The 57,582-nt window shown below is 35.1% G+C and carries 48 protein-coding genes and 2 tRNA genes; 22 read left to right on the forward strand and 28 right to left on the reverse strand.

What is annotated here, in order from left to right:
- Positions 1 to 171 precede the first annotated feature (171 nt).
- The 8 genes from VFM92_RS03030 to VFM92_RS03065 form a co-directional block, all read right to left on the reverse strand.
- The gene (locus VFM92_RS03030; protein ID WP_325120718.1) at positions 172 to 1,110 is read right to left on the reverse strand and encodes a hypothetical protein; all 939 of its coding nucleotides are present in this window, start codon (positions 1,108 to 1,110) and stop codon (positions 172 to 174) included.
- 57 nt (positions 1,111 to 1,167) lie between these two features.
- The gene (locus VFM92_RS03035; RefSeq protein ID WP_325120719.1) at positions 1,168 to 1,557 is read right to left on the reverse strand and encodes a hypothetical protein; all 390 of its coding nucleotides are present in this window, start codon (positions 1,555 to 1,557) and stop codon (positions 1,168 to 1,170) included.
- A gap of 25 nt (positions 1,558 to 1,582) precedes the next feature.
- Complete coding sequence (locus tag VFM92_RS03040; protein WP_325120720.1) at positions 1,583 to 2,068, reverse strand: hypothetical protein; 486 nt, start codon at positions 2,066 to 2,068, stop codon at positions 1,583 to 1,585.
- 148 nt (positions 2,069 to 2,216) lie between these two features.
- Positions 2,217 to 2,813 (reverse strand): GrpB family protein, encoded by a 597-nt coding sequence (locus tag VFM92_RS03045; RefSeq protein ID WP_325120721.1) that lies wholly within the window; start codon positions 2,811 to 2,813, stop codon positions 2,217 to 2,219.
- 131 nt (positions 2,814 to 2,944) lie between these two features.
- Positions 2,945 to 3,127, reverse strand: a complete 183-nt coding sequence (locus VFM92_RS03050) for a hypothetical protein (protein ID WP_325120722.1) — start codon at positions 3,125 to 3,127, stop codon at positions 2,945 to 2,947.
- A 45-nt stretch (positions 3,128 to 3,172) separates the two neighbouring features.
- Positions 3,173 to 3,802 (reverse strand): hypothetical protein, encoded by a 630-nt coding sequence (locus VFM92_RS03055; RefSeq protein WP_325120723.1) that lies wholly within the window; start codon positions 3,800 to 3,802, stop codon positions 3,173 to 3,175.
- Between the two features lie 370 nt (positions 3,803 to 4,172).
- Positions 4,173 to 9,179, reverse strand: a complete 5,007-nt coding sequence (locus tag VFM92_RS03060) for a C25 family cysteine peptidase (RefSeq protein WP_325120724.1) — start codon at positions 9,177 to 9,179, stop codon at positions 4,173 to 4,175.
- Complete coding sequence (locus tag VFM92_RS03065) at positions 9,166 to 10,242, reverse strand: PorV/PorQ family protein (protein ID WP_325120725.1); 1,077 nt, start codon at positions 10,240 to 10,242, stop codon at positions 9,166 to 9,168. The genes VFM92_RS03060 and VFM92_RS03065 overlap by 14 nt, the downstream gene beginning before the upstream one ends.
- 540 nt (positions 10,243 to 10,782) lie before the next feature.
- Here VFM92_RS03065 and VFM92_RS03070 point away from each other — a divergent pair.
- Both VFM92_RS03070 and VFM92_RS03075 read left to right on the forward strand, forming a co-directional pair.
- Positions 10,783 to 11,154 carry a PadR family transcriptional regulator gene (locus tag VFM92_RS03070; RefSeq protein ID WP_325120726.1) on the forward strand — a complete coding sequence of 124 codons (372 nt, stop codon included), beginning with the start codon at positions 10,783 to 10,785 and terminating at the stop codon, positions 11,152 to 11,154.
- 53 nt (positions 11,155 to 11,207) lie between these two features.
- Positions 11,208 to 13,706 (forward strand): PspC domain-containing protein, encoded by a 2,499-nt coding sequence (locus VFM92_RS03075; protein WP_325120727.1) that lies wholly within the window; start codon positions 11,208 to 11,210, stop codon positions 13,704 to 13,706.
- 193 nt (positions 13,707 to 13,899) lie between these two features.
- Here the strand turns inward: VFM92_RS03075 and VFM92_RS03080 are convergent, their stop codons facing one another.
- The 5 genes from VFM92_RS03080 to VFM92_RS03100 form a co-directional block, all read right to left on the reverse strand.
- Positions 13,900 to 14,634 carry a LytR/AlgR family response regulator transcription factor gene (locus VFM92_RS03080; RefSeq protein ID WP_325120728.1) on the reverse strand — a complete coding sequence of 245 codons (735 nt, stop codon included), beginning with the start codon at positions 14,632 to 14,634 and terminating at the stop codon, positions 13,900 to 13,902.
- A complete protein-coding gene (locus VFM92_RS03085; RefSeq protein ID WP_325120729.1) occupies positions 14,631 to 15,671 on the reverse strand; it encodes a sensor histidine kinase in 1,041 nt (346 codons plus the stop codon). Before VFM92_RS03085 ends, VFM92_RS03080 begins: the two co-directional genes overlap by 4 nt.
- Positions 15,672 to 15,715: 44 nt before the next feature.
- The gene (locus VFM92_RS03090; RefSeq protein WP_325120730.1) at positions 15,716 to 16,456 is read right to left on the reverse strand and encodes a LiaF transmembrane domain-containing protein; all 741 of its coding nucleotides are present in this window, start codon (positions 16,454 to 16,456) and stop codon (positions 15,716 to 15,718) included.
- A gap of 354 nt (positions 16,457 to 16,810) precedes the next feature.
- Positions 16,811 to 17,347 (reverse strand): hypothetical protein, encoded by a 537-nt coding sequence (locus VFM92_RS03095; protein ID WP_325120731.1) that lies wholly within the window; start codon positions 17,345 to 17,347, stop codon positions 16,811 to 16,813.
- Between the two features lie 254 nt (positions 17,348 to 17,601).
- On the reverse strand, positions 17,602 to 20,847 hold the full coding sequence (locus VFM92_RS03100; RefSeq protein ID WP_325120732.1) for a S41 family peptidase: 3,246 nt from the start codon (positions 20,845 to 20,847) through the stop codon (positions 17,602 to 17,604).
- Between the two features lie 233 nt (positions 20,848 to 21,080).
- Here VFM92_RS03100 and VFM92_RS03105 point away from each other — a divergent pair, with 233 nt between their 5' ends.
- From VFM92_RS03105 to VFM92_RS03135, 7 genes are all read left to right on the forward strand, one after another.
- Positions 21,081 to 21,317, forward strand: coding sequence for a hypothetical protein (locus VFM92_RS03105; protein WP_325120733.1), 237 nt, complete (start codon positions 21,081 to 21,083; stop codon positions 21,315 to 21,317).
- A gap of 79 nt (positions 21,318 to 21,396) precedes the next feature.
- Positions 21,397 to 22,377, forward strand: coding sequence for a hypothetical protein (locus tag VFM92_RS03110; protein ID WP_325120734.1), 981 nt, complete (start codon positions 21,397 to 21,399; stop codon positions 22,375 to 22,377).
- A 193-nt stretch (positions 22,378 to 22,570) separates the two neighbouring features.
- Complete coding sequence (locus tag VFM92_RS03115; RefSeq protein ID WP_325120735.1) at positions 22,571 to 23,149, forward strand: sigma-70 family RNA polymerase sigma factor; 579 nt, start codon at positions 22,571 to 22,573, stop codon at positions 23,147 to 23,149.
- On the forward strand, positions 23,136 to 23,819 hold the full coding sequence (locus tag VFM92_RS03120; RefSeq protein ID WP_325120736.1) for a hypothetical protein: 684 nt from the start codon (positions 23,136 to 23,138) through the stop codon (positions 23,817 to 23,819). The genes VFM92_RS03115 and VFM92_RS03120 overlap by 14 nt, the downstream gene beginning before the upstream one ends.
- A gap of 20 nt (positions 23,820 to 23,839) precedes the next feature.
- Positions 23,840 to 25,165 (forward strand): outer membrane beta-barrel protein, encoded by a 1,326-nt coding sequence (locus VFM92_RS03125; RefSeq protein ID WP_325120737.1) that lies wholly within the window; start codon positions 23,840 to 23,842, stop codon positions 25,163 to 25,165.
- A gap of 603 nt (positions 25,166 to 25,768) precedes the next feature.
- On the forward strand, positions 25,769 to 26,125 hold the full coding sequence (locus VFM92_RS03130; RefSeq protein WP_325120738.1) for a hypothetical protein: 357 nt from the start codon (positions 25,769 to 25,771) through the stop codon (positions 26,123 to 26,125).
- Positions 26,126 to 26,131: 6 nt separating this feature from the next.
- The gene (locus VFM92_RS03135; protein ID WP_325120739.1) at positions 26,132 to 28,042 is read left to right on the forward strand and encodes a tetratricopeptide repeat-containing sensor histidine kinase; all 1,911 of its coding nucleotides are present in this window, start codon (positions 26,132 to 26,134) and stop codon (positions 28,040 to 28,042) included.
- 381 nt (positions 28,043 to 28,423) lie between these two features.
- Here the strand turns inward: VFM92_RS03135 and VFM92_RS03140 are convergent, their stop codons facing one another.
- Together VFM92_RS03140 and VFM92_RS03145 are read right to left on the reverse strand one after the other, a co-directional pair.
- Positions 28,424 to 30,334, reverse strand: a complete 1,911-nt coding sequence (locus tag VFM92_RS03140; RefSeq protein WP_325120740.1) for an ABC-F family ATP-binding cassette domain-containing protein — start codon at positions 30,332 to 30,334, stop codon at positions 28,424 to 28,426.
- A gap of 333 nt (positions 30,335 to 30,667) precedes the next feature.
- Positions 30,668 to 31,207: a hypothetical protein gene (locus VFM92_RS03145; protein ID WP_325120741.1), complete on the reverse strand. Its 540-nt coding sequence runs from the start codon at positions 31,205 to 31,207 to the stop codon at positions 30,668 to 30,670.
- A gap of 375 nt (positions 31,208 to 31,582) precedes the next feature.
- Here VFM92_RS03145 and VFM92_RS03150 point away from each other — a divergent pair, with 375 nt between their 5' ends.
- On the forward strand, positions 31,583 to 31,861 hold the full coding sequence (locus VFM92_RS03150) for a hypothetical protein (RefSeq protein WP_325120742.1): 279 nt from the start codon (positions 31,583 to 31,585) through the stop codon (positions 31,859 to 31,861).
- Positions 31,862 to 31,969: 108 nt separating this feature from the next.
- Here the strand turns inward: VFM92_RS03150 and VFM92_RS03155 are convergent, their stop codons facing one another.
- Complete coding sequence (locus VFM92_RS03155) at positions 31,970 to 34,222, reverse strand: TonB-dependent receptor (RefSeq protein WP_325120743.1); 2,253 nt, start codon at positions 34,220 to 34,222, stop codon at positions 31,970 to 31,972.
- 490 nt (positions 34,223 to 34,712) lie between these two features.
- Complete coding sequence (locus VFM92_RS03160; RefSeq protein WP_325120744.1) at positions 34,713 to 36,011, reverse strand: outer membrane beta-barrel protein; 1,299 nt, start codon at positions 36,009 to 36,011, stop codon at positions 34,713 to 34,715.
- Between the two features lie 844 nt (positions 36,012 to 36,855).
- Between VFM92_RS03160 and VFM92_RS03165 the strand changes: the two genes are divergently transcribed.
- The 5 genes from VFM92_RS03165 to VFM92_RS03185 all read left to right on the forward strand — a co-directional run bounded on the left by VFM92_RS03165 (position 36,856) and on the right by VFM92_RS03185 (position 41,092).
- Positions 36,856 to 37,473, forward strand: coding sequence for a ribonuclease HII (locus tag VFM92_RS03165; protein ID WP_325120745.1), 618 nt, complete (start codon positions 36,856 to 36,858; stop codon positions 37,471 to 37,473).
- 79 nt (positions 37,474 to 37,552) lie between these two features.
- Complete coding sequence (locus VFM92_RS03170) at positions 37,553 to 38,671, forward strand: DUF4221 family protein (protein ID WP_325120746.1); 1,119 nt, start codon at positions 37,553 to 37,555, stop codon at positions 38,669 to 38,671.
- Positions 38,672 to 38,725: 54 nt separating this feature from the next.
- Positions 38,726 to 39,655 carry a carbon-nitrogen hydrolase family protein gene (locus tag VFM92_RS03175; protein WP_325120747.1) on the forward strand — a complete coding sequence of 310 codons (930 nt, stop codon included), beginning with the start codon at positions 38,726 to 38,728 and terminating at the stop codon, positions 39,653 to 39,655.
- A 318-nt stretch (positions 39,656 to 39,973) separates the two neighbouring features.
- Positions 39,974 to 40,108, forward strand: coding sequence for a hypothetical protein (locus VFM92_RS03180; protein WP_325120748.1), 135 nt, complete (start codon positions 39,974 to 39,976; stop codon positions 40,106 to 40,108).
- A gap of 96 nt (positions 40,109 to 40,204) precedes the next feature.
- Positions 40,205 to 41,092, forward strand: coding sequence for a DMT family transporter (locus VFM92_RS03185; RefSeq protein WP_325120749.1), 888 nt, complete (start codon positions 40,205 to 40,207; stop codon positions 41,090 to 41,092).
- Positions 41,093 to 41,095: 3 nt separating this feature from the next.
- Here the strand turns inward: VFM92_RS03185 and pyrE are convergent, their stop codons facing one another.
- From pyrE to VFM92_RS03220, 7 genes are all read right to left on the reverse strand, one after another.
- Positions 41,096 to 41,740 carry an orotate phosphoribosyltransferase gene (pyrE, locus tag VFM92_RS03190; RefSeq protein WP_325120750.1) on the reverse strand — a complete coding sequence of 215 codons (645 nt, stop codon included), beginning with the start codon at positions 41,738 to 41,740 and terminating at the stop codon, positions 41,096 to 41,098.
- Positions 41,741 to 41,943: 203 nt separating this feature from the next.
- Positions 41,944 to 43,857 (reverse strand): ATP-dependent DNA helicase RecQ, encoded by a 1,914-nt coding sequence (locus VFM92_RS03195; protein WP_325120751.1) that lies wholly within the window; start codon positions 43,855 to 43,857, stop codon positions 41,944 to 41,946.
- Between the two features lie 36 nt (positions 43,858 to 43,893).
- Positions 43,894 to 44,667 (reverse strand): enoyl-CoA hydratase/isomerase family protein, encoded by a 774-nt coding sequence (locus VFM92_RS03200; RefSeq protein WP_325120752.1) that lies wholly within the window; start codon positions 44,665 to 44,667, stop codon positions 43,894 to 43,896.
- Positions 44,668 to 44,670: 3 nt separating this feature from the next.
- Positions 44,671 to 46,788 carry a ComEC/Rec2 family competence protein gene (locus tag VFM92_RS03205; RefSeq protein WP_325120753.1) on the reverse strand — a complete coding sequence of 706 codons (2,118 nt, stop codon included), beginning with the start codon at positions 46,786 to 46,788 and terminating at the stop codon, positions 44,671 to 44,673.
- 169 nt (positions 46,789 to 46,957) lie between these two features.
- A complete protein-coding gene (locus VFM92_RS03210) occupies positions 46,958 to 47,668 on the reverse strand; it encodes a hypothetical protein (protein ID WP_325120754.1) in 711 nt (236 codons plus the stop codon).
- A gap of 161 nt (positions 47,669 to 47,829) precedes the next feature.
- Positions 47,830 to 48,264 (reverse strand): GNAT family N-acetyltransferase, encoded by a 435-nt coding sequence (locus tag VFM92_RS03215; RefSeq protein ID WP_325120755.1) that lies wholly within the window; start codon positions 48,262 to 48,264, stop codon positions 47,830 to 47,832.
- A complete protein-coding gene (locus VFM92_RS03220) occupies positions 48,261 to 49,232 on the reverse strand; it encodes a PhoH family protein (RefSeq protein ID WP_325120756.1) in 972 nt (323 codons plus the stop codon). The genes VFM92_RS03215 and VFM92_RS03220 overlap by 4 nt, the downstream gene beginning before the upstream one ends.
- A 92-nt stretch (positions 49,233 to 49,324) precedes the next feature.
- Here VFM92_RS03220 and VFM92_RS03225 point away from each other — a divergent pair, with 92 nt between their 5' ends.
- The 4 genes from VFM92_RS03225 to VFM92_RS03240 all read left to right on the forward strand — a co-directional run bounded on the left by VFM92_RS03225 (position 49,325) and on the right by VFM92_RS03240 (position 51,380).
- On the forward strand, positions 49,325 to 50,107 hold the full coding sequence (locus tag VFM92_RS03225) for an SAM-dependent chlorinase/fluorinase (protein WP_325120757.1): 783 nt from the start codon (positions 49,325 to 49,327) through the stop codon (positions 50,105 to 50,107).
- A 186-nt stretch (positions 50,108 to 50,293) separates the two neighbouring features.
- The gene (locus VFM92_RS03230; protein WP_325120758.1) at positions 50,294 to 50,671 is read left to right on the forward strand and encodes a DUF423 domain-containing protein; all 378 of its coding nucleotides are present in this window, start codon (positions 50,294 to 50,296) and stop codon (positions 50,669 to 50,671) included.
- 21 nt (positions 50,672 to 50,692) lie between these two features.
- Entirely contained in the window at positions 50,693 to 50,980 is a 288-nt protein-coding gene (locus VFM92_RS03235; protein ID WP_325120759.1) for a hypothetical protein, read from the forward strand.
- A 271-nt stretch (positions 50,981 to 51,251) separates the two neighbouring features.
- Entirely contained in the window at positions 51,252 to 51,380 is a 129-nt protein-coding gene (locus VFM92_RS03240) for a hypothetical protein (protein WP_325120760.1), read from the forward strand.
- Positions 51,381 to 51,490: 110 nt separating this feature from the next.
- Here VFM92_RS03240 and VFM92_RS03245 read toward each other — a convergent pair whose 3' ends face one another.
- Positions 51,491 to 52,831 carry a toxin-antitoxin system YwqK family antitoxin gene (locus VFM92_RS03245; RefSeq protein WP_325120761.1) on the reverse strand — a complete coding sequence of 447 codons (1,341 nt, stop codon included), beginning with the start codon at positions 52,829 to 52,831 and terminating at the stop codon, positions 51,491 to 51,493.
- A gap of 366 nt (positions 52,832 to 53,197) precedes the next feature.
- Between VFM92_RS03245 and VFM92_RS03250 the strand changes: the two genes are divergently transcribed.
- A complete protein-coding gene (locus VFM92_RS03250; RefSeq protein WP_325120762.1) occupies positions 53,198 to 53,377 on the forward strand; it encodes a hypothetical protein in 180 nt (59 codons plus the stop codon).
- A gap of 169 nt (positions 53,378 to 53,546) precedes the next feature.
- Here the strand turns inward: VFM92_RS03250 and VFM92_RS03255 are convergent, their stop codons facing one another.
- The 3 genes from VFM92_RS03255 to VFM92_RS03265 all read right to left on the reverse strand — a co-directional run bounded on the left by VFM92_RS03255 (position 53,547) and on the right by VFM92_RS03265 (position 56,675).
- Entirely contained in the window at positions 53,547 to 54,725 is a 1,179-nt protein-coding gene (locus VFM92_RS03255) for an acetyl-CoA C-acyltransferase (protein ID WP_325120763.1), read from the reverse strand.
- A 70-nt stretch (positions 54,726 to 54,795) separates the two neighbouring features.
- Positions 54,796 to 55,710, reverse strand: coding sequence for a tetratricopeptide repeat protein (locus tag VFM92_RS03260; RefSeq protein WP_325120764.1), 915 nt, complete (start codon positions 55,708 to 55,710; stop codon positions 54,796 to 54,798).
- Complete coding sequence (locus VFM92_RS03265; RefSeq protein ID WP_325120765.1) at positions 55,707 to 56,675, reverse strand: vWA domain-containing protein; 969 nt, start codon at positions 56,673 to 56,675, stop codon at positions 55,707 to 55,709. The genes VFM92_RS03260 and VFM92_RS03265 overlap by 4 nt, the downstream gene beginning before the upstream one ends.
- Before the next feature lie 298 nt (positions 56,676 to 56,973).
- Here VFM92_RS03265 and VFM92_RS03270 point away from each other — a divergent pair.
- Together VFM92_RS03270 and VFM92_RS03275 are read left to right on the forward strand one after the other, a co-directional pair.
- Positions 56,974 to 57,062 (forward strand) — tRNA-Ser (locus VFM92_RS03270).
- Between the two features lie 194 nt (positions 57,063 to 57,256).
- Positions 57,257 to 57,330: transfer RNA gene (locus tag VFM92_RS03275), tRNA-Pro, on the forward strand.
- The last annotated feature ends 252 nt before the right edge of the window (positions 57,331 to 57,582 follow it).

The raw sequence follows: 57,582 nt of genomic DNA on the forward strand, positions 1-57,582 counted from the left end.
CAAATTGAGAAAAGCGCCTGCCGCGGGCTCCTCGAAATTTAAGTAGCGATTTTTACAAAATCACTCCCTAAATTTCCGAGGCTCAATAACTGTTTTGTAAGCCCTGATTTAGAACTTACACAGTTTATGAGATACTCCCCAAAATTCTAAACTTTGGAAAAGATTACATATTTACTTATCAGAACCACTACCTTTCTCTTCTTCTTTTTGAGCTTCCTCATTCAATATTTTCAATCGAGCAAGTTCTGTTTTCGCTTTTTCATTTTCAGCATTTAAGCTCAATACTTTCTCATATGACTTTATAGCCTCTGGATAATTTTTTAGCTCAACCAATAATTCTGCATAGCTATCATGAGTTACCCAATTACTCGGATGATAATAGGTGTTAAATTGAAAAACTAAAAGTGCCTCGTACTTTTTATCAGCGGCAGAAAGCACTCTTCCCAAAGTATTCAATTCGTTGTATCTACCAGCTTTATAATAAGTCTTCAAGTAAATGTTATTGATATCTTTATAGATTTCCTCCATGCTCATGCTATCAAACAATTGAAGCATATAATTTGCACCTGCATAGTTTGGGGCTGATGGATACCCTAAAGCGATTTGTGCAACATCTGTTAGTAAATCAGTGCTAGGCGACTCTACTATCCTGGCGTATTCTTTCCCTTCTTCTTTGAAAATGAAAGTAGGCACTCTATGAATATTTAACCCTTTCTCTTCGCGATTTGGACCTTGCTTATAGTTTTCACCAGAACCATAGAGTCCTATGAATTTAAGTTGCGCTCTATTCAACCCCAACTCATCCCATAATTTAACAAACTGAGGAACCCATTCCTGACTATCACCGCACCAGGTGCCCAAATAAACTTCAACCGTATCATTTTGAAGGTTTTTTGCCCAATCATACTCTTTATTAGCAAGGGAAAAGGTATCATAACTTTTACTATACCAGTCAGAATAGGTAGTATCTTCTTTTAAATAATCAACAGGAAATGTGCCCCAAATATGTTTATCTCCTTCTTCAGTATTGTAGAATTGAATTTCTTGAGCTTTTAGAATACTTAAAGTACCTAAAACTACTATGGTTAGGGTTAATAGTTTTTTAATCATTTGTCTGAAATATGAAATACCCATGTAAATATAATAAAGAAATTTAAAGTTTGAGACTCAATTAACTTCTACAGCATTATTTCTCGTGAAGTATCTATTATGTATACCTATCGTTATTCCTAACCTGATGACTTCAATTGTAGCTACTATCACAAATGTAAAATCAGGCAATTGAATATTGAGCATATCCGAAAGCAGATATATAAATCCAAAAGACATTCCTGAATAAATCATCAATCTGGGCAGAAGTTGTATATAGTTAAGGTAAATTCCCCATTTTCTCTTTGTAAATAAAAGATAACTTGAAATCAAAAAGGATAAAGCTAAAATCACCATTACAATTTCCCCCCAAAGTAAAGGGTAAGATTCCGCTTCAAATAAAAAGGAAAAAATTCCTGCAAAGGCGATTAAATCCAAAAGTCCGAAAAGCTGAAGTGCTTTTTTCATGTTGCAATTAAAGTAAATTTCATTTTCAATCTTCTGATTTCCTTAATTCTTCAAACAAAAGATTGTAATCATATTGCAAATCATCGTCCATATTGACGATGGTCTTTTCGATGGTGACCAGCAATCGTTCATACAAATTATTCAAGGTAGTGTTTTCACGAATTGATGGCTTTAGCTCAAGTAATTTCTGACAAAAATACATCAACAGTTCAACCTCTGTGGTTTTCTTTTTTGAATATCGAATATATTTCCGGGTCAGTCTGAGCACTTTCCGAATGGTCTTTTTCATCCAATAATAGTTCTGATTATTGATATCTGAAAATTGCACATCAATTTCATTTTTGACAGATTGGATATAGCCATCTTCATCGCCAGCTTCGAACAACAAATAGGTCAGAAATTCTTTATTCTCCTTCTTGAATCTTGCTATGCTCAAACAATAAGATAACAGCTCCTCTTCTGTTTTATGTTTAAGCTCCTTTTTAATTTCGGATAGTGTGGCTGCTTTCATGTGTATGTAATTGTTTTTAAGTTGCCACATGGAATAGTCAAGGTTCAAAATCCTAGTTAACCAAGCTTCAGTGTCCTGTTATATTCATTTCGGTTGGTATGCAGGGTTTATGACTATTTCATGTAATGAAATTACTAAATTTAATGCATTATACTTGAGGTTGCCCACTTTCTTTATTACTGATTAATGCTATTGTTTCGTTTACAAAATCAGTTTTCCCAAGTACATACGCACCTCTGTCATTTTTGAACTTCGAGGCTAATTCTAGTTTTAAATCCTCATACTTTTTTGCCCTTGCCGGATTCTGAATCAAATAATCCCTGAATTCAATTTGCCTCCACATCACATTTTCTTTGGGACACATATGAATATGAAATATCTGTTCTTTCTTGCCATCAAGATTATCTCCTTTCCCAAAAGATGAATAGGCTTCAACACTTTCTCTGGCTGGAACTACGAAATGGGTATATCCCAATTCCGAAAATTTTGCTATCAGCGTTTCATCAAACATTAAATGCTTGGGGATTTCAATCATCAGATCGATATAGGGTTTTGATTTGATGCCTGGAATGGATGAACTCCCGAAATGTTCTATTCGCTGGATTATTTCGGTACCAATTTCATTAAGAATTAGCTTTTTTTCAGTTTCAAAAATACTTTTCCATTCGGACTGATGTTCAACCAATTCTATCGGAAAAAACGTATTCCAATCTTCTCTGCTTAAGTCTTTTAGTGTCTTTTTCATGGATTTTTAATAAAATTGGGCGAGCGTGCAGCTATTTAGAATACCTGCCAGATGAATACTACTTTTGAATTGAATTTAACTATTAATTTTCCGGTATGAAGGTCGTTCTATTAATTGAATTCAGATTTTTACTAAAATTTACCGATTCTCTGTAACAAAACAACAACAATCAAAAGAGTTGAAATCATATGAAAAGCATTCCATCCCTGTTTCTTCATCTCCTCTTTAGTAGCTTTTTGTCTGTGTTTGTACCACAGATAGGAGTTAAATAAAAGTGCCATTGCACAAAATATTACCGTTATGATATTCCACATATAGTCTAATTAAAAATTATGATAAACTAATTTTATGCAAAGATTTTATTTAATTCCAAATGGCTTAAATGGTAATTCGCTCAGCCAATCTTTCCCAAATTTATCATTTAAATAATCGTAAATCATTTGATTGCTTTCGGTAGCTCTTTTGAATGAGAGTGGATCAATCACACAATTTTCTTTTACTACTCCAATTCCATATTTTTCTTTAAAGTCATCAAAGCCTTTTGGTATTGAATTATCAATACCGTGAATAATGAAATTCAAATTACCTTCCGAAATCTTTTGTTCAATTTGCTGGTGAGTCAGATTTACATTTTGACTTTGGGGGATAGCTATATATTCTCTTTCTACATCCTGTTGTTTCTTTTCTTCTAATCGGATGGTTATGGTATTTTTTTTATTTGTTATTCTAGCTGGATAATAGGTGTATGCAGCAAACTCATCTGTTAAAAAGCTAAATTGATATTTTCCTTTGCCTGATAATTTCACATTAAAACTTTCAGTGTTACTAATTTCAATTCTTTCATTAGTTCCGATTATTAAAAATGCACCTGAGCTAAGTTCTTTTTCAGTAAAGTTTTCAAACACAACTTCTGCAATTATATCTTTATCAGCCGCATAAGAAGTGATAAAAGTGAAAGCTAAAATTAGTGTTAATATATTTTTTCTCATCTCCAAAGTGATTAGTTTATCTAATTTAACAATTAAATTTGAAAAATGAGTCAACGGTCAATATTTAGCCATATTGTTTTAATTTCACCTAGCTATTCCTGGTTTGCAAGGAGGATTCTCAAAAATTGAGTTTTTAACTCAGAAAGCTAATTGGCATTAAGCCTTTTACCTCATTTATAGAATTGACTTATTTTTTTTGTAACTATTTCGTCTTAATACTCAAAACAATATACAACAGTAAAAATCAAAAAATAATCAGAAATAAACTATTAGCTACTTTATCATCTATTAAAATAAGCATTGAAAATGCTTGGTTTAGGCATCCTCTTCACAAAGGAGGACGAGACGGGGCTTCATCTAAGTATCTCAACTACCTCAAAATATACAATTTCCCATAGCCCTTCGTAAAGGCTTTGTCTCCTGCGGTGGCTCTTTGCTCCATAAATGCACCGTCTTTGCGAACCAGTACTCTGTATAAATAGACTCCATTTGCAAGTTTATCGCCAAACTCATCTTTTCCGTCCCACGCATAATTGGTAATGTTATTTCCAATTCGAATTGGGCCTATTTCATCTTGCAAAATTTCTCTTACCACCCGACCCGTCACCGTTAGTATTTGGATTTTAATTTCCTGTGGCAAATCAGTTCCTGTGAGCGTAAATACAAAGCGCGTACTGGTGGAGAAAGGATTTGGATAAGGATAGAAATTAGTGATGGTAGAAGCATTAACTACCTCAAATCGCACTTTGTAAGGCTCCTCTCCTGCCAAATTATCACTGGCATCCGTTGCCTGTACGCTCATTTGATAATTTCCATCTTCTAAAGATTCTGGTTGATAATTGACAGTGAAAGGATCTTCATCTGTAGCGGGAATCCATTCTACATTTGCATTCGAAAAACTAATTCTTTCTGCTACACATTCTTCGCAATCTCTACGCAATTGAATTTCTATTCCTGTAGTATCCGTTTTATTGATTAGCGTATTTTTATCTTCCAGTTTGATTTGAATATATGGCCGTGGCGATACGATATCACCATTCAAAATAGTAATCCCATCAAAAGTTACTTCCACCAAAGGAGGAAGTGAATCTCTTTTTATATCGAATAGATTATCGTAGCTCAAGACATTATTCGTAAATCGCTGTTCACTTAAACGATTATTATAATTGAAATTGATGATTAAATCATTTTCACCTACTTTTCCGCGAGTGTCAACCGATACGGTCAGACTGGTATCTGCTTCAGCTGCTAGAGGTGGAATCTGCATATCTTCATTGAAGAAGGTTCGTGAATCTCTATTGAACACCTGCCTTCTGTATTTGATTGGATTATCGAATGCATTAGGCGTGACATTAAACACCTGAAAAGAACTGCTAAACATCTTCCCTTCTGCCAATTCCGAAGGTTGATTGGTACCTTCCTCAGCTGGAAATATGATCGCATCAGGAACTTCCTCATAGATCACTTGCCATGCCGATAATTCTACTGGTGTTAAATTATCAGGGTCGGAAAGTGTAACTCTTAGTCTTAGCTGAGGATATAAACTGGCATTGACAGTGGATATATCCAAAGGCAAAGCTGCATCAGAAAATAGAAGACTTTGAATGTTTAAGGTATCAATTCCAAAAATATCTAAACGAATATTATCCGAAGCCTCCACATTCATAAAATCCGCATTAACGGAAGTCCATGACTTGGCCGGGCCAATAATTCTGGAAATGATAGAACCTGATTCGAAGCGAGCTTCTATTTGCTCATCAAGCAATAAAGTCTGGTCTTTCACAGGAATTTGGGATGAAGGATCTGCAATTAATTCGGTTCCATTACCGGCTCCTGCACCTTTTCTTCCTAATAAAATATAAGGCTCTCCATTTTGCAAATTATCAATAGCTGATGCCGTTGCACCCAGATCCAATAGTTCTGCCCTATTGTTGGCTCTCAAAATATTCCAGGCTACGCTATCGTAAGAGGATAATAAAACGAAATCTCCGTCAGGCAATTCATCATGGTATAATTTGAAGAATTCAGCTGGCTGATTCAATTGACTATTCCTTATCTGGTTAATAACTTGTGGCCTAATTCCACAGGTGTAATTATCGTTTATATCAAACCTATTTCCATCAGTCAAAATGCGATAAGGCACTCCACTTGATTTGTCAAATGCAATTAAATTCAAGGTATTTGCTGCGCAGCTCGCATTTTGCAGATTGGTTATTGCATATTCATTTTCATTAATTTTTACACTGTAATTCGCTATATCTTGATTACCTGGTGCCCTAGCTTCTAAGTCAAAAATATTTTCTTCAAAATTCCAACTATCATTTATGGTGATTCCTTCGATGGTATTAGAAGTGATTTGTTCAGAGGTATTCTGACGCCATCCTTGTGAAGCATTTGATGCAAAAGTAAATCCTGTAGTGGTCCACTCGTCCAATTCTCCCTCTCTCGGATTTGCAAATTTGGTTCTCCAGTAATAGGTCTGGTCTTCAATGGCAAGTAGTTGCGTTTCCCAATTTGCTAAAACCCTCGCATTAATAGTTTGGGTTTTTAGGAATGGACTATTGAAGTTTTGAGTCGTGTCCAATTCAAATATAAAATCTCTTTCACTGGCTAATAGATCAACAGACTGGGCTTTCAAATTGATATTTTGCTGATTTGTTATCCCGTTATTGTAGGGATATAAATTTAAAGTCGTTCCTAAAGAGATGAAAAACTGAATTTCTGCCACGTTATTATCTTTCCTGATTTCGTCAATTTTATTTGCCGGGTCAAGAGTGAGCTCAAATGTATTTTGTCCAAAACTTCCTGGCTGATCGTTTACAACTCGAACTGTAACCGTATCTTGATATTTTACAGATGCCACATATTGGGTATCCTGTACTATGATTTCACTATCTGGTAAAATTCGCTTCACTAAAATACCGATAGAATCTTCATCTGTAATTCCGTAGTTCGTGATGATAACGTCAATTCCAAATTCTGAACTCAGAGCATCAACAGGATTTCCATCTAAAGAAACCACATCCAATCCTTCAGGAGTGATTTCATAATCTGGATTCTCTGCTGGAAATAGTGTGTAACCCGGGTCGCAGAGCAAATTCATCTGTTGAGCTTGAGATAAATATAATGGTGCTGGATTAGTGCCGAAATTTGCTAAATAAGCATTTATAACCTCTTTTTGTACCAATCCGATAGGTTGATTAATTAATACCGAATCTCCATAGGCTTTTGCATAGAATAAATCGCTATATCGTTTCAGTTCACTGGGGAAACCTAAATAAGCATGAGCAATTAGTCCAGTTGCTCCCTTTTCGGCAGTATTTACCCAATCTTCTCCGAAAGTAGTTTCATTTCTTGCGATTTGATAGAAAGCTCCTGCATCACAACCATTGATTAAAATGAATGGATACTTGCCCTTATTATTATAGCCTAAATTCTCATCTGATACTCTTCCAATGTCAATATCTGCAGTATTAGGGCCCGAATGACCGAAAAATGTAATCAAATTCAATCCTCTATTGACCTGATCGGCTACGTTTATAAACTCAACAACCTGGGTTGTTTCTTTCGTAAAGTTTGAATAATCTCCGCCTATGTAAGGACTTGTGGCATAATTTGCGAAATCATTAATGTAATTATTGAATCGATTAATTTCAAAAAATGATACACCTCCACTTAAATTCAAAAAGTGTTTCCTTCTCAAATCATCAACCGGCTGAGATTCCATTAACTTTATTTTATCCAAATAATCGGCTACTATCTGACTGTTGTGTGCATTCAATCTGCCAAATGAAATGGAAGCTCTATTTTGTTCGTTGAGATTAAATCCAAATAAATTATCCGATCCCGGGGCCCCAGCAGTCGGTACAAATTCTTCATAAAGATTATCACCAATTGTAGTCCTTCTATGATAGTTATGGTACCAGTTCGTTCCTTTCCCAATGATGAAAATCATTTTAGCTTTTGTATTCTGAACCAGAAATTCAGTAAATCTGTAAACCGCCATGGGTGAAGTTTCCCCATAATTAAATTGATTATAAAGGCGTTGAATATCAGCTGTCAAAGTATCGTAACCACCACCTTCCGCGGAAGCTCGATAAGCTGAATAAGCAGCAACTGGATTTTCATATTCACCACTTGGCCTCATTAATTTAGGATGGCTAATAATTACATAATCCGGATTAATATTATTCAAATCCCTGAAGCTGACCCGCTCAATTTTTGGAGTTAGAAAATTCTGATTTTGTAAATAAAGTTGCGTTCCATTTAAGGTATTTCGAATAACCGTATTTATTTCTGCCCCTATTCTGTTAGTTCTTAATAACTCAGGTTCGTTGAAATTGTCAATTCGATATAAACGTGCGCTGCTATTGGTATTAAAAAACCGTAGGTAGGAAGAACCAACAGGATTTGCACTTAATGTAAATTGATTGCCCGATTCATTAACGACATCCGTAAATCGTTGATAATTCAGTTTAATATAAGAAACCGAAATTCTGTCAGGTGCTTGCGACTGTGGAATTAAGCGCACGACCATACTGCCATTTGCATTAATATCAGACCATTCTATTTCTGAAGTAAAAATATCATATTCATAATTTTCAAAATTGACAACGCCAATAGAGCGAAGAGAATTTTCAGTAGGTCCAACCAATATTTCAGTTTGATGTGGTTGCATATTTCTTCCTTGAATTAACACTTCAAGGCTGGGAACAGCAGCGGATTGATTGACTTGTCTGATATCACTGATTACAAAATTTGTCGGGTTTGTAAACGCTGACCCAGTCCAACCTTCTCCTAAATCAAATGCAGATTTATAAACATCACTTTGTGGGTTATAACGTTGACCCTGGTCTCCATTATTGGTATAAAGCTGTAGTTTTGTTTGTTTAATTGATGATACTTCGGCAAGGTTTTCAGTGTTATTAATGATATTTCGCTCTATCATTCTTTTCCCAGTGCTTCCATCAGATCTCCAGGTCAAAAAGTAAGCTGTAGTATCTGAGAATAAATTATAGTACTGATGCGCCTGGTCCTGAGGATTTTGGTATAAAGGTGTATCTGAAACTCCATCATTTGATTTTCCCAAAAATTGAATGACATCGCCCTGGTCAATTCTTCCATCATTTTGCCCTGCTATTCTAATTGCTATTTCTTCCCCACGGTGATACATCCGAATCGAGCGAGCATCAATCGTTGATAATGGAACTCCCACTTCCAATAGGTCATTATAATTTAATTCAAAAGCGGCATTCGTCCCAACTGAAATTTTATAATAAGATTGATTAAAATTAATCCAAGCTTGTGGGTCTTGCGCTTTGCTAAAATGAACCAGGAGAAAAAGCGATATGAAAAATAAAAGCCTATTTTTTTGCATCCCAATTAAAAATCATTGTGAAAACATGGGAATAAAGTGATTCGGAACTGTTTCCTAAATCAGTAAATGCATAATCAATTTGAAGCGTTTTGTATTTAAATCCTACTCCAATATTAGCTTGACCATTCCATCTTTCTGTACCGTTGAAGTTTTTTATCTTCTGAAGATTATTTCCCCCGAATCGAAGGAAGGCCATATTATCATATCCTATTTCAACACCTGCTCTTGGGTCTATTGAAAATTTCTCTTCACTGATGTAAGTATTTCGTTCGCCATCAAAAGTCGCATCAAAATTCACTTCTGCCAAAATCGAAAATTTATAAGGCAATGGTTGAGTATAGGCAGTTCCTAAAACCACTCTTGGTACTGCCATTTCGGTAGTATTTTCAGGGATTGTATTGTTGGTCTGCGTGTAAATATCTTCAATTAGCGTGATGTTATGGTACCAGGTCGTAAAGGTTCCAGTCACATCACGAGCTACCAAGCCAATATCCAAATTCTTCCATTTATATGCCGCACCAACATCAAAACCAAAACCCCAGGCTTTGGCAAATTCACCTACTGTTCTATGAATTACTTTCGCATTGGCTCCAAAGGATAGCCCATCAACAAATTTCAAGTTTCGGGCATAAGAAAACTGAAAAGCATAATCAGCAGCTGAAAAGAAACGGATATTGTCATAATTCAAAGCACCATTTGCATCGTAAATGTAGCGAGTATCAGGAATATCATCTACCCCAAATCGGATAAGTGAAAAGCCCATTTTGCTGCTTTCGTCAATCGAAGTGGCAAAACCGGCATAATCATAAGCAGCTATTCCGGCAAAATATTCGGCATGCATTAAATCTAAGGAATGATCTGTTTTAAGACTTGTTAGTTTAGCCGGATTCCAATAACCTGCCGAAGCACCTTCCACAGAAGCCACTGTAGCTCCTCCAAGCGCAAAAGCTCTGGCCCCTACTCCTATTGCCAAAAATTCATTAGCATATTTTGGTTTTGAAATCTGAGCAAACGACTCCAAAGAACCTAGAAGAAATAAAAATATGAAAAACAGTATCCGCATTAATTTAATCTAACCCAACAATTTAGCAAAATTAACAAATATCCTAAGAAAAGATTGTGGTATATAGGCTTTTTAGTACTTAAGAAATTACCAGATAAAATTCGCACAATTAATTCTTGAGACCAATTAGAGTCAACTTTGCTATTTAACACCCCTATGATCCCCTCGAGAGGATGTCACAGATTTTCCTTCCCCTAAAACGACAATACCACTTTTTTCTCAATGATTAAGCCAAGCGCACTACAAATTCATTAAACCAATTAGAAAACAAGAGTCTCCACTTGGTAAAGAGTAAAGCTGTTCATAAACGTACACTTTTATCGAAATAATGACCTCTTTCGTACAAAGTCAACTTCATCAACATAATCCTGCTTTCTGCTTCAAAATTAATAAAACAGGCTTCATATTAACTGAAGGCTGTTTTACTCGCTAAAATGCACTTTCACAATAGCGTAAATTTTCAACTGGTACACATCTTGGCATAAGATGAAGAGAATTGGCATAGCGGCCGATTAATATTCATCATTAAAGGATAATTTTATGATAGCAGAAAGAATAAAGGCACAATTGCGGACTGGGATTCTGGAATATTGTGTAATGCAAATTTTGAGAAGAGGTGAAGTTTATGCTTCTGACATTATTGACGAACTTATAGAAGAAGACCTTATTAAAGTGGAAGGCATTATTTATCCACTGTTGATGCGATTAAAACAAGAGAATTTGGTACAGTATGAATGGAATGAAACGCAAAGTGGTCTGCCTAAAAAACATTATCAACTAACTGAGAGCGGACAAAATACCATTAAGGCATTAGATGAAACTTGGAATGAGATTAATAAATCAGCCAAAAGAATCAAGAAAAAGACTGAAGAGCAATTGAAACCTGTCGAGAATCCTAAAGAAGAAAATTAATTGGTAGATAATTTCTCATTAACATTAATCTAAAAAATCTTAATTTTAAAGCAATGAAAAAGAATATAAGTATAAATATAGGAGGCATAATTTTTCATATTGAAGAAGACGGCTTTGACAAGCTGAAAAACTATTTGGATGCCATTAACCGTTACTTTTCAGATTTCAAGGACAGCCAGGAAATCATAAACGACATTGAAAATAGAATAGCTGAAATCTTTTTGGCCAAACTAAAAGATGATAAGCAAATCATTGAATTGGAGGACGTAAACGCCTTAATCGTGACTTTAGGTAGCATAGAAGATTTCAAGAAAGCAGAGGAAACTGATGAAGCTTTTGAAGAAAAAACTAACACAACTTACGATTATGAAGAGCCTACTGGAACTAAAAAACTTTACAGAGATACGAAGCGAAATGTTTTCGGTGGTGTAGCATCTGGAGTTGCACACTATTTTAAAATTGATGTGCTATGGGTCAGATTAATATTTATTGTCAGCTTTTTGGGATTATTTCCTTTCCAACCCGCTTCAATCCTGATACTCCTTATTTACATCTTAATGTGGATTTTCCTACCCTCTAATCCTGATTTAAAGGAAGATGAGAAGGTTAAAAAACTATACCGTAGCCAAGAAAATAAGGTGATTGGTGGTGTAGCGCGTGGTTTAGCTGCCTATTTCGGTACCGATGTAGCGGTGATTAGAGTGTTATTTGTGTTACTACTCATCCCTGGTGGAGCAGGTTTGATTATTTACCTAGTGCTATGGTTTATAACACCAGCCGCTAAAACGGTAACTGAAAAAATGCAGATGGAAGGAACACCCATCACGCTTAGCAATATTGAGAAAAATATAAAAAGCAGCTTAAAAGTTGAGAATGGAGAAGAAACTACATTGGTAAAAATTTTATTATTCCCTTTTAGATTAGTAGCCATTATTTTAAATGGTTTAGCTAAAGCGTTGGGGCCTGTATTGAATTTCATTGTGGATGCTGCCAGAATAATTTTAGGGCTCATCTTGAGTTTGTTTGGTTTAGGATTAGGTATCACTTTTATTTTCGGATTATTTATCTCCCAAGGAATTTGGTTTGAATCTGCAAATATGAGTTTTTTCGACATTCCTAATGAACTAATTGCCAATACCTTTTCTTTAGAATTAGTACTTGTAAGCTTCTTAACTTTAATAATTCCAGCCCTTTTCTTAATGATAGCAGGAGTTAGTGTCATGGCTCGTAAATGGCTGATGAACAAAACAGTAGGATTTTCCCTGGTCGCTGTTTGGTTTATAAGTTTAATAGGTGCTGCCGTACTCATTCCATCTCATGCTTTGAATTTCAGAAATGATGGTGAGCTTGTTGAAACATACGAATATGAGCTTCAAGATAAAATAGCAGTATTAAAATTAAAGGAAGTAGGTTTAGAAGATTATGATGTTACCAAGCTTAGAATAAGAGGCTATGATGGCGAAAAAATGAAACTGGAAAAGCGATACGAAGCACAAGGTAATAGCAGAATAGATGCTGAAAAGAATGCAAAAATGGCCTTTCATAATGTGGAAGTAAAAAACGATAGCGTTTTATGGTTTGATTCTAATATTCAATTCACAAAAGATGCAGTTTTCAGAGGTCAAAGCTTGGGAATGACACTGTTCATTCCTTTTGGTCAAGAGTTTGAAATGGATAGAAAAATGCAATACATTTTGCGAAATACTATCTATATCAATGGCTACAATGTTCAGCAGATACCTAATAATAGATGGGTTTTCGAGGAAAATGAAGGTTTGAATTGTCTTACCTGCCCGGAAGAAAAGACAAAAAGCAGCAGTACTGCCGCTCGGCAAACTGAAATAAACTCAGACCAGTTTTTCTCTTCCCCCTTTAGCTTTTCTGATGGTTCTTATTTGCAAACCTATGAAATCACTGATTTTAGTAAAGTTTCAGCTTCCACCGGAATATTTGTTGAAATCAAACAAGGAAGTGGATACGATTTCCAAGTAATGGCGGAAGATGAATCGGATTTGGAAGAATTCAGGTTTGAGGTGAAAAACGATAGACTAAAAGTATATTTTAATAAAAAGGAGTGGGACTGGGATTTCTTCTCAAAAGACTCATGGAGTTGGAGAGGAAATGTGCCGAAAGTGAAATGCATCATTACGATGCCAGAGCTGAAAGACTTAGAATTATCCTCTGCTTCTCAAGCTAATATTTATGGTTTTGAGGGTGAAAAACTCAATATTGATATCAGCTCAGCAGCCAGACTTTATGCCGACTTAAATTATGAGAATTTAATATTAGATGTTTCCAGCGCTTCAGATGTTAAAATGAAAGGTTTAGTGGAAAGATTAAGCATCGATATTAGCAGCGCTGCAAGAATCGAAGCTTTTGATTTGATAGCCAGAACTGCCCAAGTTGATGCTTCAAGTGCTTCCAAAACGGAGATTAATGTAACAGAATATTTAGAAGCAAGTGCAAGCAGTTCCTCTAAAATAGGCTATAGAGGGAAACCTAGAAAAGTAGAGAAATTTGAAAGCAGTGCAGCTAAAATCTTCGAAGATTAAAATATAATCTTTTCATGCCATGGCACTTCGTCATGGCATGATTCTGTTATAATTTCTCCACTAGCGCGCGTTGCGAAGCATAACGCGTGCTACATTCCTCTATCTATATTCCTAAAGCAATCTTTAATTTAGGATAACCCGTTTTCCCCACTAGCGCGCGTTGCGAAGCATAACGCGTGCTACATTCCTCTATCTATATCCCCAAAGCAACCTTCAACTTAGGGTAGCCTGTTTTACTAACGGGAATTTGCTCGCCACTTTTTAATATCAAAATATGACTATCCTTTTTATAAGCTTCTATTTTCGTGATTTCAGCAATTTTTACCAGATAAGAACGGTGCACTCTCACAAATGATTCTGGATCTAGATGCTTTTCAAAATAACTTAAGGTTTTATTTTTCAAGTACTTGCCTTCTTTTGTGAGGATGTTTACATAATCGTCATTTGCCTCCAGGTATTTGATATCTTGAGAGGGAATGATTTTAATATCATTTCGGTCTTTCAACACAATTCTACTTAAATATTCCTGAGCAGAAACTGCATTATTATTTATTAATTCTCGGACATTTTGAGCTAATCCGCTTTGCAGGTATTTTTTGATTGCCTTATTAAAACGCTCCTGAGAAAAGGGCTTTAGCAAATAATCCACTGCATGAACCTCAAAAGCTTGTAGCGCATATTCATCAAAAGCGGTGGTGAAAATGACTGGAGGGATTATTTCCAGCAGTTCCAGCATTTCAAAGCCGCTGATTTTCGGCATTTGCACATCCAAAAAGACCAAATCAGGCTGATATTTTTGAATTGCTTTCACCCCTTCGAAGCCATCATGGCAGATAGCAAGTACTTCAAAATCTTTGTTTTCGGATAAATATTCCTGAACTACACTAGTTGCCAGGGGTTCGTCATCTATAATAATGGTTCTAATCATGATAGCTGGGGAATTAAAAGTTCAACGGTAAATTGCTGAGCTGAGGCATTCGTTTTTAATAAATCATACCTTCCAAAAATAAGAAATAATCTCCTCCGGACGGCTTCTAAGCCGAAACCTGAGCCTTTTGCTTGTCCAGCCTTTGGGTCAAAAGGATTTGTAATAATTATTTCCAGATTCTTTTCTCTTTTTCTAAAATCAACTTGGATAATAACTTCTCCGGTCAATCCATAAAGACTGTGTTTGATGGCATTTTCCAGTAACGGCTGAACCATTAAATGAGGTAATTTCATTTCTTCAATTCCAGACTCAACCTTAAAATTAACTTGCAACCGATGCCCAAACCGGACTTTTTCAATATCCGTAAAGAGTTTGAGAAAGCTTATCTCCTCCTGAACTGTTATCCATTTATTTGCTTCTTTCTGAATTGTTCCTCTTAAAAAATCCGATAGCTGCAAAACCATTTCTCTGGCTTTGTCAGGTTGCATTTTAACCAAGGCACTAATAGAGTTTAAGCTGTTGAATAAAAAATGAGGTTGCAGTTGTTGGCGAAGTTGGTAAAGCTCAGATTCTTTAACCATTTGCTGCATTTTAACTTCTCTATCTTCTGCTGCTACTTGCTCTTCCAATTTTCCTTGAAAATTTAGCATTAATGAATAAGCCGTGAAAATTAGTAGAATAATAAATCCACGAACGACAAAAATGGAATGCAGAAAATCAGTATTAATTAGAGCATCAGGAATCGTCCATTTAACCAAAAAATCTCCTGAGTATAAAACAATTACAGATAAAAATAGAGGTAAAATGAAAACCAGAATTTTATTTCCTTTAGTTGGAATATAGAATCTAAAAATATTTTCCAGCAACATGAATCCGAGCAAAAACAATAAACTGAAAATGATACTATCCAGTAGAGCCCCTTCCAGGTTTAGTCCATAATGCATCAATAAAAGCGTGCATAAGCTTGTCCATGTTATAGAAATAGCGATAAGCTTAATCCATGCTTTTTTCTGATGCCGAATGAATTGTAAAAACATTGTTAAATGTAAAGGGATTTATTGAATAAAGTAATGGTTTAATTTTAATAGGATTTAAATTCTAATCCGCCAAAATTAACGGAACCTTTGATATGCAGCACTTTTCTATCGGCTGCATCTACTGAAGGAAATGCTCTTTTATCTTCAATTCCAGAAAAGATATTACTGACATCAGCTTGAATCTCCCAATGAGGCGGAATTATTAGTTTCAAGCCTCCAAAAATAACCTCTACATCTAGAATCGCAGTGTCTTTAATATCTGCTTTAGATAAATCGATATCAGCTCCGCCAAAAACTGAAGTTATGTTACCGCCCTTAAAATCTTTCGTAATTAATCTCCTTTGCACAGACGCAAAAACTGCTTCTGCTTTTATAAAATCGCTACTTTCTAATTTTGTATCAGAACCAGTACTCGTCTCATTAGCATTATTTTCGGTATCCACTTTTGTGAATCCAGCCTTAGAGCTGCGGCTTAAAATTAAATACAAACCGACTAGTATGACACCTGTAGGCAATAGGATATCATAATATTCAGTTGGTATAAGATTTTCTCTTCTAATTATAGAGAAACTACCTATGACAAGCATAATAATGCCAAATTTATTTTGAAACCCGTGGCGAATAATTGAATAAATACCAATTCCAATAAGAATGAATGGCCAGCTAAAAATCCAGCTGAATTCAATTATATCCATTCTATCTAGCAATAAAATACTACCAACTATCAAGAGGACGACCCCTAATGATAAATTTTTCCTGTCCGTGTTTTGAGGTTTGTTTTCCATGAGTGTTCAAGTTTAAATGATGATTCAAACTTAGCTTGGATTTATTAAATATACTTTTGTAATTAGGTCAGGAATTGTAAATTCTAGGTAATCGGCAGATTTGAGTCGGTGAAATATTTTTTTAATTAATATCGGAGAAGGCGTTTTGCTACGCAACGCGCGCTAGTGGGTTTCGTAATATTATTACAATTATTTCCAATGCCTGGTTCTATTCTATAATCACCTGAAATTAAAAGACCTTCAGAATTGGTAGAAATTGGGATAACATTGCATTGTGAATAACTTCGGAATGATAAAAATAGGCTGAGTAAAATTGTTGGTATTATGAATATTTTCATAGTTGAAATAGTTAAATTAATATTTAAAATCAAATCTTCCTTCGGTAATTTCAATTAAACTACCATCCTCTTTTTTAAAAGTTATGTTAAATGTTCCCGCAATTATATTTTGCTCTATTACTTCTTCAATTAATTCTAGATTTCCACTGACGATTTCTCTTGTAACCGTACCATTTGCGGTAAAAGAAATCCTGTCACCTGCTCCCGTTTTTATATTTGTAGTTGATTTAGTTAAATCTCCGCTAAACTCTTCTATATTTTGAATTATTATGGTTAGTTTGTAATCAAGTTCGATGTTAGATGCAGTCAAATATAAATTATTGTCTAAATTAACATACCCATCCAACGCATTTGCCCCTAAGAACCCCTGCACTGGTAAAAAAGCTTTACCGTTTACTAGACAGCCGAAGGTATTTTCACCAGTTGCCGTGACAGGTGGGAGTTTGGCTAATTCTTGTTGCGGGTCAAGTGTATCTCCATCCTTATCGAAAAGCTGGCATGATTGGCATGAGAGTACTAAAAGAAGGAGAAAATAAAGAGGAAATTTTTTCATATTGTTTTGGTTTACTTTTTGATTAATTCAAACTAACAAAAAATTAGTTTGAATACAAGTGTTTGAATATTAATTATTTGTGATCTATTACCAAGCTTTGAATAACAGTAAGCGGGCGTTTTGCTTCGCAAGGTGCTATGAAAATGAATTTTCAGTAAAAAAAAATTACGAACCGCAGCAGGCTCTCAAACCCACCACAATCCGTAATTCCAAAATTCCTAATTCGTAATTATTAATTCCTCAATTACTAATTACTAATTATCACTCGGTCTTTTCCATCTCACTGGTGCTTCCGGCTCAGGCTGCATTTCAAATTCCTCGGTTTCCAAAAGTCTCAAAGCTTCCTCAACTGCTTTTTCCAATTGAATATCTCTGCCTTGTAAAGCCATTTTCGGGTCATCTATCACTTCAATATCAGGAGCTACACCCACTCCTTCTACTGCCCATTCGCCATCTGTATCATAAAAACCTCCTCTTGGTGCTACCATTCTTCCGCCATCAATAAATGGAGGCGTATCCCAGGTTCCTACTAAGCCACCCCAGGTGCGTGTTCCCACCAAAGGACCAATATCTTTCTTTTTAAACATGTAAGGAAGCAAATCACCACCAGAACCAGCTCTTTCGTTAATTATCATTACTTTTGGTCCCCAGATTCCTGCGATTGGGGAAGTCCATGGACGATTATCACCTGCTTTACTGTTAAAATAACCAATCGGCTCGCGAGTCATGATGTCAATCATATAATCGGCTGCTGAACCACCGCCATTATTTCTTTCATCTAATACCACTCCCTTTTTATCCTGCTGTGAGAAATAATATCGGTTAAAGCTCGTAAAACCAGCATTGCTGGTGTTCGGAATGTAAACATAAGCCAGTTTACCGTCCGACATTTTATCCACTTTTCTTCTATTGCCTTCTACCCAATCGATATATCTTAGGCGGTATTCACTGCCTACAGGCTTTACATAAACTCTTTCTGCACCTGATTTTGAAGCCGAGCTATTGACCATTAAAGAAACCGTTCTGCCAGCAGTCTGCGCAAAATGCTCAAAAATATTATCATCTGCGGTGATGCTACTACCATTTACTTCTAAAATGTAGTCACCTTCTTTTACATTTTGTCCTGTTAAGCCTAGAGGTGCATCAATATCTGGATTCCAGGTTTCACCATCGTAAATTTTGCTAATTTTATAGAAACCGTTTTCAATTACGAAATCAGCACCTAATAATCCTACAGGCACTCTTTCAATATCTGGCATATCACCCCCTGAAACGTAAGAGTGTCCAATAGCTACTTCACCGCTTAAGATATCAACCAAATAATTCAAATCTGTTCGGTGATGCACATGCTTAACCCATGGCTGGTACCAGCTGTACACTTTATCCCATGGCGCGCCATGCACATTATCCACATAAAGGAAATCTCGCATATATCTCCAGCCTTCTTTGAAAATTTGTGCATACTCCGCTTTAGGAACTACATGCATTTTGGCTGATACTGAAATCTTATCCTCTGGTTTTGGTTTTCCTTTAGTATCGGTAATATTCCAGTTCCCTCCTTTTTGGAAAAGCGTAAATTTACCATTTTTCGAAAGCACCATCTGGCTAACTCCTTCTTCGAAATCTTCTGCTTTTTCTTTTTTTACATCATAACTATGCACTTTTAAGCCTTCCTGATTTGGAACTGATTCCGCTATGAAGATTTTATGCTCTTGACCACTTCGGATAAATTGATAATTTCTTTCCGGTAAACTCAAAGCCACTGTACGCTCTTGAATATTATCAAAATCAATTTTTACAGCTGTCGTTTTTTCTTCTTCTTTTCCGTTTTTATCCTTTTTGTCTTTGGCTTCTTCATCCTTTGCCTTTTCAGCCATTTCTTCATCGCTTTCCGGCAAGTTAGGCGCCTTTCCATCAGCACTTAAAACCACTGCGTACAAACTTCTATTGATGGATGGATCGTAAGAACTCATATCTAACCAACCAGTATTCAAACCATAATCTGTGCTGGCTAAGAAATACAAATACTCTCCTGACTGATCCCACTGAGGTGAAGTAGCATCCGCTAAAGGATCTGAAACTTGATGCGTCTGCCCAGATTCCGTATCATAAACAAAAATTGCTTTGAAATGACTATTTTGCTGTTTTTCGTACGCAATAAATCGGCTATCTGGTGACCAATTTGGATTTAAGGTTCTGTTGGGATGCGCATAGCCGTCAGTATCTACTTTTTTGACTTGCCCATTTTCCAGATTGATATACCATAAGTTGTAATCTGTGTCTGTATAGCTGATGAATTTTCCGTTAGGTGACCAATCAGGTGTGAAATAGAAAGTTGGATTATCTAATGCATAAGATTTTTGATTATCACCAAATTGATTGCTTACCACTAATTGATATTCACCGCTTGCATCTGAAAACCAAGCGATTTTATCTCCTTTGGGCGACCAAATCGGGTATCTGTCTGCTACACCGCTGCTCTGCGTGATGTTTCTCCAGCTTCCTTCTTCTTTTGGAAAAGTGAAAATATCTCCTCTGTGCTGAAAAATAGCTCTTTTCCCATTAGGTGAAAGATTCGGATTACTAACACTTCTGGCACTTACATCTTCCCATCTTTCTCTGCTAAAATTTAAATCTCCTGCTACATTAATTTCCATCTGCTGAGTAGATTTATCATTTGTATTTAGTAAATGAAGATATCCTCCTTGTTCGTAAGCAATTTGCTCTCCGAATGCATCCAGACTTTTTATATCAAATTTTTTATGAAAGGTAATTTGTTCTTCTTTTTGCGAGGCTAAATCATAACTCCAGATATTGCTTACATAATCTCTTTCTGATAAGTAATAAACCTTTTGACCTACCCAAACTGGATCTAAATGTCTTTCCTTATCCAATTGTGGAGTTCTGGTTAATTCCTGATTTTGCAAATTCAAAATCCAAATGGGCATAGCCTGTCCACCACGGTAATTTCTCCATTCTGGATCCCAAGAAGTGATAGGCGTATAAGCCAAATATTTTCCATCTGGAGAAACTTCTCCGTAAGCAGCTCTGATATCCACTAATGGTTGAGGAAAACTGCCTTCAGTAGAAACAGTGTATAATTGGGAGGTTTTAGTAGGATGTGCTTTCCTGCCTGTTCGGAATAAAATTTCTCCTTCAGGCGTCCAGCCTTGAACATCATCGCCACCCGGGTGATAGGTCAACCTTTTAGGTGTTCCGCCTTCAGCGGGAATGACATAAACATCAGTATTGCCGTCATACTCCGCACTGAAAGCAATCCATTTTCCATCATCTGAGAAATGCGGAGAAGATTCATAACCTTCATTAGTTGTCAGGCGAATGGCATCACCACCTGAAAGTGACGCTTTCCATAAATCGTTGGCATAGACAAATACCACATTATCGGTCGACAAAGTAGGTTGTCGCAATAACATAATACCTTGAGCAAATGCTTCAACAGAAACAAAAGCCATCAATAGAACTAAATATATTTTCTTCATAAAAAGTGATTTTTTGATTTGAAAAGTAAGCTAAGAAATTTGAAGGAAAGATGGTAGGGAAATTATATGAGTGTTGCAGGTGATGAGGTTTTGAAGTCAGGAAGTGTGAATTTGATGATTGGTCGATGCTTTGAATTGGTTGGAAGTTAAAATGGAATAGGAGAAGAATTAAAAAATGATTTGCCTAAATCAAATTTTAGTACTAAATTCATAGTAGACTATCAACGAACCCTATGAAAAAGAACCTTATTACCATCGCCCTTGCCATTGTTTCAATTGCATCATTAGCATTTGGATATTCCCAAAAGCAAAATGCGGAGGAGCAAAAAGTTATTGTCCAACAATATTCTTTGCTCTTGGATAAAAAAAATCAACAGTTAGAATTAATGCAGAAAACTTCTGAAGAACAAATGCAATTAGCTTCTCAGCAATTGCAAATTAGCACGGGAGTTGTTGAAGAATGTGAATGATTTCAATGCCAGTTGAAAGAGAGTTTTATATTTATGTTGTGGAAATTGAAAAATCAAGCCTAACCCAAAATTTAATTTGATGAAATCATTAGTGTTCTCCTGTTTTCTACTTTTTCTTGTTTCTGAACTACATGCGAAAGCATCTTTTTTTATAAAAGGAAAAGTGCTTTCTGAAAAACAGTTTTATATTAGAACTCATGATTTTAGTTTTAAAGTAGAGCCAGATAAAAATGGGGATTTTGAAATGGAACTTAAAACAGAAGCGCTTCCAACTTATATTTCAGTTTTCTATATTTCTAAAAGCAATAAAAGAGAATCTTTAGCTCCTCTAATTTGGATAGCGCTTGAATCTAATAATCCTACTTTGGAAATTACAGATGATACCATAAAACTCAGCAGAAAATCAGAAATGCAGAAACTTTCAGAAAGGATTGAAAATTCTGAAAAGAAAGAAAGAATTGAGATCATACAGTATAATACAAGCCATATTCCTGCTCTCTATTTCTTAGATAAAGAAAAAGAAAACATTGACCAAGAGGAACTTGCTCGAATATTGGAACAAATTCCAGCTCAAAATCAAAGCCACTTTTATGCAAAAAGAACTAACGCTTATTATGCTGCCATACAAAGAGAAAAAACAAAAAAGGGTAGTACATTGGAAAATTTTAGCCTAAAAGATGAAACTGGTGAAAGACATGAAATGATGGCTTTGAAAAATAAAACCAAAATAATTGCAATATTATCATCAGGTTGCGATTACTCTTTAGCTAGTCTTTCACTACTAGAACAAGTTTCGCAGTATGGAAATGATAAAATAGAAATCATCTCAATTTGGGCTGAACAAAGTGGAACCCCATGGAAAATGGATGAAAGAAAGCAAAAGGAGAAAATAGCATGGACCAATCTGTGGGACCAATATAGTTTCGCCTATCACTACCTTCGAGTTAAAGCTTATCCCACTTTTTTAATCGTAAATCCGGAAGGAACTATCTTAGACAAATTTACAGGTTTCAGCAAGAGGACTGCTAAGAAATTAGGCGCAGTTGTAAAAGAATACTAAATAAAATCTTCAATTTACAATATTTATAATTTTTGAATTTTATAAACAATACTCATGTGGAAATGCAAAATCAATTGTAAATAACATGCCTTAAAATGCTTCTCAGATATAATTTCACTAAATTTCAAAAAATATTATCAACCCACGCAACCGATAGCAACTCCACTGCATCTTGAAGATGTAACCAGCAAAAATGAAAGTGTTTATCAACAAATCTAAAACGGAAGAAGACTTAATCGCAGGATGCATTAAGCAAAAAGCAAGCGCTCAGCGAGCCTTGTTTGACAAGTTCTCCGGAAGGATGCTAAGCCTTTGCAGACGATACGTGAAAGACGCATTGGAAGCGGAAGGCGTAATGATAACCGCTTTCACAAAAATCTTCGAACGAATAGAACAATATACGGGAGAAGGAAATTTTGAAGGTTGGATGAAGCGCATCATGGTGAATGAGTCTTTACAATATCTGCGGAAGCATAAAAATATGCAACTGAACATGGATATCGAAGAAGCTCATTATTTGCCAAACTTGGATGCCAAGGAAGATCATTTGCAAACGGAAGATTTGATGCAAATGGTAGCCGAATTACCGGTAGGCTACAGAACGGTTTTTAACCTTTACGCCATTGAAGGCTACTCTCATAAGGAGATAGCCGAACAGTTGAATATTAATGAAAATACATCCAAATCGCAGCTGAGCAGAGCAAGAGTATACTTGCAAAAACGCCTTGCAGCAATGGAACAAGAAATAGCAATAAGTCATGGAAACTCATAAAATAGACCAATTATTTAAGCAAAAACTGGAGCGTCACAGCGAGCCGGTTTCAGCAGATGCTTTTGCCAAAGTGCAAGCTCAAATGAAAGGGAAAAAGCAAAAAAAGGGATTCCCCTGGATGATAGCCGCTAGTGTTAGTATTTTAGTGGTGCTGTCATTCGGATTAGTGTATAACTTGAGTATAAGTGAAGAGCAAAACTTAGCGAAAATAGAATTGAACGATGCGCAGCTTAGCTTTTATGAAAATAAAACACTGGAAATTCCAGAGGTTGAGGAAGTAGAAACCTCAACAGCTCAAAAGCCAGCCGTTAAAAGTCAAGTGCAGAAAAGCGATATTCAGACTTCTAGAATGCCATTTCAAACTGCTCAGGCTATAAGAGAAGAAGACTTCAATAGAATAGCTTCTCTTGAAAAGCTTGAAATCCGCAAGGTAAACTTAAATCAAGAATTAATTCCTGAATTGAGAATTGCACCTACAAAACATGAAAATAAGGTAATAGTTGAAATTCATTACGCATACGCAGATAGTAAAAAAGAAGAAAATTTAATTGAAAAGAGTAACAATAAACTAAAATCGCTGGCCAGTGAATTCAGTTTATCGGATTTGAGAAGTGCAAAAAATGAATTATTTGCTTCTGCACTTCAATTTAACCGAAAAGGAAATAACTAATAAATCAAAAAAAGAAAGAGATGAAAAATTTAATAAAAATATCGATGATTTTTTGCCTTGGCCTTATGAGTCAAATGGCTAGCGCAAGTGGTTGGAATTCAGATACCTTAAAGGTAATACAGGTCAATGGAGAAATGGTGAAAATTGTTTTGAATAACATTCAGGATAAGGAAGAAGTAAAGGCATTCAACTTGAACAAAATAGTAGAAACTATTGCTGCAAGTGGTGGAGAATTAAAGGATGGTGAGGTTTTGATACCTGGCGAAAATACAACTTATTTGCTTAAACAAGCTAATGGACTTTTCTACCTTAGTGAATTACGCACTGGCAATAATGACCGTTATATTGTGAGAATATTTGAGAATACTTCCAGAGAAGAATTAGAAAGATATAGAGCGGAAGCTGGTAAAAGAGGAATTACGGTAGATTATGAAAATTTACAAATTGTAAATGGCGAAATAGATGCCATAACATTGAAAGTAAACTCCAACGATGGTTTTTCCGGGACAGCCTCCACTACTAATATACCAGAGACAGGAATCGGATTTATACGAGACTTCAATGAGGGTTCAGAAATTCCTTTTGCCATAGGAGATATCTTCGATAAAACAGAAAATGATGATAATTGGAAAGACGATTTCAAAAAAGGATTTAAAGATGGTTTCGATACGGCTTTTAATGAGGAAGAAGTCGTGAAAAAGGATAAAAAAGATAAGTTAATTAGTCATGACCAGGATGTTCAGTTTTCAGTAGGGCTCAATAACTATCTAAATTCAAGCAACCAGTTTCCTGATGCGGATAATAAAGATTTTACGCTAGACCCATTAACCTCTTGGACTTACTGCTTACATTCTAATCATGCTGTTTCAGTTGGCTCTTATGTTAAATTTAATTTTCAGTTCGGACTATTATGGAATAACTTTGCATTAGCAGACAACGACTTTCTGTTCACAAAAGGACCTGAGCAAGTGCAGATGGTTAATACTACCGCCACAAGAACTGATATAAGTCCAAAAAGAAGTAAATTGAACATTACCTATTTGAATTTTAACTTGGTGCCGATGTTCCATTTCGGAAAAAACAGCGATGCCTTTAGAATTGGAGCTGGTCCCTATGGAAGTTATAGAATTGCCAGCAAATCGAAATTCAAATATGATGATAATGGCAAAGATATTGAGAAAAATAATTTCCACCTTAACAACTGGAAATATGGCGTGAAAGCTCAAATTGGATGGAAAGGGGTTGATTTATTCGCTACTTACGATTTGAGTCCAGTGTTTATTGAAGAAAGAGGACCAGATCCTGATTATCCATTGAGAGCGATATCTTTTGGGGTAATATTCTAGAAGATTAGCCTCATCCTTAGTCCTTCTCCAAATGGAGAAGGATAGCGTTCTTAAATAGATTGATGATTATAGGATGATAGATTAAAAGATAATAGACTATAGATTTTAAAATTGAAGACAGCGCAAATGTAGGTTTGCGCTGTTTTTTTATGCTATAAAATTTGAATTATTTGATTGCTTCAGTCGTGCCTCTCTCCTAATGGCCTACCCCACCATGTTGGACGCTCCGAGCAAGTTGGGTAAGATGTTAATTGATACCGAAAGCAATATCCGTCATTGCGAGGCACGAAGCAATCTCTTGCCAGCTATGCACAAAGGATAGATTGCTTCACCCTAAAGGGATTCGCAATGACGCTCTGAGCAAATGTAGGTTGTTAATCACCGACAGGGAAAGTTATACCGTCATTGCAAGCAATCTAGAATAATAAAATATCAATAAGTCACAAATTGCAGCCTATAATAAATCCTATACTGCTTTTTTATGCTTGAATCTATTTTAACTGTTGATACATCTAAACTTTGAAAGATTCTATCGAATATTTCTTTAGCTTCATTTAAAAGATTGTACATTAGACTTTCATTAAAACAATTCATTACAACCATATGGCATCAGAAATCATCAAAATCAGTAAACAAGAAGGTAACAACGGCCTTTACTTAACGGACAATGAAGGTCATTCTGGAAAAGATAACATCACTACCAATGTAAAAAAAGGTGATACCGTTACCTGGACGCTAGTTCCCAATGGAGGAATAGACCAAATCACGGGAATTACTGCAAAACCGGATAGCCAAGATGTTTTTTCAGTAGACCCTGCGCCCGTAAATCCCAGTGATCCAGCTTCCGATTGGACTGGAACTGTAAGCCCAGATGCAACAGGTACAGAATCGTATAGTATTGGGTATAAAATAGGTGATGAGTCTTTGGTGGATGATCCTCAATTGAATGTAAAAACTTAATAAAAGGTGAATATTAAATTCCACACCTTATTATTAAAATTACTATTAACTGTTGGTTTCTCAATAATTTTCATTTTTGGGATAAAAGCTCAAAACCAACAGCTTGTTGATAGTTTATTAGAGATACAGAATAAGAAAAATTTACCTGATACCATACGTTTAGAAGTTTTACATGAAATAGCTTTTAACGAACGAAACACCTCCAAAAGGCTTAATTATGCCAAACAACTGATTGTTTTAGCTGAAAAGCTAAACAATCAGTTGTACTTACATAGAGGCTACCTACAAAAAGGACAGGCGTTAAGAGAAAAAGGAGATTACTCAAAAGCAATAAATTCCCTTTATAAAGCAGCAAAAGCAGCTGAAAAGGAGAATTATCAAGCAGGTTTTGCAGGTGCTTATATAGCACTTGCAGGTGTATATAATGCAAATGATGACCATAAAAATTCTTCACATTATTACAGCAGAGCTATTAAAATTTTACGTCAAGAGCAAGACTCTGTAAATTTAGCCACTGCATTATTGAATGCAGGAGATGGATATTTGAATGCAGGAAAACTAGATTCTGCCCTTCTTTATTTTGAAGAATCAGGAAAAATATTTCAAGAAGTGGAATATTTAATAGGCACTGCCTATAATTTGGGCAATATGGGAATGGTGCATGCCTTAAAAGGTGAGCACCGAATTGCCAAAAATAAAATGGATTTAGCCACTGTCATCCTAAGAGATATGGGTGATTTTTATCCTATAGCCGTTTATGACATTTACATAGCCGACATTTACAAAGAAAATAATGATTTAGAACGTGCTATAGAATATGCTCAACATAGTCTGAAAATTGCTAAAGAACATTCATTAAAAGAGCAAATCCGCGATGCCAATCTTAAATTATCCGAATTGTATGATGCGCAAAATAAATATCAACAAGCTTATTTTCATCAAAGCCAGTATTTAATTTACCGAGATAGCATCAATAGTGAAGAAAAAATTCGGGAAATAGCGGATATGAGAACTGAATATGAGGTCAATCAACGCGAAGCGGAGATTCAACTCTTAAAAACCGAGCAAGAAAATCAGTATATCATTTTTGCTTCCATGGCGGTAATCATATTGCTTTTGGGTATCCTCAGTATTTTATACTACCGTAATAGCCGTAAGAAACAAAAGCTAAATTCATTACTACAGGAACGAAAAGAAGAAATTGAGGCTCAGAGGGATCAGCTGGAAGCCATTAATGCTACTCGTGAGAAATTCCTATCTATTATTGCGCATGATCTGATGGGACCTGTTAATTCATTTAAAGGCCTTTCGGTTATCATGAAGGATAGCATCGAAAAAGAGGATAAAAAAGACTTATTGGATATCCACAGAATTTTTGATAAAACCATCACCAACCTCTCTACTTTACTTACCAATTTGCTGGATTGGTCGGTTACGCAGCAAGGAAATATCCCGTACAATCCAGAAAAAATTAATCTTCAGCAGCTCAGCGAAGAACTACTTGATTTATTTTTCAATACAGCTGAGAATAAGCAGACAAAATTACGTCTTGAAATAACCGATGATTATGAGATTTGGGCAGATGCCAATAGTGTGAAAACCATATTCAGAAATTTGGTCAGCAATGCATTAAAATTCACAGATGAAGGTGGAACGATACAGTTAAGTGCCCAAAAATCGGGGCAGTTTATTGCTATAAAAGTTCAAGATACTGGAATGGGCATGTCACCACAAAAAATTGATATCATTTTAGCAGAAGACCATTTCGAAAGAAGCCAGGGGACTAAAGGAGAACGAGGACTTGGTTTAGGGCTGCAGCTGGTTAAAGAGTTCACCCGAATGAACGGAGGCAAAATGGAAATTGAAAGCGAGATTAATAAAGGCACTACTTTTATTATTTCGTTGCCGACCTCCTAGCCCCCTAACCTCCAGAAGGGGAACACGCACCGAAATTCCTTTGCATTTTAATTGGGTATAGTTTGCATTTAAAATTAAAAAAATCGTCTTGACTTGCGGTTTGACGGTTGGAACCGTCTAATCGATGTAAGTACATCTTCAATATCGGTCTGAAGCCAAATGCGTCAGACCGAGTTGCACGCTAAAACACCCCTATAATCCCCTCAAGGGGATAATCTCTCCGATTTATATTGGTAAGAAACAATATGTTTTATTACAATATACAATATTAAAAATCCTATGCTAAATAAAAATTTCAAAAAACAATACTAATTTGTCTTAGAAAAAAGAAAAATTCGTGAGAATCCCCCCTTGAGGGGGGCGAAGGGGGGTGTAACTGCATTATGAATCTAACTCCATCGCCAAACTTTCCCATTGTTCGGTTAAGCTTTTCAGTTCAGAATTTACCTTTTCAAATTTCTGGTTCACTTCAAAAAGTTTGTCCGGATCACCATAAACAGCAGGTTTTGCTAATTCTTCTTCCAGGCTATTTTTATCGGATTCCAGTTTTTCAATATTCGTTTCCAGTTTGGACAGCTCTTTTTGCTTGGCTTTTAGTTCAGCATCTTCCGGCTGATGTCTGGGCTTAGCTTGCTTTTCTTTTTTCTGTTCTTTCTTTATCTCCTCCTCAATTTTTTGATTATCGGCTTTTGCTGCTTCTCTTTTAGCAAACCAATTCTGGAATTCATCATAGGTCCCCGGATATTCTTTCACCTGATAATCTTCTATCCACCAGATTTTATTCGCCACATGCGATACAAAATATCTATTGTGGGAAACGGTGATAAAAGAACCTTCATATTGCTGTAAAGCTTGAATCAGAATATTTTCCGATTGCATATCCAAGTGATTGGTTGGCTCATCCAGCAGAAGGAAATTGGCATTGGAAATCATAGTCTTGGATAGAGCCACACGCGATTTCTCCCCTCCTGACAGCACTTTGATTTTTTTGAAAACTTCCTCATCCCTGAAAAGGAAACAACCCAACAAATTTCTCAGCTCCATTTCAGTTCGGTCACTACCCGCTTGCTTCAGTTCATCTAAAATTTCATTATTGATATTCAAAGATTCTAACTGGTGCTGTGCAAAAAATCCGAATTCCACATTATAGCCTTGTTCTCTCTTTCCATCAATCTTCTCCTCCCCAGCTATTATTCTCAGCAAAGTAGATTTACCTTTACCGTTTGCCCCAATCAACGCAATTTTATCACCTCTTTCAATATGCGCATCGGTATTTTCTAAAATCTTGATGTCTCCATAAGATTTGGACACATCTTCTAATCTTACAATATGTCTGCCGGATTTATTATTGATATTAAAGCTGAAGTTTATGGTGGCATTATTGTCCACTACTGCATCCACTTTATCCATTCTGTCCAAGGCTTTCACTCTCGACTGAACCTGCTTTGCTTTGGTGGCTTTGGAACGGAAACGACTGATGAATTGCTCCGTCTGCTTTATTTTCTGCTGCTGATTTTCATAAGCATTTTGTTGCAGCTCTGCTCTGAGCGCTTTTTCTTCATTATAAAAGTTCCAATTACCAGCATATAGATTTAACTGTTGTTGATCTACCTCAACTGTAATATCGATTGTTCTATTCAAAAACTCCCTATCGTGCGAAACGATAATATAAGCACCTTCATAAGATTTTAAGTAATTTTCAATCCATTGGATAGATGGTAGATCCAAGTGGTTGGTAGGCTCATCCAGCATCAGTAGAGAAGGCTTTTCCAATAGGAGCTTGGCTAACATCACACGCATTCTCCATCCACCTGAAAAAGTTTTGAGCGGCCGCTTCAGGTCTTCCGTTTTAAATCCGATTCCTTCCAAGATTTCCTCAGCTTTGGCTTGAAGGCTGTAACCTTCCATCATTTCATACTGCTCCTGCGCTTTCGTTAACTTAACTACTAAATCATCGGAATAATCCTCTTCCATCTTCTTCAAAATAGATTCGATTTTTTCCTGCAATATCAAGGCTTCTTTAAAAGCCTGCATGGCCACATGCAAAATGCTATCCTCGGACTGAAAAGAAAGTAAATCCTGATTTAAGAACCCAATGGTGCAATCTTTACTCATCTGCACTTCACCCTTATCGGGTGTAATATCTCCATTGATTATTTTCAGCAAAGTGGATTTTCCCTGTCCGTTAAGTCCGATCAATCCAATTTTATCTTTTGGTTTGATGTGTAGAGAGGCATTATTAAATAAGGCTCTGTCGCCTATGTAGTAATCTAAATTATTAATAGAAAGCATGATGCAAAATTAAGTGGGATTTTGTCAGGATAAAATCCTTTTGAGGAATAGTTAACAGATTATTTCAAAGTTAATCCAATTGTGCTTGAGAAACGATTTGAAAAATTAGGTAAGCTCAATTAACGAGCTGGCTTTTTTTGAATAGTTTTAGTTTACCACAATCGTAATTGCATATGGGTAAAACAAGTTTCTTCGGACAGCTGGTCTTCCCACAGTTACTTTCTTTTACTGATACGTTAATCCAGTAAATGTCAGATTAAAGCATCAATCAGGTCGGTATCATTTGAAGTTTAGAACGTCACATAATCTTGTAAGCATTTCAGCCACAAATAATTATAAACCTATTCTATAGCCAACATTGATTAAAAAACCATTTGAGTATTTGGGTTCACCTGCTATTTTATCTGCAATTGCACCTGAACCTACACCACCTAATTCTACAAAGTAGGCTGCTTTTTGGGATGGCCTAAACTCAATTCCGAATAATCCATATCCACCAAAAACGGAACTTTCTGAAGAAAAGGCACTATTTGGTAAAATGGTTAAAAAACCACCTTCTCCATACATAAATAGTTTATCGGAAAAAATAGCATTCCTAACTTTTATCCCAAGTTGGAAATTCTGATACAGTGAAAAAGTCGTTTCTGATCCATTAAAATATTCAAACCACAGCAGATTTGCGCCAGCCTTGATAGCAATCTTTTCTTTAATAAAGTATGGACTAATCAAATGTAATCCAAGTCCAATATCTTTTTGATATCTACTAACATTGAAGCCAATTTCTAATTTATTCGGACTTGTTTGTGCTGAAACTTGGCCACTTAGCATTATTGATAATAATACCATTAATAATATTTTTGCTATAGAGTTCATATTTTTCTTGTTTTCAATTATTTTTATCTAATCTTTTCGGTCATGAATATTTTTTAGCAAATGCTATGCCACGACATGGAATAAACATATTTCATAACATTAAAATAACATTAAATCATTAGTGTCCCGGGGACGATTTTAAAACTTAGGCAAGTCTGGGAAACGAACTTACTTTTTTTGTGTATTGTAATTTACCACAACCGCAAATACACATCAGTGAAAATACAAGTTTCTTCGGACAGCTGAATTTCTCTCAGTTATTCTCTTTTATTGATAAGTTACTGGTCTAACTAGCAGAAACGCGAAAATTAATTACGATTTCAGTGATTTTAAAATTGGGGTTCCTAAAAAAGCAGGTTCTGATGAAAAAACAGAATGGACATTAAATGGAAAACTAAGCATCACGACAGAATCGAAATGAAAAAACTTAAACTACCAGCTGATTTAGAGATTAGAAGCAAATCAGAAGTGATTACGATCAAGACTGATGATGAAAATGTTTGGATTAATATTTCGTCTTCATCAGCTGTTAATTTTTCATTAACTACCTTACTCAAAGTAAAGCAATTCACTTCTTTAATTAAAAATGTTAAGCAAAATTTTATCGTCATGTTCGCGAATAAAAAAGTAGTGAAAATAAAAATAGGGATATAAACTATCTACAGAAATGGTTAGTGTTCAAATATTTAGTGAGTTCATTTTTTAGAAATGGAATTTGATAAATTATTGAATTTATTTAGCGTCTTAAATCAAACTCCTACTCTACTTTTTTGAATGAATTGACCAATCAAAACCCACGAAGAAATTTCGCCCCATCACACTCCCATAATTGTAAGCCGTATCAAAATATTGACCGAAGCCTAAAGGAGCTGTTTCATCTTGCGTGCCGCTTAACGGTGAAAATTCCTGAACATTATTAAATAGATTCCTAAAACCCGCGAAAATTTCAATCCTTTTAAATTCCTTTCTTATTTTCAGATTATGTGATGCGAAAGCAGGAGACGATGCTGGTCTAGAGTTTACAATTTTCCCCATTGCATTCACGTCAAATACTTCAGGCATGGAAGTGGGTCCATTCCAGTTAAAATTATAATTTAGTTTTATTCCCTTCGGAAAACTGTATTCTGCAGAACCTACGGCAGACCAATCTCTTGAATATATGATGGGTCTTTCCTCCAAAATACCGACTTCATTACGCACTGCCTGTCTGGCATTTTGCCATTGAGCGCCCAAATTCAAATAAAGATTAGCTCCAAATTGATGATTAATATTTGCGCTCAAGCCTCTGGTGTAGGCGTAAGCTTCAGAATTAGCATAGATAATAAAACCGGGAGTATCATAATCTGGAATGATTTTGTTGGTGAAATAGGTGTAAAATCCATCTATCTCAATATTTCCCTGCTGGTTTCCGATGGTATAAACATGCTGAAAACCTAAGCCAACATTGAATGACCGTTCAGGATCTAAATCATCTTCAATACGTAATTCCCTCTGACCAGAAACGAAGGCGTGGTCTTCTGTAAAAAGATTAACTATCCTGAAACCGGTTCCGCTATTAAAGCGAAAATTAGTCCAGTCACTCAATTGATATTGCACATTCAATCTAGGAGAAAAAATCATTCCATGCCGGTTGTAATAATCTAATCTGACACCAGAAAGTGCTTTCCATTTTTTACTTATTTTCCACTCATCCTGAAGAAAAACTCCAGGGATGATTTGCAAATCAGGTTGATTTCCTGCCTCACTTGATGTTGCCGCAGAATTATCGTCATAATAACTTACGCGTTGACTAAAGCCCGATAATATATCATGATTTCTCCATTTATTTTCATAAATAAAATTAGTAAAAGCCTGATGCTGCTCTGCCTCGTAAAAGGTATCTCCGTAATAACTATCTTGCCAATGCTGACTCGCAGAAAATTGCAATCGAAACGGACCGTCTCCGAATTTCTTATCGCCAAACAATTCCCATCTGTGGGTGTAAATACTTTCCCCGTACACATCTTCGCTGCCTCTCAACTGCTTATAATTTTGATCTCTTACATATTCCAAAACGCCATTTCTTCTGTCTTCATAATAGTATTTCCCTCCTAATGAAAATTGTTGCTTTTCATTTTCTGAAAAATTGAAAACGGAGAATCGATCTCTTAAAACCACATCAGAAAACAGGTCTTCATTTTGGTCTACAAATCGGTTGGCCACGTCCCAGTGAAAACCTGAAAAATGCTTCCAATCTTTTTGAGCATACTGCGAAATCACATTTCCTCTCCATTCCCCAAATTGCGATACACTCGAATTCAACTTCAAATCATTCTCTTCGGCATCAGGCGTGATGATATTGATGACGCCTGCCATAGCTTCCGAACCGTAGAGGGTAGAGCCAGGTCCTCGCACTACCTCCACTTTTTCCATCATATCGGTAGGGATGCTATTGAGTCCATAAACAGTAGCTAAATTACCGTAAATAGGAATTCCATTAATCAAAAGGGAAGTATAAGCACCTTCGAGGCCATTGATACTGATTTCATTGGTATAGCAAACTCCACAGGCTACATTTTCTTGAATCCCATTTATCATGGAAATATTCTCCATCAAATTTCCTGAACCCTGAGAGAAATCGTTTAGGAAGTCCGCTTTGAAGACTTCTACTTTTACAGGAGAGTTTCGCAAGCTTCTGGTTTGCATTTGGCCGCTGACCACTACTTCATTCAATCCTAATTTGTCTGGAATAAGCCGAATGCGGTGGGTTAGAGATAAATCAAAATCTTTAAGCTCTATTTTACTCTTTTGAAAACCTACATGCGAAATCCAGAGCGTTTTGCTTTCAGATTGAATTTTCATTAAAATAAATCCTTCCTCATCAGCGGTTGCACCATAGCCCAGATCATAATCATAAGCATTTGAAAAAGGTAAGGGCTCATTTTTTTCATCCACTATGATTGCTTTAAATACCTGTGCTTCAGCGGCAAAAACAAAGAATGAAAATAGTAAAAATATCCAAATTGATACTCTCATGATTTATTTTTAGATTAATCTAAATATATTTTAATACAAATATATATTTATAAATTAGATAACCTAATTGATATGAAAAGGTTACGCTTAACCTTTAGAAAGTACTACTTTTAATAATTTGTTACTTTATGAGATGAGGTTAGCAGAAAATGAAACCAAACTTTACCTGGCATCATAATCGTATTAAAACTATTGAAAGAATGAATTTGACAATAGTGATGCTTTAAATGTAATTGCATGCTGATACTCTTTTCAATAAAAAAGTACCAGCGTCAACACAATTATTTTTATAAACAGATTTTTTTAAAATCCTAACGTTAAATAGTCGCTTGATTCTGTTAAATCAGAAAGTCTTGTTTGCGTCAGAACCACAAAACACAATTATGATGTGATTGTGAAATGACTCTAGAGCCACAAGAGCACTTAAATATTCGCTGTGGTCTGATAGTTTCCGGAATTTCAAAAAGATATTAGACAATTAATTATTTAATTAAAACCAACCGACTACACTAAAGGAAACTGTATTTTGACGGCTTGCATTTGTTAAGAATGGATAATCCTCTTTACCCGATGGTTGAAGTGTTCCCTTATAAAACCAGTTTTGAGTACCGTAATCATGTCTATACTCTCCACGAATCATTAAATGATCTTTTACAAGAATATGAGAAATAGTGCCTGTAATACCATATAAACCTGCCTCATTATTTTCATTAAATGTTTCCAGAAAATTGGAGGATGAACCTTCAAAAATTCTCTCAAACATATGTTCATATCTGAATGAAATGTAATTTTTTTCGCTGGTAATAAATTTCAGATATGCAACATTGATTAAGAATTGATTATTACCTGCATCGGTAGTTTCAAATCCAGGTGTAAATTGAGTCATAAATTCAATATTCTTAGTGATACTAAACCTAGTATGAAAGTCAAAAATATGTCTCCAGCTATTTTCAAAAGTATAGTCTGTTGGTCTTTCATTACCTCCCATGTATAATGCACTAAAATGAACATTATTATTTGGCGTCCATAAATAAGAAACACTGACTGTTTTATTAACATTATTATCAGTTACCATATTCTGACCATTGACTAGATAGAGTGAAAATGTGTTTTTCGGAGAAGGGCTATATAAAAACCTTACACCGCTATGATAATCAGGTACATGGATAAAAGCATTACTTCTGGAAAAATTCCAGTTTTCACGATAATCTTTTTTATGCATACCCGGATTGGCCATGCTTGTTTCCCATGTCTGAAAACTAGGTAATCCTTCTATACCAATAGGAGTTGCCATTATACCCATTTGGGCAGATAATCCTTTAACATTTTCAAAATCATAGTTGACAATTGCTTCTTGAATAAATTGCCAGCTTACACTACTTAATGAGGGCACCTGATAACTTGCTGGAGTTGTAGGCTCTTGCTTATAAAACTGACTTGGAGTCATACCAATATTAATGGCTAAACGCGTGCTAAAGTTATTATACTTTGCATCCACGCCTATCACAAAGTTACCTACTGTTAATGAATTAGCTATAAAATCAAAACCACGCAAGGCATTGATATTATTAGACGGTTTATTAAAATTATAGGAATAGAATGTTTCCAGATATCCATTAAAAGCTACCATTAATGTATCTTTTGTATGGTGTAAGTTAACAGATTCATGATTCTCTATATTTTTTGATGGAGAATCAGAAATATGATCAGATGACGTATTATCTGAGTGTTGAGAAAATAATAATGAAGTAGACAATAATAATATTGCTGTCAAAACAATGTTTTTCATTTTTATAAAAATTAAATGTAATTAAATAGAAAATAGATTAATAAAAGGTGTAAGATGGATTTCACCAATACTTAACTAGCATTGATTTATCAAAAGAGAGGTGGTGACCTATACTGTAGTCTACCAAAAATAATAAAAGATTAAGATAAAACTTAATTGTCTATGCTGAATCAGACAATTTCTGATGTAACCTATGTATTGAGCTATAAATGATTCAAAGGAATACTCGTAAGATGGAACAAAAGAAAAGGATGGATTTCTAGTAGTTTCTACAGACTCGTCTGTAGCTTCATTCAAATAATTTCCCTTGGTTTGAATTGTTAGTGTACTATGCTGGTCAATTTTAGATTTTAACTCAGTTTGCTGACTACGTACGTCTAAAGTGGAATTTAGAGTCACTGAATTACAATTCGCTGTCGCTGCAAAACTTAAAATTGCAGTTGAGAAAACTATTGTAAAAAATATAAAATTATACCATTTAATCACGGTGCGAAAGTAAATTAATAAATCAATAAAAAACTTTTTTTGAGTTTTATTTTTTCTAATATTCAATTTATTTTTTTAGCTTTTTAAAAAAATAAATTTACACTCACAATTCTGCTAAAAATCACTGATTTCAACATAAATGTATCTTTATATTTCATCTGTATAGTTATTATTGCAAACGGTCATAACTTGTCCCGTATTTATCGGGATGGAATTCAATAAATTTTATTCATCCTTGTTAGGTATGTTGAGGATTTTAAAATTTCTACTCAATTCATGTTCAGAATCGTACTTTAAGAATAATTCAACTAAAAATTAAATCTAATTATTTTGAAACAGAGCAATACAATTTAAAAATATGCTTTTATCCAATTACCATAACAAATACAATGCAGAAGCTGGTTGTGATGAAGTTGGCAGAGGATGCCTAGCAGGACCTGTAGTGGCTGCTGCAGTTATTTTACCAAAAAAGTTCACTCATCCTTATCTTACTGATTCCAAAAAATTAAGCGCCAACAAAAGAGCTGAATTGGTTGATGTAATAAAAAGCGAAAGTATTGCCTGGGCCGTTGCAGAATGCAGCCCTGAAGAAATAGACCAAGTCAATATTTTGAATGCCTCTTTTTGGGCTATGCATAAAGCCATAGACCAATTAGTACAAAAACCTGATTTTCTACTGATCGATGGAAATCGATTTACGTCCTACCAAAAAATAAAACATGAGTGCATTATAAAAGGCGATAGCAAATATTTCAGCATAGCGGCCGCTTCTATTTTAGCAAAAGAGTACCGAGATGATTTGATGCGGAAATTAGCTGAATTGCATCCTCACTACGCATGGGAAAGAAATGTTGGATATCCGACCAAACAGCATCGAGCAGGAATTCAGAAGTTTGGGATAACGGAACACCATAGAAAATCATTTCAGCTGTTGCCGAAGCAGCGGGAGATATTTGAGAACCATGGAAATGGTTAAACTAGAATTGTAGGAAAAGATAGATAAATAATAAAAAAAATTTTATAAAGTTTACTAAGTCAAATATAAAGTTAAAAAAGTGAGCAGAAGCCCAATTTATTCCTTCATCATTTTCATATTAATCTTAAGCTGTAAGGATTCAGACAATCATAAAAACAGTAAAGAAAATGAGCTTGAGATAAAAATAAACAGCATTAACATTAAAACGGATACCTTAGCGAAATTTACTTATGGCGTTTTTACATTCAAAAGTGAAAAAGATTTAGAGCTAATTACTTACAATAACACTAGTCACAGCATTGAATTTTTCAATCTGAACTCAAAAAATCTAAGCAAAAGAATAATTTTAAAATCAGACGGGCCTAAAGCTATTGGAAACGTAACTGGTTTATATTATCATAATCAAGATTCAATTTTCATCTCCAGCAGAGGAAGTATTAATATTATCAATGAATCCTACAGCAAAGAATCAAACCCCAATTTATTAGCACTTATTGAAGATTATAACATCAATTTTGAACCGCTATTTAATCAGCATTTCAGACTTTATTATATCCCTGAAATAAAAAGTATACCCATTTATAATCTTTATTTCGACCCAAAAAGTAAAATATCAGCTGAAACTGAACAAATTAGCTTTTTTGATTTAAATGATTTAAAGATTACTACATTAGACTATTTCCAAACGGAACCAATTGAATCGGATATTGAATATGGTTTTTTGAATTACCCTACTATTTCAAAACCATTTGATGGTAAATTTCTCGTGAACCAGATTTATTCACCCATGACCTATCAATACAATTCTAAAACTCAAGAATTCACAGAAGTAATAAGTGCTGATAAAATTTATCATGAGAAAAATAAGAATCCGGAAGATTGGGTGCCTCATGCCGTGGAAAGTAATTTCTACAATCAATTGGAAAAACTCAATGACAATATTTTTACAAGGATTTTATGGAAGGAAACAGAACATAAACCTAAAGAAAATGGATTTTTAAAAAAGGAATATATTTTGCAAATTTTTAATAAAAATTTTGATATAATTGATGAATTAAAGCTACCTAAAAACACTTATTTCTCTTATACATGGTTTGTAGCCAATAATAAACTTTACATTCAAGCGGGACATCCTAATTATAAATACATCTCTGAAGAAGAACTGATTATTCATGAAATTGAGTTAAAAGAGAAATAAAAACTTTATACTTTTGAAGTAATTGTTCAACTTAAAATTCACCACACTACTTTTATGAAACAATTCAAAGTCGGATGTGTACAAGCCACTCCTTCCCTATTTAATAAAGCCAAAACGATGGAAATCGTCTTGAAATGGATTCAAAAAGCATCAGAACAAGGAGTTAAATTATTAGTCTTTCCGGAAAGCTTTATTCCTGCTTATCCTGCTGGTTTAGGATTCGGAACTGTGGTAGGCAGTAGAACAGAAGCTGGAAGAGAACAATTCAGAGAATATTGGGAGAATAACGTAGAAGTAGGTGCAGAAGAAACTGAAAAGCTCGCTAAATGGGCGAAAGAATACGAAATGTTCATCACCATAGGCATTACCGAAAGAGATTCGGTCAGCAAAACATTGTATTGCACATTGCTCTATTTTTCACCTCAGGGAAAATTGATGGGCAAGCATAGAAAATTAAAACCCACGGCTGCTGAAAGATTGGTTTGGGGCGAAGGAGATGGAACTACCTTGAGTACATTCAATACTGAAATAGGTAAAATTGGTGGATTGATTTGCTGGGAAAACTACATGCCATTAGCCAGAATGGCGATGTATCAAAAAGGAGTGGAAATTTATGTAGCCCCAACTGCAGATTCACGGGACAGTTGGAATAGTAGTTTGATTCACATTGCTTGCGAAGGCAGATGTTTTGTAATTGGCTCTAACCAATTTATCCGCAAAAGTGATTATCCTGAGCAACTTCAAAAAGAATTGGCAGAAGATAGACCTGAAGTTTTATCAAGAGGCGGAAGTGTGATTATTTCTCCTTTAGGAAAAGTTTTGGCAGGCCCTTTATATAACGAAGAAGGCTTACTTACTGCAGAAATTGACCATGATGAAATCATAAGAGCTAAAATGGATTTTGATGTATTTGGCCATTATGCTAGAAATGATGTTTTTGGGTTTGATGTGAAGGGGCAGCCGGATATGGAGAAGGATAAATGATTTACATGAAGTCTAAGCGAGGCGCTTAGAATAGTAGGACACACGCGAAACGCGTGCGCCAACTTTGTCCCTGCTCTGCGGTTTGACGGTTGAAACCGTCTAATCGCTATCCTAAGTATTATCACAACTTCATGGCTGGATATGTTTTTTTTTAGATGTGAAAGGGCAGTCTAATATGAATAAGGATAATGGTTGATCTGAGATGAAGCTTCATAAACCAATATCTTAAAAACATAATGTTCGCACCACCTTGAGTCTGCAATTATTATATTTGAAAAATATAATAAAATCATTATGTTTTCTGAAAATGATATACTGATGAAAAATATCAAAACCATCATAATAGTTTTCCTTTCAACCCTTATTGCGGGCTATATCGTATACCAAACGGTTCAATACAATCAAGCAAAAGAAGTAAGAGAACAGGCTGAAAAGCTGAACAATGCAAATTGATAGTAACTTTTAGCATTCTTTTCCACAAAAATCACTGTTTGATTTAGTATTAATTCACAATTATCCTCAGATTTGCAGCCTTGTAAAAAATAGGTAATGATAAGAGGAGCCATATTGGTATTTTTAGGAGCTTGTAGTTTTGGAGTCTTAACCACTTTAGTGAAAATTTCATATTCTGAAGGATTTACTTTAGCCGAAGTTACGGGTTCTCAAGTATTTTTTGGAGCAGTATTATTATGGCTAATTTTAGCAGGAAAGGCTCTATTTCAAAATGTCAAATTCCATTTTACATGGAAAAACAGCTGGAAAGTATTGCTTATTGGAATCAGCACAGGATTAGTCAGTTTATTTTATTATAAATCCATTCAAGAACTACCTGCCTCCATAGGTATACTTTTATTGATGCAATTTACTTGGATAAGTATGCTGCTGGAAATTGTTATCCATCGAAAATTCCCAACCCGAATGCAGTGGATTTCGGTTATTTTTATCCTTTTCGGTACTTATTTAGCAGGAAATGTCTACAGTCTGGAAAATATTCCATTCAGCTTAGAAGGAATAGGCTATGGATTACTAGCAGGATTTTTTTATGCTGTATTTATTTGGGCCAATGGCAGAGTTGGCAATGCATTGATTCCTGTTCAGAAAAGTGCCATGATGATTACTGGTGCATGTCTTTTCATCTTTGTCATATTCCCTCCAGAATTTTTATGGAATGGAAGTTTGTCAGCCGGTTTATGGTCGTGGGGATTAATTTTCGCGCTCTTCGGAACTGTTATTCCTCCATTATTTTATGCTTATGGTATTCCTATAACTGGAGTTGGCCTCAGCAGCATTTTAAGTTCAGTTGAGTTGCCCGTGGCAGTCTTCTTTTCAAGTTGGCTTTTAGCTGAAGAAGTAACTAATTTGCAATGGGTAGGCGTTGCTACCATTCTCTTTGCAATAGTGGTTGCTAATATTAAGAAGGCTAAAAAGGAAGTATAGCCCCTACCCCCACTCAGAAGGATTATCTCTCCATTCTTTTAAAGTTTCTAACTCATCCTCTTTTATTAAATTCTTTGCTAAGGCCTCCTCAAGCAAATGTGGATAATCGCTTAAACAAAGTAATTTAATATTTGCTTTTTTAAAATTCTCAACTGCAACATCAAACCCATAAGTAAAAATTGCGGCCATACCCAAAACTTTAGCTCCAGCGGATTGTAAAGCTTCTGCTGCTTTGATAGAACTTCCACCAGTAGATACTAAATCTTCTACCAAAACAATTTTCTGATCCTTTTCTAATTTTCCTTCAACCAAGTTTTCCATTCCGTGTCCTTTTGGCTTGGAACGGACATACATAAAAGGTAAATCCAAAGATTCTGCTACCAAAACTCCTTGAGGTATTCCTGCTGTGGCAACTCCAGCAATGGCTTCTGCATCAGGAAATTGAGCACGGATTACATCTGCCAAATAGTGCTTAATGATACTTCTGGTTTCAGGAAAAGAAAGTGCTAATCTGTTGTCGCAGTAAATTGGAGATTTCCAGCCTGAAGCCCATGTAAAGGGTTTAGCAGGTCTGATTTGGATAGCCCCAACATCTAATAATTCTAAAGCAATAGCACGTGCAATTTCTGGTTTGGCGATGGTAATCATGGAAAAGTAGTGGTTTTAATTTGATGCGAATTTAAGGTTTTTATTCACAAGGCTGAAATAAAAGATAAATTAAGAAATGTGTGAATTATAAATTTGATAGTTAGAAGTGTTGAAGAGATGTAGGAACCTTAAATACAAATTAACAATAAAATAAGGTATTAATTTATAATTTTGTAAATCGTCTGTTTGCTAGGCTCTAAAATCTATTGTCTATCTACCAAACTCAACATCCCTAATTTATCCATTTTCAATTTACCTTCATTATCTAGTTTACGGACTGCCGTAATCACTTTTTCTTTGGCATAGCCTTCAATATTTTCACACAGTCTTTCAATATTCAGATGAGAATCTTTTAGAATATGCATGATTTTTTGCTCTAAGTCTTTATCCTGTTGACTTGATTTCTTTTGATCAAGACAGACATCGCAAACACCGCAGGCTTCTTCTTTATATTCTCCGAAATATTGCAAAAGCTTCAGCGTACGGCACACTAAATCATTTTCCACATAATTTTTAACTGCCATCAATTTCTCATACTTGCTTTTTTTCCTTTCTTCCAGTCGCTTCTTATTGAGTGGCAATTTGTTGGCATCATGGCGTGCTTCCAAAAAGGTTAATTGAGGTGAATCGGATTTTGGTGTATAATCCATTACTCCTTCTTTATCCAGATAATTCAATTGTTTTACCACCTCTTGTGGAGTCATTTCAGCCATTTTGGCTATTTGCAATTCATTTATGAAAATTACTTGCTGATAGAGATCTCCTCCATAAATCCGCAACACAGTCTTAATGAGCTTTTCAAATTTGGCATTGGCAATCTCATATGAATATAAATCCTTAAAATCCAGATTGATATGTAAGCCTGAAGGACGATAAAACTGCTCATTCAATTGAATAAAGCCCTCTTCCTCTAGAACTTTTAATGCATGAAAAACGGGGTAAATCTCATATTTGTAGTGCTGGCAAAAATCTTGAATCTCAAAACTGTAATTTTGCATTTCACCAGAACCGATAGCTATTTTAAAATAATTAGCTAAAGATTGATAGAGCCTTTTCAGGAATTCGAAATCTGGATGGGCCAATTCATGCCTTTCCTCCATTTCCTTAAAATCCTGTGGGTGATAAAGCGCTACTGCAAAAGCTGGCTTTTCATCACGCCCTGCCCTACCCGCTTCCTGATAATAGGATTCAAGATTATCAGGTAATTCCCAATGAATGACAGTGCGCACATCAGGTTTATCAATGCCCATTCCAAAAGCATTAGTCGCCACAATAATTCTTGTTTTATTGGTCAACCAAGCATCTTGTTTTGCATTTCGGTCGGCTTGGGAAAGTCCAGCATGATAGAAATCAGCTGAGAAGCCATTCTTCTGCAAAAGTTGAGCGATTTCCTTGGTGCGCCTTCTATTTCTTGCGTAAACAACTGAAGTTCCTGCTATTTTTCGTAAAATCTCAAAAAGCTTGGCATCCTTGTTCTCAACTTTCCGAACTGAATAAGAAAGATTATCTCGGGCAAAACTCTTTTGAAATACCTTTCCATTTTTGAAGTTCAGTTTTTCTTGGATGTCTATTTTGACATCCTCAGTTGCAGTAGCAGTTAAAGCTATACAAGGCACAGCAGGAAATAACTCTCTGAAATTAGCGATTTCCAAATAGGGCGGACGGAAATCATAACCCCATTGGGAAATACAATGCGCCTCATCAATTGCGAGCAGATTCAGTTTCATTTTCTTTGCTCTTTCTAGAAATAAATCTGTTTTTAATCGCTCTGGAGAAACGTAAAGAAATTTATAAGCACCGTGAGCTGCATTATCCAACAAAATATCAATCTCCCGATAAGTCATACCTGAATAAACAGCAGCCGCAGGAATTTTTCTTCTTTTTAATTGCTCTACTTGATCCTTCATCAAAGCAATCAGTGGGGAAATCACCAGGCATAAGCCTTCGCTCATTAAGGCTGGTACCTGAAAGCATATCGATTTTCCTCCACCGGTTGGAAGCAAAGCCAAAGTATCCTGTCCCGAATTGATGGAATTGATAATATCCTCCTGCATACTTCTGAAGGCTTCATAACCCCAGTATTTTTGGAGAACATCAATGGCTTTTGGGTTTTGCATGGAGTTTGGGAAGATATTTTATGAAATCTTATAAAATCACCAACTAGGCGTCTCTTTATTCAAAAAGGCCGCTATTCCTTTTTTGCAATCTTCTGAAGATCGGGCTTTGGCATTTTGCTCTGCTGCGTATTGCAAACCTTCTTCCAATCCTTTCTCCTGAACTTCCGCTATCATCTGCTTGGTAAATGCCATGGATTGCCCTGAGTTATTCTGAATCAACTGTTGTGCAAATTCATATACGGTCTCTGAAAGCTTTTCCGCTTCTACCACTTCATTCACCAATCCCATTTGCTGGGCATCTACTGCTTCATATAGTTTGCCAGACAAAAGAAGTTCTTTCGATTTCCCCTCTCCTATTTTTCTTAATAAAAAGACCTTAACGATTGCAGGAATGAATCCAATTTTCACTTCTGTATATCCGAATTTCGCATGAGGAACGGTATAGGAGAAATCACAAACTGTGGCTAAACCGCAACCTCCAGCCAAAGCATGTCCTTGGATCTCTGCAATCACCACTTTAGGGTAAGTATAAATTTCGTAGAAAAGCTCTTTTAAATGATTCGAGTCTTCTAAGTTTTCTTCGTATGTGTTATCCTGCAAGCCTTGAATGTATGCCAAATCTGCTCCAGCACAAAATGCTTTTCCTTCTGCTCTAAGCACGATTACTTTTACCTTGTCATCTTCTTTAAGTTGAGCAAAAGCTTGTTTCAGTTCTCCAACAAATTCATAACTTAACGCATTTCTCTTTTCAGGTCGGTTGAGTGTGATGTAACCTATTCTGTCCTTAATTTCAATCTTAATTAATTCCATAGTTTATAATTTCCATTCAAAAGCACCTTCTTCCGGCACTATGTAGTAATCTAAATTTTCCTCCTCAAATTTAGCTTTAAAGTTTTGAATGTTATAATAAGAATTGGAAGCATCCAAGACAATCTTCTTTGAATTAAAAAATTCAAGCAGCTTTTCATATTTTTGTAAAGCATTATTGCTGATAATTAATAAATCCACTTCAATAGGTTTTTGTAAAGTAAAATCCTTTTTGATTTCCTGATGCCAATGGACAATTCGTTTATTCTCCCAAATCGCAAATTTCAATCCTTTGAAATCTCTAAAAATTTCATTTTGAATTTCAGGTTCAAAACGATCAGGATGAAAATCGGCTATACCCGCCTCTAATTGACTAGGATAGACATGAAAACGAAGCTTATTTTTATCCAGAGCTAGTTCCTCGTCAACTTTCAAATATTGAGAAAAACCATTTCTAATTGAAATAGCATGATGTTCTCCCGTATCATAGACTATCAACTTCTTCTCTTGAAAATTTTGATATTGACGCCAGCAAATACTACTACTCAGTAAAAACAAACTGAATACAGTTACTTTCAGGTAATTTAATTTCTTTTCGGATATAAATATTGCTATAAAAAAAATAGCAATATAAATAAACCAGCTTTCAGACGTATTAATGAAAATACCTTCAATCGTACTATTTGGAAGGTAATCCAGGCTGAACACCAAATAATTAATGACTTGAATAAAATGGCCAATTAAAAAACCTACCCATTCTGCTGCCCATTCCCAAAAAGAAATAATCAGTAAAAATAAACTGCTATTTAAGATGACAAAAGCAGCAGGAATTACTACCAAATTAGATAAAAAGAAATAGGTAGGAAATTGATGAAAATAAAGCAACCCTAATGGAGCAGTGGCTAGTTGAGCCGCAATAGAAACACAGGTAATGGCCCATAATTTATCCCATAATATAAATTTAAATTGAAGAAGACTATAAAGCTTCGGTTGAAAGAATACAATACCTAAAACTGCCAAATAAGATAATTGAAACCCTACGGAGAATAATAAAAAGGGATTAAAACTGAGCAAAACAAAAGCGGAAGCCGCCAGCGTATTATAAATGTTCGTTTGTCTCTTCATGGCTTGAGCCAAAATGATAAAACTAAACATCATAGCAGCTCTTTGAACTGAGGGGGAAAGACCAGTAATAAAAGCATAAGTCCACAAAACCGAAATATTAATGATTGCAAAAAAGTATCTCCCTCTTTTATGATTTCTCCATTTTTTAAGAAGGGTAGATATAAGCAGAAATATGATTCCAACATGCAATCCGCTTACAGCCAAAACATGCATAGCACCTGCTGAAGCATATGCATTTCGCAATTCATTGTCCAATTCATCTTTAATTCCTAAGGTTAAGGCTTTTGCAATAGCTAAGGAGCGTTCATTCAGAATATTTTCATTCATGATGTCCTCCAGATATTGCCCCGTTTTAATGGATGCAGATATAATTAAATCCCCATTTTCCTCGCTTATTTTTAGCCATTTCCTAGAAGGAACATATTGCTGATGATAGACTTGATCAAAGCCCAAGAATCGTTTATAGTTAAATTCCAAGGGGTTTTTGGGAGGCTCTAATTCAGTTAACCTAGACTTGACCAATAATTGGTCGCCATATTTCAATTCTTTCGATAAGCTATCCTTCTGGAAATACACCATAGCTTTTCCACTATAGTTTTTCCATTTCTTATCCATTAAAACCTGTTCGATTTCAACCTTAAACCCATGGGTTTTAGCGGTCTCTTTCCCAGCATTTATTAGAGTTGCTTCAAAAGCTTCTACTTTACTGGCATTTATATTGAGCAAATGTGTTTCATCATGCTTTTCTGATTTCCAATAAGCATTTAGAAATCCGAAGGAAAAGCATATTAAAAAAGCGAAAACTGCAAAAGTAACAGATTGGAAAGTAGGGAATTGATACCCTTTGAGAAATTGAGCAGAAAAATATAAGAACGTTATTATTCCAAATATCAGAATAATAATTTCGACCATGTTTGGAAAAAAAGATCCGGTTACTATTCCAAGAGACATGAATAGCACAAAACGGATAAAGGCATATCGATTCCAAGCTTGTTGCATATACTAAAGTAAATAACAAGATGGGATTAGCCAATTTCTTTAATTAAAAATTCTAAAGAAAATCCCTTAAATAAAAGAATGTTAAATATGGGAGACCTCATATTTGGAAACAAAAAAAGGAGCATTTTTAACAAGCTCCTTTATCTTATTTAGATATCAAAAATGAATTTTAAATCCGGAATTCAAATACTAGAAAATCAGCAACTCCTTGATTACTAACATTTTTGATAGAGTGATTACTTGGCAAATGCCAATGAGCCACTCCTTTATAAATATTACGTATTCCTTCCTCCTGATTTTCTTTATCATAAATGACAGAGTAATCAGTTAATGGATAAACAAGTCTATAAATTCCTTTATGAACTGAAGTTTCTACCCCTGCTTCCAACTTAGCTCTAGAAACTCTTATTGAAGGATTTTCAAAAAGTACAACTTGACTTAAACCCTCTGCTTCTTTAAGCTCAGAAACATCATACATTTCACCTTCAGGAAAGCTTTTATCCTTTCTCATTAATATCAAATAATGAGCGGTTACTTCACCTGTATTTATAACACTATGTATTTTTTCTTGAAACCAATTTGGGACATCTTTCTGGAATAATTTTTCAGTTCCTTCATCGTCACCAAAGCTCTTAAATTTTACTTGAAAATCATCCAGTGGATAAATTAATCTTTCATTACCTTCATGCCAAGGAAGTGCTTCTCCAGCTTTCAATTCGACCTCAATGGCTTTGATATATTCATTTTCCAGAAGAATCTCCTCCGGTTGTTTTAATTCCTCGTTTAAAGATTCAACTTCTGTTGATTTTACTTTCTCCTTACCGCCACAACTCCATAGAAATAAAATCATGATAGTTGTTCTTGTAATCAGATTTTTCATGTTTCTTTTGATTTTTGATATACTATTTTATACCCATGCTATCAAAAATTGTTACATTGATAAATCTATAATCCTATAAACCAGTACGATAGAAAGAAAACTTAAACCCTAAAGTTTTAACACACCTTTTCGGTTCTTCAGTTCATCCAACTAAAATGCTTTCAATACAACTCCATTTGGTAATGCATAATATTACATTCTTCAAATTGTTCGCCTACTTTTTTGAAACCAAATCTAGAATAAAGTGTGATGGCAGGGATTTGAGCATGCATATACATTTTCTTCCCTTTAGATTGAGGGTTTTCTCTTACATGGTCAATTACTGCTTTCACTAGAGCTTGGCCGATTCCTTTTCCCCGATAGTTTTTTAATACAGCAAATCTTTCCAATTTTATTCCCTTTTCGGTGAATCGCCATCTTGCAGTTCCACAGGAATTTCCGTTGTCATCAGTAGCAATAAAGTGAGTAGAAATTTCTTCAAATTCATCGTATTCCTCTTCAGGAGCAACCTTTTGTTCTTTTACAAATACTTCTTCTCGAATGGCAAATATTTGCTTTAGCTCTTCTTCTGTTTCAACAACTTTTACTGAAATCATTTTTTTTCTTTTTCATTTAATGCATCATTTTTATCATAGGCCTCAATGATTTGCTTGACCAATTTATGTCTCACAACATCCTCCCCTTTTAAATGCACTATTCCAATCCCTTTAATATCCTTCAATATTTGAGTAGACTCCATCAATCCTGATTTTTGTCTTTTTGGCAAGTCCACTTGACTCATATCTCCTGTGATGATTGCTTTTGAATGAGGTCCCATTCTGGTCAGGAACATTTTGATTTGCATAGGAGTTGTATTCTGCGCTTCATCTAACAAAATAAAGGCATTATGCAGGGTTCTCCCTCTCATATAAGCTAAAGGAGCAATTTCAATCACTCGATTTTCTTGATAATATTTCAACTTTTCAGCTGGCACCATATCATCTAACGCATCGTAAATCGGACGTAAATACGGATCAATTTTTTCTTTCAAATCACCAGGTAAAAAACCTAGATTTTCACCTGCTTCCACAGCCGGACGGGTGATGATGATTTTTCGAACTTCTTTATTTTTTAATGCTTGAACTGCCATGGCCACCGAAACATAGGTTTTTCCAGTTCCTGCAGGGCCAATCGCAAAGACCAAATCATTTTTCCGGACTGATTCGACTAACTTTATTTGATTGGGCGTTTTAGCTTTAATTGCATTTCCCTTGATGCCATAAACTAATGTTTCCTCTGCATTAACATCTAACTTTTTCTGGCTCTCTTCATGCTCCTCACTCAAATAGGTTTTCACACTTTCCTCTGTGATTTTACCAAATTTGTGATAATGAGTAACTAGAGAATGAACAATCTGATTGATGCGAATAATTTCCGGGGTACTCCCTTGAATTCTTATTTCATTTCCACGAGAGATAATTTTAGATTTAGGAAAAGCTGATGAAAGCTCGTTAATATTACGATTTTCTACTCCTAAAAAATCTACAAGGGATACATTTTCTAAAGTAATAACTTTTTCTACCAAATGATTTTCTTATTTATGATGTCTCAATATGTTAGTACTGAAATTTATGTAGTTTTGTTTTTAACAAATTTAACAATAATTCGATTTTTTGTATGTCTTTAATCACTTTTCTATCAGATTTCGGTTGGCGCGACCATTATGTGGCAGCGGTGAAAGCCAAAATACTGAGTGAAGATGCTAGTCTTCAAGTGATTGACATATCTCATAACATTACCAAGCACGATATCATTCATGCGGCCTATGTTTTAAAATCAGTTTACAAAGATTTTCCTGAAGGCAGTGTTCATTTGGTGGCAGTCAACTCCCCTTCCGAACCTCATGAAGCCATGATTGCTATTGAAATCAAAAATCATTTTTTTCTCGGAAGTAATAATGGACTTTTGAGTTTACTAAGAGAAAAGGACCCAGATAAAATCATAAAAATATCTCCCAAGGAAGGAATCGAAGGGAATTTTTCTGCTAAAGATATTTTAGCTCCTGCAGCGGTGAAAATACTGAAATCGGGAAATCTGGAAGGAATTGGTGAACCTTTAAGCAAGGAAGAATTCAAGAAATTCATCACGCCAAAAGTAAAGGCCACCAGAGAAGTAATTCAAGGACATGTAGTACATATTGACGACTATGGAAATTTGATTACGGATATTCTCAAGTATGATTATGATATTTTAAGCAAAGGAAAAAGCGTTCAAATCAAGTTCCGAAATTACGCTTTAACTGGCGTTCAGGAACATTATCATGATAGCAAAGGTGGTGAAGCTTTTGCAATTTTTAATGACCAAGGCGTCTTAGAAATCGGCATTAAGCAGGGAAATGCCGCTGAACTACTTGGTATGGAATATAATAGTATGGTGAGCGTGAAATTTGGGGAGTATTGATAAGTTGTAAAGTAGAAGTTGGGAGCTGGAAGTTTGATGCCTGATATTGGCCGATGTATGCGGTCTAAAAAGTCTCTACCAAAGCTTAGGCCGAAACAGTTTAACTCAAAATAAAAGTGAAATCATTAGAAAAACATAGGGAACAGTTATCTTTATGCTTAGTACTGAATACTCAAAAATAAAAATATGTCACATAAATTAATCATACTAATCGGAAGTATTTCAGGAGCCATATCGGTTATTTTGGGCGCTTTTGGCGCACATGCTTTAAAAGATAGCTTGACGGCTTCCAATCGTTTAGATACCTATGAAACTGCGGTGAAATATCAAATGTATCACAGCCTCGCCTTGATTTTACTAGGTATTTTGATGCTTCATTTCCAACATAAATTTTTGAATTACGCTTCTTATTCTTTCTTAATCGGTATCATTATTTTTTCTGGAAGTCTATATTTACTCTGCGCAACCGGAATTTCTAAATTAGGAGCTATTGCGCCAATAGGAGGACTTTTTCTGATAGCCGCTTGGGTTCTATTAGCTATCGGGATTTATAAAACTGCTTGATACTATTGCCGTACTTATAATATGGCAAATTCAGTAAAATGTAAAAATTGTGGGGAGTGGAATACCATCGATAATTCTGGTAAACAAACATGTACTAATTGTGGTGAACCTATTCAAGACCCTACAAATGAAAGATTAGAAAAAATTAAAAAATATAAGAAAGAGCAACTTGACAAATGGATGTTTGACATCAAAGAGGATGATAATGCTTTTGTGAAATTTGCAAAAAAAACTGGTAATATTAGTTACATAGTTATTATGTCGATAATAGGTTTTTTCGCATGGCTAGCAGCTGTAGTGCCCGTGTAATATGAGTTTTCATACATTAAAACAACCGCTGATTTACGTCAGCATTTTACTATTCACAGTTAATCAGATAATTGAAAGGGTTTTTAATTATTATATTCCTTTCATTCATTCATATTTAGATGATTTACTATGCATACCAATAGTTCTTGGATTTGGAATGCAGATCCTTCAATGGATTCATCCTCTCAAGGATTTATATTTTTTAGACAGAGTATCCATACTGATTTCTGTAATTTTCTACTGCATACTTTTTGAGGGAATTTTACCAATTATGAACTCTGCAATATATACTGCAGATTGGATTGATGTGGTAATGTATTCAGTAGGTGCGATACTTTTTTACAAATTAGTTATCAAAAAAGTTAAAGATGAATATTTGGAGTTATTAAAGAGTTTGTAATTATTTAATTTGCAAATACCTGATAAAAGGATTTAAATTGTCCATCCTGCATCAATTTATTTCTCTGATGCAGATAGTCTGATTCTTCGTTTTAAGGAATATAACAGTTGTTAATTTTCTTTATCAGGAAATTTAGTTTCTTGCAATTGGTCATTAAAATAAATTTCAGTTTTCAGCAAATCGCCCGCTTTATTAAAATATTTCCATTCTGCTACCTTTTTATTTCCTGCGTGCTCACCGCTTAGTGCAACCACACCATTTTCATGAAATTTAAAATGCTCTCCATGAGCTTTTCCAAATTTATAGATTGTAGTTTCTTTTTCCTGTCCGTTTTCATAATAACTAACCTCCAATCCAGATTTCTTACCCGCCTGATAATTCACTTCGTATTTTAAATCTCCAGAAGGAAAAAACTCCACATAAACCCCATGCAATTGTCCATTACTGTAATTTTCAGTTTTGATTAATTGACCCTCTTCATTGTAAAAGCTCCATTCTCCGAAGCGCTCATCATCCTTAAAATACTGTTTTGATTTTACCTTTCCATTTTCCCAATACTTTTCAACTTCCATATCTTTACCTTCATTGGAATAAATGGTTCTAACCTCTAAACCTTCATTTTTATTAAATTCTAAGACTTCTCCTGAAAGAAATCCATCCTCATAATTACGCTTTACTTTAATGGTACCATTTGGATAATAGGATATATTTTCGCCTTCTAAATTGCCGTCCTTATATTTCCCCACTAAAAGTAAGTTACCCTCACGATTATAGGCTCTGAATTCCCCCGTTTTCACCCCTTTTTGATTTTCGAAAACCGTTTCTAGCTGTCCATTATTAAAAAAAGTCTTAAATTCACCACTTAATTTTCCATCAATGTAGTGCTCTTCCGTTTTCATTTGACCATTGGGATAATAGCGCACAGTTATGCCGTTAGGCATTCCTTTTTTATACATAATACGCTGTGCTAATTTACCATCGGGAAAATACTCCAAAACCTCTCCATCTGGTTTCCCATCTTTAAAATCACTTTCACTCTTCAACTGACCATCAGGATAATACAATTTTAACTTTCCATTTAACGTATCCTTTTCAAAATAAGCTTCTTGTAAGGTATTTCCTTCCTCTCCATATACTATTGTTTTCCCTGTTCGACCTCCTTGTATGAACTCAATAGTTCGCATGAGCTTACCATTAGGATAATACATTTCAAACACTCCATTCTCTTTTCCATTTTCGAATGAACCTTTAGCCAATAATTCTCCACTTTCATAATATTTTCTGTATTGACCTTCAATTTGGCTACTGTCTCCATTCGCAATGAAATAGACCTCCTTAGGTTTTTTATTTTCTAGACTATCGTAATAATTTGAGATTTTCTGTAATTCCTGACCAGAAACAACAAGATATGAGAAGAAAAAGAAAGAAATGAAAAGGAAATAAGATCGCATGAGAAATTTAAATATATAGAGTTCTTTAAAAAACACCTGTAAAGATAACTAACAAGCTGTTAAAATATTATAGAATGATTGAAAAGTAAATAAAGTTCACAAATTATGATATTATTAAATTATGATTTGAGCAGAATTTGAAATTTTTCATTTTCCTAAATCTAACGTCTGATGTTATCTCACAATTGTAAATAACCGCTGACTTATAAGAGATCAGTGTAAAAAATCTTTATTGATTTCTTAGCAAATAAATAGTCGTTATTTTAAGTAGAATTATTATCATGGTTTAAAGCTTTCTAAATAACCTTGTATAACTATGCCCAATTTTTTATTGTACATTAGTATTTTTAAAATAATCTATTTTTTATGGCTATTAAGATAATTGGAATAGTACTGACCATAGCAGGAGCAATTGGACTGATTTTTGGAGTTTTGGGAATATTTGGCACTCTCATAATCAACGTAAATTCATGGGCTATGACTATTTTAGGATTTGTATTTTTTGTTTCAGGTATAGGTATGTTAAAGAAATTAGGAGATTCTTAAATAGAAAGTGCTAATTGCGCTAAAATCATTGCTTGCAGCATACTCCCAATAAGAATATATCTTTACAAGGAAAATTTACACTAGAGCACATGAGAAACAGCTTGTAAAGATAAATTACAAGCTGTTAAAATATTATAGAATGGCTAATTGTCGATTAGAAATTTCTAATTTACATTTTTTCGATTACGATAGCAGAAGCACCTCCACCACCATTGCAAATACCTGCAACACCGATTTTACCATTTTTCTGACGCAAAACCGAATGAAGTGTAGTCATTATTCTGGCACCAGAAGCACCTAACGGATGACCTAAAGCAACAGCACCACCAAATACATTCACTTTTTCAGGATCTAAACCTAATTCCATATTATTTGCAATGGCAACAGCAGAGAACGCCTCGTTAATTTCATAAAAATCAACTTCTTCTTTGCTTACGCCAGCTCTTTTCATCGCAATCGGTATTGCTAAAGATGGTGCAGTTGTAAACCAAAGTGGGTCTTGAGCTGCATCTCCAAATCCTCTGATTTTGGCAATTGGTTTTATACCTAAAGCATCTGCTTTTTCTCTGCTCATCAAAATTAAAGCTGAAGCTCCATCGTTAATAGTGGAAGCATTTGCGGCTGTAACAGTTCCCTCTTTTGAAAATACTGGTCTCAAGGACGGAATCTTTTCAAATTTTACATTTTTATATTCCTCATCTTCTGAGATTACTAGGGGGTCACCTTTTCTTTGTGGAACTTCAACCGAAACAATTTCTTCTTTAAAATTCCCATCTTCAGTTGCCTTAGCAACTCTTTTATATGAATTTATAGCGTATTCATCCTGTTGCTCACGGGTGATGTTCATTTCTTTGGCCGTATGGTCAGCACAATTTCCCATTGGAAATTTATTGTACACCTCCCATAAACCATCTTTTAATAAACCGTCTACCATCTCACCATTACCGTATTTATAACCGTAACGCGCTTGTGGAATGTAATAAGGAATATTTGACATACTCTCCATTCCACCAGCAACAATAGTATCAGCATGACCTAGCATAATACTTTGAGCGCCAAACATAACAGACTTCATACCAGACGAACAAACTTTATTTACAGTGGTACAAGGAACGTTAAAACCAAGTCCTGCAGCAATTGCAGCTTGTCTTGCCGGTGCTTGACCTAAATTTGCAGAAACTACATTTCCCATGAATACTTCATCAACTTCCTTTGCATCGACATTAGCTTTCGATAAAGCACCTTTTATGGCTGCTGCACCTAAATCAATGGCACTTAAACTGGCTAAACTTCCTCCAAAGCTTCCGATTGGTGTCCTTACTGCGGACACAATATATACTTCTTGCATTATTATTTTATTTTAGTCGTTTCAAGGTAAAATTACGATAAATAAGTCTTAGATAAAACCTGAATTCAAATTACCAATCAGGTTTACCAGATTCTGGTCTTTCGGTAGCTTTTTTTCTAAGCTGCTGAAAATATTGAGATTCTTTATTTCTGAGAGCTTCCAAAATCATTTGAGCTTTTTCTTCTGATATATTCATCTCTTCTAATTTCTGTTTGGTACTTGGACTCATTTCTTTTTCTTTACCCTCTTTTTTCTCTTCGCCTTCTTTTTGCTCTTGTTGTTGTTTATCTTTTTGCTCTTGCTCTCTGCCTTTATCCTGCTCGTTCTGCTCTCCTTCCTGTTTTTCAGCATCATCTTTCTGTTGCTGCTCTTCTGATTTTTTATCTTCTTGGCTTTTTTCTTGATTTTCGTCCTTCTTTTGGTTCTCAGAATCCTTATTCTCTTTGTTTTGCTGTTCCTTATTTTTTTGATCCTGCTTTTCCTGATCTTTCTGATCTTGATTTTGGTCCTGATTCTGATCTTGATTTTCCTTATCCTGCTCCTGCACTTTCTTTTTTAGCAATTCATAATTATAGCGAGCTTTATTATTAGTAGGATCGGCCTTCAGTGCTTCTTTATAGAAAGAAAGCGCACTTTCATATTCTTTTTGCATTTCAGATAAATTACCCATCTGCAACATTGCCTTAGATTTTAACTGAGAATTTGCAGCATCAGAAACTCTTCTATATGCATCAAAAGCATTTACTGTATCTTTCAATTGAAAATAGGCATGGGCTCTGTTCAATTCAGCTTTCGGGCTTTCATAATTGAGTGAATCTAAAAGATAAGTGTAATGCACTATCACCTTTTCAAAATTACCATTCGAAAAAGCTTCCTCCGCTCTTTCTTTGGCAGCATTAGCTTTTGCTATTTTGCCTACTGGGTCAATTTCTAATAAGGAAAGAGACATCATAAATGTTGCAATTATGATTACAATATGCTTCATATTTTAATAATTTTAATAGTGGTCACAAAATCAAATATCAATAGAATAAAAGCTGCTAATAAAAAATAAAAATATTTATTAGCTGATACATCAACAGTTTTGGTGTCTTTTAATTCCCCTTCAATATTATTGATGGTTGAAATTAATCTTCCTACTTCATTTTCATTCTTATTAATTTCAAAATATTCACCATCAGTTTGGTCTGCCAAATTTTTCAAAGAACGAGAATCCAGTTTTGTGACGATATCATTCCCATTTTTATCTTTTCTAAATCCTCTACTAGTTCTTATTTTGCTTCCTGCTTCTGTCCCTACTCCTAATGAAAAAAGACGAATTCCAGAATCGTTGATTTTTGAAACTGCACTTTCCGTATTATCCCCAAAATCTTCTCCATCACTGATCAAAATAATTATTTTCGATTTCTGTTGATTATTTGGAGCTTCCTCAGAAGTTAATTTATCATATGCCAAATTGAGTGCATCTCCAAAATCAGTACTACTCCCTGGAACCAACCCAGTGTTTAGTGTTTCTATAAATAAATTCAATGCATTTTGATCATAAGTAAGTGGACACTGCACAAATGCTTCAGAGGAAAAAATTATAAGACCAATTCTATCTGAGCTGAAAGCATCTACTATGTTTTTCAATTCATATTTGATTTTCTCTAGCCTTGTAGGCGCTACATCCCTGGCATTCATGGAAGCAGATAAATCGACAGCTATCATAATGTCTTTACCAACAGCTTTAATTTCTTTTTTATCATCTCCAAAAGAAGGACCTAAAAGTGAGACAATAAGTAATGTAAAAATCGCTGTACGTAATAGAAACTTAGGTAAGATATTAGAGTAGGCTTGCCCTACCCTTTTGGCTACTGTGAATACTCTATATGTGTAAGCCAGATAGAGCACCAAAAAAATGATAATAAAAATAATTTCTTCCGCCCCGAGGGAGTGAATCCAAGTCATAGATTTTAATTTTTACAAAAATATAAAAGCAAACGTAAAGGGCAACGTTGATTTATTGCTAAGATTGATAAAACGCAAGAAAGATTTGCTTGTTTTGTTTTTTTATTGATTAATGCCTTGATACTTTTTTGGAAAGAAATTAAAATTCTTAACATATTAATTTACTGGCTGACAGCAAGATGAAAATTATATCTTAAAAAAGTGAGATTTATTATGATAGAGATTTGGTATAGACGAAAAACTTCTTTTATATTTGCATCACTTTTCGGAAACGAGGAGGGGATTTGAGTTAAAACCCGGAGAGGTGGGTGAGCGGCTGAAACCACATGTTTGCTAAACATGCGTACGTGTTAAAGCGTACCGGGGGTTCGAATCCCCCTCTCTCCGCAAGAGTTCTTTACATAATTCAATTGGCTCGGAGAAGCTAAATTTCCTTATAAACAGTAAATGTTTGGGAGATGAGAACCTAAAGGTTCGAAAGCGAAGCTTCACGAGGGGAATGGCGCAAGGTTTGTGCGTATGAGTAATCCCCCTCTCTCCGCAAGAGTTCTTTAAGTATATCGAGATTATCAAAACAATCTCGGGGTGTAGCGTAGCCCGGTATCGCGCCTCGTTTGGGACGAGGAGGTCGTAGGTTCGAATCCTGCCACCCCGACAATTACTAAAGCAGCATTCGGTGAATGCTGCTTTTTTTTTATGTATAGTGGGTTTTAGTATTCATATGAATACATTTAAAACTAAACAAAATTAAAAGCCCAGTGTACAATGGATCAAGCAATAATTCTGGGGATTTAGGATTGAAGAATTAACTTTGTCAAAAAAAGACAAAGTGGATCAGAGTTTAATTGAGTTGTTTTTGCCAGAAGGGATTCTCGAATATTTCCAGGTTACTTCAGTTAAAAAGAAA

This window comes from Marivirga sp., assembly GCF_035704835.1.
GTDB lineage: Bacteria > Bacteroidota > Bacteroidia > Cytophagales > Cyclobacteriaceae > Marivirga.

Coding starts and splice junctions, on each gene's coding strand:
- VFM92_RS03030 (WP_325120718.1), bottom strand. CDS start 1,110: ATGATTAAAAAACTATTAACCCTAACCATAGTAGTTTTAGGTACTTTA.
- VFM92_RS03035 (WP_325120719.1), bottom strand. CDS start 1,557: ATGAAAAAAGCACTTCAGCTTTTCGGACTTTTGGATTTAATCGCCTTT.
- VFM92_RS03040 (WP_325120720.1), bottom strand. CDS start 2,068: ATGAAAGCAGCCACACTATCCGAAATTAAAAAGGAGCTTAAACATAAA.
- VFM92_RS03045 (WP_325120721.1), bottom strand. CDS start 2,813: ATGAAAAAGACACTAAAAGACTTAAGCAGAGAAGATTGGAATACGTTT.
- VFM92_RS03050 (WP_325120722.1), bottom strand. CDS start 3,127: ATGTGGAATATCATAACGGTAATATTTTGTGCAATGGCACTTTTATTT.
- VFM92_RS03055 (WP_325120723.1), bottom strand. CDS start 3,802: ATGAGAAAAAATATATTAACACTAATTTTAGCTTTCACTTTTATCACT.
- VFM92_RS03060 (WP_325120724.1), bottom strand. CDS start 9,179: ATGCAAAAAAATAGGCTTTTATTTTTCATATCGCTTTTTCTCCTGGTT.
- VFM92_RS03065 (WP_325120725.1), bottom strand. CDS start 10,242: ATGCGGATACTGTTTTTCATATTTTTATTTCTTCTAGGTTCTTTGGAG.
- VFM92_RS03070 (WP_325120726.1), top strand. CDS start 10,783: ATGATAGCAGAAAGAATAAAGGCACAATTGCGGACTGGGATTCTGGAA.
- VFM92_RS03075 (WP_325120727.1), top strand. CDS start 11,208: ATGAAAAAGAATATAAGTATAAATATAGGAGGCATAATTTTTCATATT.
- VFM92_RS03080 (WP_325120728.1), bottom strand. CDS start 14,634: ATGATTAGAACCATTATTATAGATGACGAACCCCTGGCAACTAGTGTA.
- VFM92_RS03085 (WP_325120729.1), bottom strand. CDS start 15,671: ATGTTTTTACAATTCATTCGGCATCAGAAAAAAGCATGGATTAAGCTT.
- VFM92_RS03090 (WP_325120730.1), bottom strand. CDS start 16,456: ATGGAAAACAAACCTCAAAACACGGACAGGAAAAATTTATCATTAGGG.
- VFM92_RS03095 (WP_325120731.1), bottom strand. CDS start 17,347: ATGAAAAAATTTCCTCTTTATTTTCTCCTTCTTTTAGTACTCTCATGC.
- VFM92_RS03100 (WP_325120732.1), bottom strand. CDS start 20,847: ATGAAGAAAATATATTTAGTTCTATTGATGGCTTTTGTTTCTGTTGAA.
- VFM92_RS03105 (WP_325120733.1), top strand. CDS start 21,081: ATGAAAAAGAACCTTATTACCATCGCCCTTGCCATTGTTTCAATTGCA.
- VFM92_RS03110 (WP_325120734.1), top strand. CDS start 21,397: ATGAAATCATTAGTGTTCTCCTGTTTTCTACTTTTTCTTGTTTCTGAA.
- VFM92_RS03115 (WP_325120735.1), top strand. CDS start 22,571: ATGAAAGTGTTTATCAACAAATCTAAAACGGAAGAAGACTTAATCGCA.
- VFM92_RS03120 (WP_325120736.1), top strand. CDS start 23,136: ATGGAAACTCATAAAATAGACCAATTATTTAAGCAAAAACTGGAGCGT.
- VFM92_RS03125 (WP_325120737.1), top strand. CDS start 23,840: ATGAAAAATTTAATAAAAATATCGATGATTTTTTGCCTTGGCCTTATG.
- VFM92_RS03130 (WP_325120738.1), top strand. CDS start 25,769: ATGGCATCAGAAATCATCAAAATCAGTAAACAAGAAGGTAACAACGGC.
- VFM92_RS03140 (WP_325120740.1), bottom strand. CDS start 30,334: ATGCTTTCTATTAATAATTTAGATTACTACATAGGCGACAGAGCCTTA.
- VFM92_RS03145 (WP_325120741.1), bottom strand. CDS start 31,207: ATGAACTCTATAGCAAAAATATTATTAATGGTATTATTATCAATAATG.
- VFM92_RS03150 (WP_325120742.1), top strand. CDS start 31,583: ATGGACATTAAATGGAAAACTAAGCATCACGACAGAATCGAAATGAAA.
- VFM92_RS03155 (WP_325120743.1), bottom strand. CDS start 34,222: ATGAGAGTATCAATTTGGATATTTTTACTATTTTCATTCTTTGTTTTT.
- VFM92_RS03160 (WP_325120744.1), bottom strand. CDS start 36,011: ATGAAAAACATTGTTTTGACAGCAATATTATTATTGTCTACTTCATTA.
- VFM92_RS03165 (WP_325120745.1), top strand. CDS start 36,856: ATGCTTTTATCCAATTACCATAACAAATACAATGCAGAAGCTGGTTGT.
- VFM92_RS03175 (WP_325120747.1), top strand. CDS start 38,726: ATGAAACAATTCAAAGTCGGATGTGTACAAGCCACTCCTTCCCTATTT.
- VFM92_RS03180 (WP_325120748.1), top strand. CDS start 39,974: ATGAAAAATATCAAAACCATCATAATAGTTTTCCTTTCAACCCTTATT.
- VFM92_RS03185 (WP_325120749.1), top strand. CDS start 40,205: ATGATAAGAGGAGCCATATTGGTATTTTTAGGAGCTTGTAGTTTTGGA.
- pyrE (WP_325120750.1), bottom strand. CDS start 41,740: ATGATTACCATCGCCAAACCAGAAATTGCACGTGCTATTGCTTTAGAA.
- VFM92_RS03195 (WP_325120751.1), bottom strand. CDS start 43,857: ATGCAAAACCCAAAAGCCATTGATGTTCTCCAAAAATACTGGGGTTAT.
- VFM92_RS03200 (WP_325120752.1), bottom strand. CDS start 44,667: ATGGAATTAATTAAGATTGAAATTAAGGACAGAATAGGTTACATCACA.
- VFM92_RS03205 (WP_325120753.1), bottom strand. CDS start 46,788: ATGCAACAAGCTTGGAATCGATATGCCTTTATCCGTTTTGTGCTATTC.
- VFM92_RS03210 (WP_325120754.1), bottom strand. CDS start 47,668: ATGAAAAATCTGATTACAAGAACAACTATCATGATTTTATTTCTATGG.
- VFM92_RS03215 (WP_325120755.1), bottom strand. CDS start 48,264: ATGATTTCAGTAAAAGTTGTTGAAACAGAAGAAGAGCTAAAGCAAATA.
- VFM92_RS03225 (WP_325120757.1), top strand. CDS start 49,325: ATGTCTTTAATCACTTTTCTATCAGATTTCGGTTGGCGCGACCATTAT.
- VFM92_RS03230 (WP_325120758.1), top strand. CDS start 50,294: ATGTCACATAAATTAATCATACTAATCGGAAGTATTTCAGGAGCCATA.
- VFM92_RS03235 (WP_325120759.1), top strand. CDS start 50,693: ATGGCAAATTCAGTAAAATGTAAAAATTGTGGGGAGTGGAATACCATC.
- VFM92_RS03240 (WP_325120760.1), top strand. CDS start 51,252: ATGAACTCTGCAATATATACTGCAGATTGGATTGATGTGGTAATGTAT.
- VFM92_RS03245 (WP_325120761.1), bottom strand. CDS start 52,831: ATGCGATCTTATTTCCTTTTCATTTCTTTCTTTTTCTTCTCATATCTT.
- VFM92_RS03250 (WP_325120762.1), top strand. CDS start 53,198: ATGGCTATTAAGATAATTGGAATAGTACTGACCATAGCAGGAGCAATT.
- VFM92_RS03255 (WP_325120763.1), bottom strand. CDS start 54,725: ATGCAAGAAGTATATATTGTGTCCGCAGTAAGGACACCAATCGGAAGC.
- VFM92_RS03260 (WP_325120764.1), bottom strand. CDS start 55,710: ATGAAGCATATTGTAATCATAATTGCAACATTTATGATGTCTCTTTCC.
- VFM92_RS03265 (WP_325120765.1), bottom strand. CDS start 56,675: ATGACTTGGATTCACTCCCTCGGGGCGGAAGAAATTATTTTTATTATC.